Annotated in this window: 37 protein-coding genes; 12 read left to right on the top strand and 25 right to left on the bottom strand. The window is 58.2% G+C overall.

Features of this window, described 5'->3' with window-relative positions; translation table 11 throughout:
• Positions 1 to 83 precede the first annotated feature (83 nt).
• The 3 genes from JK199_RS15030 to JK199_RS15895 all read right to left on the bottom strand — a co-directional run bounded on the left by JK199_RS15030 (position 84) and on the right by JK199_RS15895 (position 5,169).
• Positions 84 to 2,546 carry a TonB-dependent receptor plug domain-containing protein gene (locus tag JK199_RS15030; RefSeq protein WP_212377426.1) on the bottom strand — a complete coding sequence of 821 codons (2,463 nt, stop codon included), beginning with the start codon at positions 2,544 to 2,546 and terminating at the stop codon, positions 84 to 86.
• A gap of 147 nt (positions 2,547 to 2,693) precedes the next feature.
• Complete coding sequence (locus JK199_RS15025; protein WP_212377424.1) at positions 2,694 to 3,986, bottom strand: MFS transporter; 1,293 nt, start codon at positions 3,984 to 3,986, stop codon at positions 2,694 to 2,696.
• 40 nt (positions 3,987 to 4,026) lie between these two features.
• Complete coding sequence (locus tag JK199_RS15895) at positions 4,027 to 5,169, bottom strand: peroxidase-related enzyme (protein WP_244985209.1); 1,143 nt, start codon at positions 5,167 to 5,169, stop codon at positions 4,027 to 4,029.
• Positions 5,170 to 5,299: 130 nt separating this feature from the next.
• Between JK199_RS15895 and JK199_RS15015 the strand changes: the two genes are divergently transcribed.
• The 6 genes from JK199_RS15015 (at position 5,300) to JK199_RS14990 (ending at position 11,351) form a co-directional block, all read left to right on the top strand.
• Entirely contained in the window at positions 5,300 to 6,307 is a 1,008-nt protein-coding gene (locus JK199_RS15015; protein WP_212377423.1) for a LysR family transcriptional regulator, read from the top strand.
• Positions 6,304 to 7,767 (top strand): NAD(P)-binding domain-containing protein, encoded by a 1,464-nt coding sequence (locus tag JK199_RS15010; RefSeq protein ID WP_212354055.1) that lies wholly within the window; start codon positions 6,304 to 6,306, stop codon positions 7,765 to 7,767. Before JK199_RS15015 ends, JK199_RS15010 begins: the two co-directional genes overlap by 4 nt.
• Before the next feature lie 108 nt (positions 7,768 to 7,875).
• Positions 7,876 to 8,268 carry a hypothetical protein gene (locus JK199_RS15005; protein ID WP_212377421.1) on the top strand — a complete coding sequence of 131 codons (393 nt, stop codon included), beginning with the start codon at positions 7,876 to 7,878 and terminating at the stop codon, positions 8,266 to 8,268.
• A gap of 75 nt (positions 8,269 to 8,343) precedes the next feature.
• Positions 8,344 to 10,194, top strand: a complete 1,851-nt coding sequence (locus tag JK199_RS15000; protein ID WP_212377419.1) for a copper resistance system multicopper oxidase — start codon at positions 8,344 to 8,346, stop codon at positions 10,192 to 10,194.
• Positions 10,191 to 11,006 carry a copper resistance protein B gene (locus JK199_RS14995; protein WP_212377417.1) on the top strand — a complete coding sequence of 272 codons (816 nt, stop codon included), beginning with the start codon at positions 10,191 to 10,193 and terminating at the stop codon, positions 11,004 to 11,006. The genes JK199_RS15000 and JK199_RS14995 overlap by 4 nt, the downstream gene beginning before the upstream one ends.
• Before the next feature lie 30 nt (positions 11,007 to 11,036).
• Positions 11,037 to 11,351 (top strand): hypothetical protein, encoded by a 315-nt coding sequence (locus JK199_RS14990; RefSeq protein WP_212377415.1) that lies wholly within the window; start codon positions 11,037 to 11,039, stop codon positions 11,349 to 11,351.
• Between the two features lie 17 nt (positions 11,352 to 11,368).
• Here the strand turns inward: JK199_RS14990 and JK199_RS14985 are convergent, their stop codons facing one another.
• Together JK199_RS14985 and JK199_RS14980 are read right to left on the bottom strand one after the other, a co-directional pair.
• Positions 11,369 to 11,713, bottom strand: coding sequence for a metal-sensitive transcriptional regulator (locus JK199_RS14985; protein WP_025827895.1), 345 nt, complete (start codon positions 11,711 to 11,713; stop codon positions 11,369 to 11,371).
• Positions 11,714 to 11,807: 94 nt separating this feature from the next.
• The gene (locus JK199_RS14980) at positions 11,808 to 14,498 is read right to left on the bottom strand and encodes a TonB-dependent receptor (protein WP_244985208.1); all 2,691 of its coding nucleotides are present in this window, start codon (positions 14,496 to 14,498) and stop codon (positions 11,808 to 11,810) included.
• Between the two features lie 165 nt (positions 14,499 to 14,663).
• On the opposite strand from JK199_RS14980, the gene JK199_RS14975 reads away from it, so the two are divergent.
• Positions 14,664 to 17,036, top strand: a complete 2,373-nt coding sequence (locus JK199_RS14975; protein WP_212377413.1) for a heavy metal translocating P-type ATPase — start codon at positions 14,664 to 14,666, stop codon at positions 17,034 to 17,036.
• Here JK199_RS14975 and JK199_RS14970 read toward each other — a convergent pair.
• The 9 genes from JK199_RS14970 to JK199_RS14930 all read right to left on the bottom strand — a co-directional run bounded on the left by JK199_RS14970 (position 17,005) and on the right by JK199_RS14930 (position 27,753).
• Entirely contained in the window at positions 17,005 to 18,804 is a 1,800-nt protein-coding gene (locus tag JK199_RS14970) for an ABC transporter ATP-binding protein/permease (RefSeq protein WP_212377412.1), read from the bottom strand. The two genes, JK199_RS14975 and JK199_RS14970, sit on opposite strands and share 32 nt — an antisense overlap.
• Entirely contained in the window at positions 18,722 to 20,695 is a 1,974-nt protein-coding gene (locus tag JK199_RS14965; protein ID WP_408742395.1) for a TonB-dependent siderophore receptor, read from the bottom strand. The genes JK199_RS14970 and JK199_RS14965 overlap by 83 nt, the downstream gene beginning before the upstream one ends.
• Before the next feature lie 409 nt (positions 20,696 to 21,104).
• Complete coding sequence (locus tag JK199_RS14960) at positions 21,105 to 21,317, bottom strand: heavy-metal-associated domain-containing protein (protein ID WP_077930597.1); 213 nt, start codon at positions 21,315 to 21,317, stop codon at positions 21,105 to 21,107.
• Between the two features lie 24 nt (positions 21,318 to 21,341).
• Positions 21,342 to 21,989, bottom strand: coding sequence for a ubiquinol-cytochrome c reductase iron-sulfur subunit (petA, locus tag JK199_RS14955; RefSeq protein WP_077930596.1), 648 nt, complete (start codon positions 21,987 to 21,989; stop codon positions 21,342 to 21,344).
• Positions 21,989 to 22,795 carry a cytochrome c1 gene (locus JK199_RS14950; RefSeq protein WP_212377408.1) on the bottom strand — a complete coding sequence of 269 codons (807 nt, stop codon included), beginning with the start codon at positions 22,793 to 22,795 and terminating at the stop codon, positions 21,989 to 21,991. Before JK199_RS14950 ends, petA begins: the two co-directional genes overlap by 1 nt.
• Positions 22,795 to 24,036 (bottom strand): cytochrome b, encoded by a 1,242-nt coding sequence (locus tag JK199_RS14945; protein WP_212377406.1) that lies wholly within the window; start codon positions 24,034 to 24,036, stop codon positions 22,795 to 22,797. Before JK199_RS14945 ends, JK199_RS14950 begins: the two co-directional genes overlap by 1 nt.
• 164 nt (positions 24,037 to 24,200) lie before the next feature.
• A complete protein-coding gene (locus JK199_RS14940; RefSeq protein WP_212377404.1) occupies positions 24,201 to 25,238 on the bottom strand; it encodes an Lnb N-terminal periplasmic domain-containing protein in 1,038 nt (345 codons plus the stop codon).
• A complete protein-coding gene (locus JK199_RS14935; RefSeq protein ID WP_212377402.1) occupies positions 25,238 to 27,298 on the bottom strand; it encodes an esterase/lipase family protein in 2,061 nt (686 codons plus the stop codon). Before JK199_RS14935 ends, JK199_RS14940 begins: the two co-directional genes overlap by 1 nt.
• Positions 27,299 to 27,399: 101 nt before the next feature.
• The gene (locus JK199_RS14930; protein ID WP_077931719.1) at positions 27,400 to 27,753 is read right to left on the bottom strand and encodes a winged helix-turn-helix transcriptional regulator; all 354 of its coding nucleotides are present in this window, start codon (positions 27,751 to 27,753) and stop codon (positions 27,400 to 27,402) included.
• 102 nt (positions 27,754 to 27,855) lie between these two features.
• Here JK199_RS14930 and JK199_RS14925 point away from each other — a divergent pair, with 102 nt between their 5' ends.
• From JK199_RS14925 to JK199_RS14910, 4 genes are all read left to right on the top strand, one after another.
• Positions 27,856 to 28,875 (top strand): zinc-binding alcohol dehydrogenase family protein, encoded by a 1,020-nt coding sequence (locus tag JK199_RS14925; protein ID WP_212377400.1) that lies wholly within the window; start codon positions 27,856 to 27,858, stop codon positions 28,873 to 28,875.
• Between the two features lie 78 nt (positions 28,876 to 28,953).
• On the top strand, positions 28,954 to 29,388 hold the full coding sequence (locus JK199_RS14920) for a cupin domain-containing protein (protein ID WP_212377398.1): 435 nt from the start codon (positions 28,954 to 28,956) through the stop codon (positions 29,386 to 29,388).
• 70 nt (positions 29,389 to 29,458) lie between these two features.
• A complete protein-coding gene (locus JK199_RS14915; protein WP_212377396.1) occupies positions 29,459 to 30,046 on the top strand; it encodes a DNA-3-methyladenine glycosylase I in 588 nt (195 codons plus the stop codon).
• A 523-nt stretch (positions 30,047 to 30,569) separates the two neighbouring features.
• Complete coding sequence (locus tag JK199_RS14910; protein WP_308164757.1) at positions 30,570 to 30,716, top strand: hypothetical protein; 147 nt, start codon at positions 30,570 to 30,572, stop codon at positions 30,714 to 30,716.
• A gap of 67 nt (positions 30,717 to 30,783) precedes the next feature.
• On the opposite strand, the gene JK199_RS14905 is transcribed toward JK199_RS14910, so the two are convergent.
• The 6 genes from JK199_RS14905 to JK199_RS14880 form a co-directional block, all read right to left on the bottom strand.
• Positions 30,784 to 32,868, bottom strand: a complete 2,085-nt coding sequence (locus JK199_RS14905) for an FUSC family protein (RefSeq protein WP_212377394.1) — start codon at positions 32,866 to 32,868, stop codon at positions 30,784 to 30,786.
• Positions 32,869 to 33,114: 246 nt separating this feature from the next.
• Positions 33,115 to 34,695, bottom strand: coding sequence for a carbohydrate porin (locus tag JK199_RS14900; RefSeq protein WP_408742394.1), 1,581 nt, complete (start codon positions 34,693 to 34,695; stop codon positions 33,115 to 33,117).
• 179 nt (positions 34,696 to 34,874) lie between these two features.
• Positions 34,875 to 36,485, bottom strand: coding sequence for a TolC family protein (locus JK199_RS14895; protein WP_212377390.1), 1,611 nt, complete (start codon positions 36,483 to 36,485; stop codon positions 34,875 to 34,877).
• On the bottom strand, positions 36,482 to 38,317 hold the full coding sequence (locus JK199_RS14890; protein WP_212377388.1) for an FUSC family protein: 1,836 nt from the start codon (positions 38,315 to 38,317) through the stop codon (positions 36,482 to 36,484). The genes JK199_RS14895 and JK199_RS14890 overlap by 4 nt, the downstream gene beginning before the upstream one ends.
• A complete protein-coding gene (mdtN, locus tag JK199_RS14885) occupies positions 38,298 to 39,347 on the bottom strand; it encodes a multidrug transporter subunit MdtN (RefSeq protein ID WP_212377386.1) in 1,050 nt (349 codons plus the stop codon). Before mdtN ends, JK199_RS14890 begins: the two co-directional genes overlap by 20 nt.
• 3 nt (positions 39,348 to 39,350) lie before the next feature.
• Positions 39,351 to 39,623, bottom strand: coding sequence for a YtcA family lipoprotein (locus JK199_RS14880; protein WP_086656178.1), 273 nt, complete (start codon positions 39,621 to 39,623; stop codon positions 39,351 to 39,353).
• Positions 39,624 to 39,723: 100 nt separating this feature from the next.
• On the opposite strand from JK199_RS14880, the gene JK199_RS14875 reads away from it, so the two are divergent.
• A complete protein-coding gene (locus JK199_RS14875; protein ID WP_212377384.1) occupies positions 39,724 to 40,080 on the top strand; it encodes an ArsC family reductase in 357 nt (118 codons plus the stop codon).
• 53 nt (positions 40,081 to 40,133) lie between these two features.
• Here JK199_RS14875 and bfr read toward each other — a convergent pair whose 3' ends face one another.
• The 5 genes from bfr to JK199_RS14850 all read right to left on the bottom strand — a co-directional run bounded on the left by bfr (position 40,134) and on the right by JK199_RS14850 (position 47,422).
• Positions 40,134 to 40,619 (bottom strand): bacterioferritin, encoded by a 486-nt coding sequence (gene bfr / locus JK199_RS14870; RefSeq protein ID WP_212377382.1) that lies wholly within the window; start codon positions 40,617 to 40,619, stop codon positions 40,134 to 40,136.
• A gap of 226 nt (positions 40,620 to 40,845) precedes the next feature.
• Positions 40,846 to 41,628: a tetratricopeptide repeat protein gene (locus tag JK199_RS14865; protein ID WP_212377380.1), complete on the bottom strand. Its 783-nt coding sequence runs from the start codon at positions 41,626 to 41,628 to the stop codon at positions 40,846 to 40,848.
• Between the two features lie 157 nt (positions 41,629 to 41,785).
• Positions 41,786 to 45,193: an ATP-binding protein gene (locus JK199_RS14860; protein ID WP_212377378.1), complete on the bottom strand. Its 3,408-nt coding sequence runs from the start codon at positions 45,191 to 45,193 to the stop codon at positions 41,786 to 41,788.
• The gene (locus JK199_RS14855; protein WP_212377376.1) at positions 45,186 to 45,950 is read right to left on the bottom strand and encodes a DUF4194 domain-containing protein; all 765 of its coding nucleotides are present in this window, start codon (positions 45,948 to 45,950) and stop codon (positions 45,186 to 45,188) included. Before JK199_RS14855 ends, JK199_RS14860 begins: the two co-directional genes overlap by 8 nt.
• Positions 45,947 to 47,422, bottom strand: coding sequence for a DUF3375 domain-containing protein (locus JK199_RS14850; protein ID WP_212377374.1), 1,476 nt, complete (start codon positions 47,420 to 47,422; stop codon positions 45,947 to 45,949). Before JK199_RS14850 ends, JK199_RS14855 begins: the two co-directional genes overlap by 4 nt.
• Positions 47,423 to 48,097 lie beyond the last annotated feature (675 nt).

Here is a 48,097-nt window from a genome sequence, read left to right as displayed (position 1 = left end):
GCCATTCCCTCAATTAGAACCGGAGGAATGGAAGCATACAGAAGAACTCAAAACCAGGGGGTTTTTCGAACCCTCCAGGTGCCTTAAAAATTAAAAGACCCACGCACATAATAATAGCCGCCCATAAAGCCTGAGGGAGAATAGGTGGCGTAGCGGTAGGAGCCGGTGGGTGCTGCGGCGGCGCGGCTGACCTGTGTAGGGTATTTATCAAACAGGTTATTTGCGCCTACCGTGACATGTGCGCGCTCTGTAATGCCGACATCAAGATTGATGTCCGTATTCCATTGCGGCCGCACTTTGGTCCATGTGGAAGAGGGCTGGGAGGGGCTGACAATAAACGTCACGCTGCCATAACGCTGTTCCTGAATGGTCAGCGTGTAGCGCCCTTTATGCCAGACCAGAGAGAGTGTTTCCCGGTTTTTAGGCGAGGTATGCAGCAGGTCATTCTGGGAGAATTTATTATAATAATCCTGCCCGTAAGCCGCGAGAATAGAAGGCGTTTTGCGATAGCGTGAAATTTGCGTATCCGCGATATTCACGTTTACACCAAACTGAAGGCTGTGCCCCTGTGGCAGATTAAGCAGATATGTTGCATTCACATCGCCCCCATTGGTCACGGTATCTACCGGGTTGGTGTAATATTGCACATACCGCACGCCGGAGATTCCCGCACTTTCAAGCAGACCCTCAATGGATGTGCCACCAAAGTTGGATGTGCTTTCCAGCCGGTCGTTAATGCCAATGCGATAGAGGTTGGCGGTAATGTGGAAATTATCGACGGGTGTTGCGTCAATCCCGACGCTGTAGCTGCGTGAATATTCCCCTTTACGGCCTTCCGCGCCAAGCAGGCGGGCAATCTGGCTGACGGAGGACGCGTAGGCAGACTGATATCCGGGGGTGGAGAAAATAGTGCTGTAATACAGGCCAGCCAGCGTGGGCGGACGGTAGCCGGTATTGATATTTGCACGTAAGGCCCAGCGTTTGTTGAAGTTATAGCGTGTGCCCATGGAGCCGGTAAAAGCCGTTATGGTGTCTGAATAGTTTGTGGCGTGCCCACCCAGAGTCCATTCCCATTTTTTTGTGGCCCACAGGTCCAGATTGACGTGGCCATCAAAAATATCACGGTAATGATTACCCGCAGCGGATGGTGGTGTGCCGGAATAGGCCGACGCACCCGGTGCCGCGGCTTTCCCTGCGTTCGGGCCATCCAGAATGGCAACGCCCCCATCTCCCCAGGATTGTGTGTCTCCCTGAGTCATCTGAAAAGTATCGTGCCGGTATTCCCCGCCCAGTTCCACGCCAAGCGGTTTGGCCAGAATGGAGGAGGGAATGTCGCGGGATATTTTAAAACCTGCTGTCAGATCAGAGGCAATGTTGGTGCCGTTATAGAATTTGGTCTGACTGTTCAGGCCGTAAGTCGGGCTAATGGTGTCATACGCGCCGTAGCGGAGCTGGTCTCGGCCATACAGCACATAGGCATCCCAGTTCCAGCCATACAGATCCCGGCCGCGGATACCACCATTCACCTGAAAATCGTTTTCTTCCGTTGTGAGGTGTGGAGAAAACCCGTTGGGGAAAATGGCGCGTACGTTTGCATCATTATTGGCCGTGCGGAAAAAGCCCGGCGCATCCACATCACGATGACTATAGGTTGTTGTGGTATAAAGAGAAATCTTGTCTGTAACCGGAAGGGAGCCATTGGCGCTGAACAACTCGGACAGAGACCGGCTGATACCCTGAATACGGTTTACATCATTCCCGATTTTTTGCTCGCGTGGGTCCAGAGACCCATCGGGCAGGCTGAAATACTTCTGACTCGTATTTAAACCGGAACGATTTGTTGGTTGCTGATGGGTGATTTGGGTTGCAAGGTCAAGGAAGCCACCGTGGTGCCCAAGTGCAAAATTATAGTCCCCATAACCATCAATCCCGACACCATCTCCAGCATAATAGCCGCTGTCCTGAAGATTGACGGAGCCTTTGCCTGGTGTGGATTTCAAAACGATATTCACGGCGCCGCCAATGGCTTCCTGCCCGTACAGGGCAGTTGCACCGTCCATGATGATTTCCACATGGTCAATCGCGCTGATGGGAATCAGGCTGATATCAGTCGGCTGGGACCCTGTAGCGGGGCCGGTATTGAAGTTGAAGTTTGCCCCCAGATGCCGCCGTTTTCCGTTGACCAGAACAAGCGTTTCATCCGGACCAAGATTTCTTAAAATCATAAGTCTGGCAACGTTATTTGACCCAATCCCGCCAGCGGGGGGGGAGTTGATGGCCGGAGCCATCTGAGCCAGTGCGGCAATCACGTTGGTCTGGCCGGTCGCCATCAGCTCTTTGGCGCTGACAACTTCAACATGCGTGGTGCTATGCCGCCGCGTATTGTTGGAAAGCGCGCCAATGCCGGTGGTTACAGAGCCAGAAACCAGCACAGATTCCGCTTCTGCGGTTTTGGTCTGTGTGGTTGTGCTTGTGGTTGCTGCGTATGCTGATCCCGTCAGATCCAGACTGGCAAGAACACCAAGAGCAAGATTTTTCTTTATCATGGGCTATACCAGAAAAAAGAGGGTGAATCGGATAATGACTTAATTATATGGAAGGATTTAAAAACAGCAACAAAAAATCTACAATTTTCGTGAAAATACATAAACACTAAAAAATATAGTTATTTATTTGATGGAGAAATCTGGTTTCTAGGCTGTTTTTTCAGGCGTTTGTTCGGAAATTGGGCTGAGTAAAAGATAGGTGGCTGCTATCAGGCCGATTGCGACTCCACTCATAACAAACAAAGCAGGAGCCATGGCTTTTCCGCTAATGCTGATTAGCCATGTGACAATCAGTTGTGAGAATCCACCAACAACAAGCACAACCATATTGTTCACAATGGCCAGCATGGTGGTACGGGAAGCTGGTGAGAGGATCTGCGTGATCAGTGTGCAGTAGGAGCCAAGAAACATCCCGCTGACAAAAGAAAGACTGATTTGCATAATAATCAGGCGCGTGATGGAGGGGGACGCGACAAGCCACGCGTAAAGTGGCCATAAAATAACAAGATAGGTTGCAAGGCTTACGAAAATAATGAGTTTTTTATTGATAAAATCAGAGAGGTAACCGCTGAATGGCACGACGAGCAGCATGGAGGCCGCAGCCGACATCTGCACAAGATACGATCCTGTGAGAGAAAGATGCAGGATTTTTGTCGCGTAGGTCACGACATATCCATAAATAATATAGAAAGAAACGGTGCTGGCTGTCACCAGACCCATCCCTGTCAGAATTTCACGCCACTGAGCCGTCAGGCTCTGCATCATGCCTAAATTTTTGACGGCTTTCCGTTTTCCTGCTGCTGCGCCAGACATTTTAAGGCGAATTGTCAGGATAAGGGGAATAATAAAAAGACCGAAAGCAAAAGGCAGACGCCACGCCCAGGCATGGACCTGTTCTGGTGTGCACCATGTTGTCATCAGATACCCAACGCTGCCGCCGAGAACCTGCGCGATAATCTGCCCGGTGATCTGCCATGAGCCAAAAAAGCCCCGGCGGCCGGGAGGCGCGATTTCAACAAGAAATGTCGTCGATGTCGCAAATTCGCCGCCGACGGAAAATCCCTGTAACAGCCGAGCAATGGCGATCATGATCGCACCCGTGACTCCGGCCTGTTCATAGGTGGGGGCGCAGGTAATAAGTGCGACGGCGACTGCCATGAGCCCCATCCCAAGTGTCATTGCTTCCTGCCTGCTGTGGCGGTCAGCATATAAACCAAGGCAGATGCCGCCCAAGGGCCGGGTAAAAAACCCGACACCAAACAGGGCGGTTGACATAAGAATAGCCGAAACACTCCCGGCGGATTTTGGAAAGAACAGCGTGCTGATAATCGGGATCATGTACGAAAAAATGGTGAAATCATACCATTCCAGCGCATTCCCGCCGATTGATCCGATAATGGCGCCCCACCGTGTCCGGGCTGTGTGCGATCTGTCCATCATGTCGGTGTCTTTCCAAAACGCCGTGGGGCGAAGGCCATTTTCAAGGGGGTGAAACGGAGTGACCCAGTGTGTGCATCAGGCGATTGGCCCAGCCGAAAATGCCGGTCGCGCAAATCAGATCAAAAATTTCCAGATCAGACAGGCCGTGATCCCGCAGGAACGTCACATCCGCGCTGGAGAATGTGGCTGGGGTACGGGTCAGTTTGACGGAAAAATCAAAAATCGGCTGCCAGTATTCATCATTCAGGCAGGCATCCGGCCCTTCAGAAAAAAGGGTTTCCACCAGTTCCGGGCGTTTTGTAAGCTGGATAAAGCGCCGGGCATGGACGGACGCGCAATAGAGACAGTGGTTGATCAGAGAACAGCCCAGTGCCCCCATTTCCCGCCCAGCGCGGGAGAGGCCATCGCGACCATACATGATCGCGTTGAACAGAGGTGACCTTACCGCAAGACTTTCCGGGTCATGCGCCAGTGTCAGCACGTAGTCTGAAATTTTGGTGTTGGACGGGGTGATTTTCATCGCGTCCCGCTGTTCTTCCGTCGCGTCTTCCAGCTTTACGGGCTGAAGGTATGGAATCCACTCCAGCGGTTCGGCCGTGAAGCCTGCTGTGCGTGCCTGTGCAGGAGCGTCAGTCTGGTGGTCTGTTGCCGGTGCCTGCATGTCTGCCAGAGTGCCCGCCTCAGCGCCTGTGAGGGCCTGCATGCCCAGCGTCAGGCGGGAGAGATAGCAGACGCAGGCAATCAGTTCGGCCAGATGCACAATTTCCGCATCCGTAAGCCCTGCGTGCCGGAGCGCTTCAATATCCGCCTGTGTCGCGTCTTTCGGGCGCACAGTGACCAGATCCGCATACCGGACGAGTGCTGTCACAAATGCGTCGGCTTCCGGCAGCGCATCGTTCTGCGCCAGCGCGGTGAAAGAGGCCGCGGGGTTCAGTCCGTCCAGAGTCTTCAGATAGAGGGCGGCAAGGGCCGGCGCGCAGGACAGGCGTGCCATGCGGGCTGCAAGTGCAGTGCGCAGGGTGTGGCTCAGCCGTCCCGGCTTTTGCGGGGAAACAACGGCGGCGTTCGCCTGTGCGCTCATGCTCAGAATATCCGCGCGCGCCGTCATTACCTCAGCCAGATCATGGCGATGCGGTCCGGTGGCAGACGTCGTGAGGGCCGTCAGGAAGGGCAGAATGTCCATGCAGAAGCGGGTCCGTAATCGTTTCTATACCGCACGATATTGATCCGGTTTATGCATGGCAAGAAGATTATCATCCATTTTCCAAATTCTTTCTTGATGCAGGTTTGCAGCCCGCATACAGTCTCGACTCATGAAGCCTGATCTTCCTGACCTGAAACAGCTTGAAGCCTTCTGTGCGGTGGTCGCCGTAGGGAGCCTGACGGGGGCCGCCCGTTTTCTGGGGCGCTCCCAGCCTGCGATGACGCGCCTTATTCAGGAACTGGAAGCCTCTCTCGGCTTTGCGCTGTTTCATCGGAATGGTCCGCGCATTGTGCCCACGGAGCAGGGCATGCTGTTCCATATGGATGCTGAGCGGCTTATGGCGAATGTCCGGCGCATGAACGAGCGCGTGGCGGCAATTGCGCAGGATCAGGCGCCGTCCTTTGAAATTGCCGCAATCCCGGCTCTGGCGACCGGCCTGATACCGTATGCGCTTGCGCAGCTCCCTCCGGCCCTGCTGCCTAAAGCCGTGCATGTGCAGTCTGTCAGCGCTGAGCGGGTCGTGCAGTCTGTTATGGAACGTACGGCGGATCTGGGGGCGGCCAGCTTTCCTGTCAGCCATCCGGAGCTGGATGTGCTGTGGGTGGGGCAGTCCCGCTGCGTGGCTGTGCTGGATAAGGCGGACCCGCTTGTGTCCAGCCCGGTTGTCCGGCTGGCGGATCTGACATCCCGCAGGCTGGTGACAATTGCCAACCCGTATCGCCTGCGCAGCCGTGTGGAAAAAGCCTTTGCAAAAATAGGGGGGTTTCCACCCTCATTTATTGATACCAACACCAGCGTGACCGCTCTGGCTATGGTCCGGGCGCAGCTTGGGGTTGCCATTGTAGAGCCTGCCACGGCCTGTGGCCTGCTTTTACAGGACACTGTGGTCAGGCCGCTGGACACAGCCATTCCCTTCTTTTTTGGCATTGTAAAAGCCTCAGGCCGCCCGCTTACGCCGGGGCTGGACGCACTGGTTGATGCCCTGCGCACGGCGTCCGCTGCGCAACTGCCGGAATTTGTGCTGCACGAGCGTGTAAGCCCTGAAATTACGGAAGAGGCCCTGCATGGTCTGGGTGGCCCTTCTTTATCCCCTTTGCCCGGAGACTGGCAGGTATGACGCTTTCTTTCCCTTCTGAATTGCCCGGTGGTCTTGCAAAACTTGAAGAACGGCTGAAGCAGGATCTCTCCTGGCTTGAACTTCCCGCAAAAAGCTGGGTGCCGGAGCAGTGCGTGGAGAACCGCACGGTGCGGGATGTGGTGATTATTGGCGGCGGCATGGCCGGACTGGCAGCCTCCGGCATGCTCTCCCGCTACGGCGTGCAGAACCATGTTGTGTATGACCGCGCTCCGGCCGGGCAGGAAGGGCCGTGGGTGACATATGCCCGCATGGAAACCCTGCGCTCCCCCAAAACACTGACGGGCCCCTGCCTTGGTCTGCCAGCCCTGACATTCCGGGCCTGGTATGAGGCCCGGTTTGGCGTGGATGCATGGGAGGATCTGGGCTTTATTCCGCGCGTGACGTGGATGGAGTATCTGCGCTGGTTCCGAAAGGTGCTGGATATCCCGGTTGAAAATGAGACGGAGCTTCTGGATATCCGGTCTCGGGATGATGGGCTGCTTGACCTTCTTCTGCGCCAGCAGGGGCGGGAAGAAACTGTTCTGGCCCGACATCTGGTGCTGGCAACGGGCCGGGATGGTCTGGGTGGCGGCTATATGCCGGACATTTTCAAAAATCTGCCTGAAGCATTCCGTGCCCATTCTGAGGAGGCTATTGATTTCACCGCACTCAAAGGCCGCCGGGTGACGGTAATCGGGGCCGGGGCGTCTGCCATGGATAATGCGGCAGAGGCGCTGGAGGCGGGTGCTGCACGTGTGGATATGCTGATCCGCCGTAAGGATATTCCCCGGATTAACAAATTTACCGGCATTGGCAGTCAGGGCGTTGTGCACGGGTTTCAGGCGCTCCCCGATTCCTGGAAGTGGCGGTTTCTGGATTACACCCTTGCGGCACAGACGCCGCCGCCGCGCCCCAGCACGCTGCGTGTTTCAAAACATCCCAATGCGTTTTTCCATCTGGGGTGCCCGGTGGAGGCAGTGGCCGTGGAGGGAGAGCATCTGCGCGTCACAACGCCGCGTGGCGTGTTTGAAACCGATTTTCTGATCGCGGCGACAGGGTTTGCTGTGGATATCGGGCAACGGCCAGAGCTGAAATCCATCGCCTCCAGTATCCGCTTCTGGAAAGATCGTTTCACACCTGCGGCAGAAGATAATCCCTCCGGCGTGCTGAACCCTGAACTGGAACTGTCCCCGGATCTGGGACCGGCCTTCGAGTTTCAGCCCAGAGAGGGGGTTGACTGCCCTGCGCTGGAAAAAATTCACTGCTTCTGTTTTCCGGCAACCCTGTCACACGGGAAAGTCAGCGGGGATATCCCGGCGATCAGTGATGGCGCGGACCGGCTGGCAAAAGGAATTGTCAGCAGTCTGTTTGTGGAAGACCGGGAAATTCATTACCGCAATCTGGAACAGTTCAACACACCAGAACTTCTTGGTGATGAATGGCAGGATGTCGGCTTCTGAAGCCGTGATGTGCGGGGCGCGGGAGAAAAGACTTTTCGTTCATGCCCCCCATGGGTATAGAGGGAGCAGGATGGTTGCGTTCTCGCGTCTGAGCACAGGAGCCCTGATATGGTCAGGACACAGGCCCGGATATGGATTGGTCTGCTGGCCTGCCTGCTGATGCAGGTGGGGCTGCTGGCCGGTATTGCGCCCGCACAGGCCCAGAGAGAAGCACAGACGCATCATAACATGATGCATCACAGCACCATGCCCTGCGCACAAGCCCATATGATGGACCCGCAGTGCATGATGACGCACCCTGAAACGCAGTCCATCCCGCATGATGACAAATGTTGCCATGTCCATGTGGCGGCAACGGATGTGCCTGTTCCGGCTGAGGCCCAGATTTTTGGTCTGCGGCCTGTGGTCAGAGGGCAGACTTTCAGCATGTCCGCACAGACGGGCTTTGCCGGGGCGGACTGGTTGCCCCCCCTTCGTCCCCCCAGACTTGTACACAGCTAGGCGCTGAGCAGCGTCATTCGTCCCGTTTTTCTGCTGAAAAGCGGGGTTTGCGTGTGACTGTCCGGGTTTTTTCCAATGTTTTCTTCGTCCCGTTTACGGGGCGGCCTGACGCGTCGTCGGTTTGTGACGGGGATGGGGGCTGGCGGGCTGATGGCCGCGCTGCCTCGCCCTGCGCACTCTGCGGGTGCCAAGGTGCCAGCCGGCCTTATTCCGGCTGAGCCTTCGGCATTCTGGGATCTGAGCGTAGGCCGTACCCATATTGAAATTGACCGCAAGGCTCTGAATGCCCCCTGTGTCGGCGGTACCGTGCCCGGTCCGGTGCTGCGCTGGCGGCAGGGGGATACGGTGGAGGTGAACGTCACCAACACGCTGCGGCATGAGGATACGTCCATCCACTGGCATGGGATCCGCCTGCCATCGGATATGGATGGGGTGCCGGGCCTGAGCTTTACCGGAATCAAACCCGGAGAGACATTCACCTACCGCTTCAGGCTGCACCAGAGCGGTACCTACTGGTACCACAGCCATTCCGGCATGCAGGAAGCACAGGGGCTGTACGGCGCGGTGGTGATTGACCCGCTCCACCCGGACCCGCATGTGTGTGAGCGGGATTACGTGATCCTGCTCTCCGAATGGACGGACGTGTCCCCCATGGACATGATCAGCAACCTGAAAATGCAGGATGATTATTATGTCTTCCGTCAGCGCACGGCAGCGTCTTTCCTGAAGGAAGCGCGGGAGGCCGGGGGCGCTGGTGCCGCTCTGCGGGACCGGCTGCGCTGGTCCCGTATGCGGATGGCCGCGACGGATATCTCCGACGTTACCGGGATTATCTATACCTATCTGCTGAACGGCCATGCTCCGGATGGAAACTGGAACGGGTTGTTCCGCCCCGGTGAGCGCGTGCGCCTGCGGTTTATCAACGGGTCGTCCATGACGTTTTTTGATATCCGCATTCCCGGGCTGGAAATGCTGGTGGTGCAGGCGGACGGGAATGATGTGGAGCCCGTGCCGGTGGATGAATTCCGCATTGGTGTGGCGGAAACGTACGATGTGATCGTGCAGCCAAAGGAAGACCGGGCCTATACCATCTTTGCCCAGAGCGAGGACCGGACAGGGTTTGCCCGTGGCACACTGGCTCCGCGTGCGGGCATGGCCGGGCCGGTTCCACGCATGGACCCGCGCCCCGTCCGCACCATGGTTGATATGGGCATGGGCACCATGAAGCCGGGTGAGAGCATGAAAGACATGCCCATGCCGGGCAGCAGCGGAACGCCCGCGGGGGGGCAGTCTGATCACGCCATGCAGGGCATGGATATGGCGGGTATGAACATGGCTGGGATGGAGGGGCACGGCATGTCCATGCCCCCCATGCCCCCCATGCAGCACAGGATGCCGCCTCTTGAAGTGGATGATCCCGGCCCTCCGCCAATCAATGTGGAAAATCAGAACGTAGCGGTCATGCCTGTTGACCGGCTTGGCAGCCCCGGTGACGGGCTGGAGCAGAATGGCCGCCGTGTGCTGACCTATAAACAGCTTCGCGCGACCCGCCCCGGCGCAGACCCCCGGCCGCCGAGCCGTGAAATTATCCTGCATCTGACAGGCAATATGGAGCGGTATATCTGGGGGTTTAACGGTCGGAAATTTTCAGAATCCGGCCCGATCCGGCTGAAAAAAGGAGAACGCGTCCGGTTTACGCTCATCAATGACACCATGATGGAACACCCGATCCATCTGCATGGCCTCTGGAGTGAGCTGGAAAACGGGCAGGGGGCATATCAGCCTTATAAACACACGCTTATTTCTCAGCCGGGGTCGCGCATGAGCTATCTGGTGACGGCGGATGTGCCGGGGATGTGGGCGTATCACTGCCACCTGATGCTCCATATGGATTTAGGCATGTTCCGCACGGTGATTGTGGAATGAGACGCTCTATTTTTACAGGCATCTGCCTGCTTGCGCTGGTGCGGGCCGTGCCAGCCGCACAGGCGGAGGGGAGTGGGCTGGCGCAATCCGCCTTGCAGTCCTCCGGCTCTGGGTATCACGCGGCAGATGCGCCTTCTGCCACGCCGGTCGTGTATCTGGGGCATATCAATCCGGTGATGGATCAGGACACCTACTTTCACGGCATCATGAATGCGCTGGAAGGGCGTTATGCGCCCGGAGGCACGGATTTCCGGTGGGATGGGGAGGCGTGGTTCGGGTCTGACTACAATAAGGTCTGGCTGAAAACGGAAGGCACGCTGGAGCACGGCCGCTTGCATGACGGGCAGCATGAACTGCTCTACAGCCGCGCGATTTCACCCTACTTCAATCTTCAGGGCGGCGTGCGGACGGACCTTGATGATGGCCCGACGCGCACATGGGGTGCGTTTGGCGTGCAGGGGCTGGCGCTGTACGAGTTTGAGGTGCAGGCCACGGCCTATGTCAGTGATCGTGGGCGGTTCGGCGCGCGGGTGGAAGGTTCTTACGATTTTCTTCTGACCAACCGGCTCATTCTCCAGCCGCAGGCCGAATTCAATCTCTACACCAAGTCCGATAGCGGGCGGCAGGTCGGGGCAGGGTTATCGGATGTCGATGCCGGTTTGCGCCTGCGGTACGAACTGTGGCGCAAATTCGCGCCGTATGTTGCCGTCACCTATTCCGGATATCTCACGCAGGCCCGCCGGATTGTGCATGATCAGGGCGGGGAGAGCGGCACGCTGCGCTTTACGCTCGGCATTCGAAGCTGGTTCTGAAAATCTCTTAAAATGAAAAGGATACTCTCAATGAAATCTTTTGCTGTTGCCTGTATGGCGTCTTTTTTTCTGGCCGGTGTTGCACAGGCCGAACCCATGCAGATGGCACCGGGGCAAAGCATGAAGGAGAGCACGCAGCCTGCCCCCGGGCAGACGGCGCAGCAGGCTATGGAGGCCATGAGTATGGAACAGCAGATGGCGGTGTGTAGCCAGATTGAAACGCTGCAAAAACAGGGCAAAGCTCTGACTGCGACCCAGCAGGTGCAGAAAGCCGTATGTGACAAAATGAACGCGGGCATGGATATGCCTGCTCACGGCGCCCCGCAGGCCACGCTGGAGCGTTAAACTGAAAGGGAGGAGGCTTAGCGGATCATTCTGCGGACAACGCGCAGCAGTTCCTCAATCGCCTCTTCCCCGCCGTCTTCCTGCACGGCTTTGCGCACGCAGCCATTGGCGTGGGTGGAGAGGATTTCCGTTGCCACGCCGTCCAGTGCGGATTTTATAGCGGAAATCTGCATGAGAATATCAACGCAATAGCGGTCCTGCTCCACCATGTTCAGCACGCCGCCAATCTGCCCTTCAATCCGCCGTAAGCGGTTGGTCAGGGCTTTTTTGTGTGGTTGCTGCACGCGTTTTTCACTGGTGCTGTCGCTTTCACACGTCTCACATTTTGCCGGGGGCTGTGTGGCCCGGTGTTGCGTTGCCATGATGTCCCCTTTCTCTGACTGCTGCCTCTTAGCAGGTCACCGCCGCTCCTGCTATCCGCAGGCAGATATATCGGCTTTCTGTAAGGCGGGTGTTTTAGACGGTCTTGCGGATGGAAACCGTAATGGTGCGGCCCAGCGGGTCCATAAAGGCGGGCTGGTAGCCAGCGGGTGTACTGCCTTTGCCATTATGGACATGGATGCGTTCATTAAAAAGATTATCGACGGAGAGAAACAGGCGAAAATTTTTTGCCCATTTTCGGTCCTGCCGGTGGGGCAGTTCGCCCAGATCCGCAAAAACTGTTGCATCCAGCGTGCCGAGCGCGCTGAAATACAGGCTGTCAGACGCGGAGGACGCAACAGTTGACGTTCCCGCCTGCCATTTTCCAACCAGACGGATGCCCAGACCTTTATCATACACGCCGCCCTGAAGTTCCATTTCATGCCGGGGCTGGCCCCCCAGACCGCTGATGGTGCCGCCACGCAGCAGGTTGATGGCAGGGAGGCCGGGGCGGAGTGTTACGGTATCCCGCAGCCGCCAGACCTGTGTTGCGACAAGATAAATCCGGCCATGCGCTTTTTTTGATTTGCCGCGTTTGTCTGTTCCGCTTTCCTGCAACGGGCGTGAAAAAGAAAGTGTTGCATTCCACTCGCTCCGGCTTTCTCCGTCTGCATTGACCGGGCGGATATCAACCGTTTCCAGAACGCCTTCCGTGTTGCGCTGATAACGGTCAGGAAACGCATTTTCGATGGCGGCTGTCGCGGTGGGGAGGGAGAGAATGGTGTTGTGGGTTGTGTCATGCACATAGTTCACATGCAGTCGCGCGCCGGTAATAAATGGCAGGGTGATTAACGTGCCCAGACTGACTTCATGTCGGCTCGTGGCCTTCAGGTTCGGGTTCCCGCCAGACAGGCTTGTCACCTGCACGGACTGGCCCGTGACATAATCATAGGTGGTGACATTGGGGGTCTGGATACTGGGGGCGACAAGCTGTGAGGCGGTTGGCGCTTCCTGACTGCTGGTGACAGAGAGCGGAAACTGCACCCATGCAAGAGGCGCCCAGGTCACACCGCCGCCAATGGTCCCTAATGTGCCAAAACGGGAGACCTGATTAACGGCGGCATTCACGTTGCCGTCCAGCTTGCCCAGAAAAGACAGCACGTGTCTGGTGCTATTGGCAACCGGGATATCCGCATTGAACTGAAACGTGCCGACCTGCCGCTGGATATGGCTGGCCGATTTTATGCCTGTCACGGTGGAAAGCGCATTCTGGTTAATGACAGAGCCTGTCAGGGAGAGACTGGTAGCGACATCCCCCGCAGGCAGAGCGAAAACATTGCCCGACATCAGACCGCTGATCAGCCCGTTATGACTGGTGGTGTGCCCGGTATTCAGGCTGCGTTGTGCCAGAAGGCCAGCCGGAAAACGGGAGAACGGGTTGAGGGTTATACTGCCGTCCGTCAGGTCCGTCTGGGCGGTTTGCAGGTTCAGGCCGGTCTGGCTGCGGGTTGAGGTTTCAGACCGGTCATAACTGCCGGTGCTGTTCCATTTCCAGCTGCCGGCATTGCCATCAAACTTCAGGCCTGCATGCGCTGTTTCTGTGTGGATTTGCTGGCGGAGTGGAGAGACCTCCGTAAAACTCCTGTACAGCAAGGTCTCTTCTGAAAAAGGAGAAAACGGATTGCTGGCGGGGAGCGTCAGAAGGCCGCGTGCCGGGCCTTGCAGGCTGTGCTGGTCCTGCCGGGTGTATGTCAGGTTAAGAGACGACGTCACGGTTTTGAAAATCTGTCCGGCAATCACACCATTCAGCGTCAGTTTTTGCACTGCCGGCTGGAGCGTGTAGGCGGAGGCATCCGTATTGCTGTGCGGCAGGTTGGCGTAAGGCAGAAAATCCTGAAGGGTCGGAAACTGTGTGCTGGCCAGTGAGGGCGCTCCGGCGACGGTCACGGGCGTGCCTGCCAGAGCATCCAGCGCCGGGTCCAGACTGCCGCCGCCTGCCGGTGTCACATTGCCCGCATTGGCATACAGCCCGCTGGCCCGTGCGGGGGCCACGCCACGCTGGCTGTCTTTCAGGTCTGTCTGGTCAGAATAGCGGGCGCTGAGGTTAATCCGCCGTTCTCCATCCAGTTTTGTATAGCTGAGCGCGGGCATGCCGCTTTCTCCCCCGCCATCGGTGGAGGTGGTACCGGCCAGCCGCATGCGCACCGCCCGGAAATGCTCGGCGGTGATGATATTGACGACCCTCTGGCTGGCGGAATAGCCGTATTTCAGGGCTTCTTCTTCCGTAAAAATTTCCACATGATCAATGGCTTCAAAGGGCAGATCCTGAAGTTCCTGCACGCCGGACACACGTTTTCCGTTTAACAGAATAACGGGCGTATTCCCGGCGGTGCCACGCCCTGAGCGTGTTTCCGGGGAAATGGCGTCCAGCAGATCGGAGGCGGAGTCCACTCCGTAAGCACGGATTTCATCGGCTTTGATCTGCATAATCGGCTTCAGGTGCCCCAGCGCCTCGCTCCGTGCTTTATGGCCAACCACATCAATATGCTCTGTGGAGGAACTGGCCGGAGGGGCCGTGCTGGTGGCCGAGGCAGAGAGGGGGGCAGAGGGAGTGGCAGAGGGAGCAACAGAGGGTTTTGAAGGCGTGCTCGGAAGGGCCGGGGCCGGGGTCGTGCTGACGTCTGACGCCGGGGGTGTTGCGGCGTGTGCCGTAGGCGGCGCGCCAGCAAGAATGGCCGGGGCGATAAGGCCCATGCGGCATGACGCGGTGAAAGACAGGCGCGGCATCACTCTTGTCTCCTGACGGGCAGGCTCTCTTGCATGCGGGCAGTCTGGTCTGTGTTGCGGAAGGGTCGGCGCAGTGTATGACAGAAAATGAGAGGTTTTCTTTTTTCTTTTATACCCCATATGGGTATAAAAGCGACTGAAATTCCCAGAAGGAGCGCCCTGAAGGTGTCACAGACTGTCAGTTTCCCCATTGGTGGCATGACCTGCGCAGCCTGTGCAGCGCGGATTGAAAAAGTGCTGAACCGTCAGAAGGGCGTGCAGGCCACCGTCAATTTTGCGTCCGAACGCGCGCAGGTGCAGATGGACGGGCCGGAGGCCTCGCCAGAAACGGTGGTCGCCGCAGTCCGTAAAGCCGGTTTTACCGTGGAGGAGCGGAGTCTGGACCTGTCTCTCACGGGTATGAGCTGTGCGGCCTGTGCGGCGCGGATTGAAAAAATTCTCAATAAACTGCCCATGACGCAGGCCAGTGTGAATTTTGCGACGGAACGGGCACACGTGACCTACGTGCCCGGCATTGTTGAACCGGAAATGGTGATCGCCCGGATTGAAAATGCCGGGTTTGGCGCAAAACGGCTGGATAACGGCGTGCTGGAAGACCCTGATGCCGGGCGTCAGGCGCTCTGGCGGACGGAACGGAACCGTTTTTTCCTGACGGCTGCTCTGTCTCTGCCGTTTTTTGTGCAGATGGCGGGCATGGTTCTGGGGCGCATGGCCATGATGCCCGGATGGGTGCAGCTCCTGCTGGCAACACCTGTGCAGTTTTTCTGTGCCCGGCATTTGTATCAGCGCGCATGGAACGTGGTGCGGGGCGGCTCTGCCAATATGGATGTGCTGGTGGTGCTGGGCACAAGCATTGCGTACTTCTTTAGTGCGGCCGTGGTGCTCTTCCATCTGCATCAGCCGGTTTATTTTGAGGCCAGTGTCTCCATCATCACGCTGGTGTCCCTCGGCAAGCTGATGGAAACCCGTGCAAAAAACCAGACCAGTGTCGGGATTGAAGGCCTGCTGCGCCTCCAGCCGCAGGTTGCCCATGTGGAAAGCGCAGGTGCTGTGGTGGACCGGCCCGTGGCAGAGGTGCGCGTGGGGGATCTGCTGGTTGTGCGCCCCGGTGAGAGTGTGCCGGTGGATGGTGTGGTGGTAGAGGGCTCTTCCGAGGTGAACGAGGCCATGCTGACGGGCGAGAGCATGCCTGTTTTCAAGCAGGTCGATGCCAGGCTTTTTGGCGGCACCCTGAACGCCAATGGTGTCCTGCGCATGAAAGCGACCGGGGTGGGGGCTGAAACAGCGCTGTCCCGCATTGTGACAATGGTTGAACAGGCACAGGGCTCCAAGGCCAGTGTGCAGCGCCTTGCGGATAAGGTGTCCAACATTTTTGTGCCTGTCGTGATCAGCCTTGCACTGGCGACGTTTCTGGTGAGCTGGCTGGTGACGGGGAGTGCAACATGGAGCCTTGTGTCTGCCGTGTCCGTACTGGTTATTGCCTGCCCCTGTTCTCTGGGGCTGGCGACGCCTACGGCCATTATGGTCGGTACGGGGCTTGGGGCGCGCTGCGGGATTTTGTTCCGCAATGCCGATGCACTGGAACATGCGGAAAAGCTGACCACCATTATTGTCGATAAAACCGGCACGCTGACGCAAGGCAAGCCGACTGTCAGTGAAGTGTTGCCCGCTCCACAGATTGAGGCCGCGCAGCTTCTGGCGGTGGCCTATGCGCTGGAAAAAGATTCAGAGCACCCTCTGGCGCGTGCGGTTGCGGACTACGCTAAGGCGCACGCAGTCCAGCCTCTTGTTGCCAGCGGATTTCAGGCTGTTCCGGGGAAAGGGGTAACGGCGCAGATCGGAGAGACTCTGGCGCGTCTGGGTTCCCCCCGCTTTTTATCCGAGGCCGGGCTGACGCTGGAGACTGCGTTGATTGCGCGCCTTGAGGGCGAGGGCAAAACCGTCATCGCGGTTGCTGCCGGGGCGCAGCTTCTGGGGTATCTTGCGTTGTCTGACGCTCTGCGGCCGGATTCGGTGGCGACCGTAAAATCTCTGCAAAAATCCGGTATCAAAGTGATCATGCTGACGGGGGATAACCAGCGCACGGCCGCTGTTGTGGCCGCGCAGGTGGGGGTGGACGCCTATATGGCGGGTGTCCTGCCCGGTGATAAAGCCGAGGCCGTGCAAAAATACCGTGCCGAAGGCAGCATGGTGGGCATGGTAGGGGATGGCATTAATGATGCCCCGGCACTGGCGGCGGCGGATGTTGGTTTTGCCATCGGGGCGGGGGCCGCCATTGCGCTGGATACGGCGGATGTGGTGCTGATGAAAAGTGATCTGACCAGCGTTCTGGATGCCATTTCTCTCTCTCGCGCAACACTGGCCAAAATCCGTCAGAACCTGTTTTTTGCGTTTATCTACAATATTCTCGGCCTGCCACTAGCCGCCTGCGGGCTGCTGAACCCGATTGTCGCCGGGGCGGCTATGGCAATGAGTTCCGTCTCGGTTGTCAGCAATTCCCTGCTGCTCAACCGCTGGCGGCCTCAGTCCCGCGCGTGAGGGTGGCACCTTCCGGCGTGAGTGTCAGAACGGCCTGATGGAAGCGGCGCAGGGCCGCATGGTGCGCCACGCTGACCAGTGTTGCGTGCGGGAGGTGTGTGACCAGAAGAGTGTAAAGCAGCGTTTCCTGCGCCTCATCCAGCGCGGACGTTGCTTCATCCAGAAATACAATCTGCGGGCGGGCCAGCAGGACGCGGGCAATGGCCAGCCGCTGTTCTTCCCCCGGTGAGAAAATCTGGCTCCACTCAGCCTCGTATTCCAGTTTCGGGAGATAGGCTGCCAGCGCAACCTGTTTCAGAACAGCTTCGTAGGCCTCAGTGTCATACTGGTCTGGCGTGGCGGGGTAGCTCAGTACCTGCCGGAGGGACGTGCCATCTGGCACATAAGGCCGCTGTGGGACAAACATGGCGTGTTGTGTGTCAAACGTCACTGTGCCACTGCCATAGCCCCATAAACCGGCCAGCGCGCGTAACAGCGTGCTTTTGCCCACGCCGGACGCACCGCAGATCATCCAGCGTTCTCCCGCGCGCAGGGTCAGGTCCGGCAGCGTTGTCAGAACAGAGCCATCAGGCCGCCGGAGAACAAGATTTTTAATCCGTATATCGGGTGAGGCTCTTGTCTGGCGGAGAATGGATTTTTCAAAAGGATGCGCCACAACCCGCTCAAACTCGCTGAGGCGTTGGAGGATGGAGCGCAGTGTTGCGAGGTCCGTATAGTTATCAATAAACCATTGCAGGCTGCTGCGGGCCTGCATGAAGGCGGCATTGATGCGGGAATACAGGCCGATGGTCAGCGTGTGAGCCAGCACTTTGGGGATGAGCATAATCCAGAGCAGGCAGGACGCAGTTTGATGAAAAAAACTGGTAATGACGTTGGCGCGCCAGGTGTACGCCACAACGCTGCGCCAGTTGGTGGCAATCTGCGCCAGATAGCGTGAAAAACGCAGGTTTTCCGCATCTTCCCCGCCGTAGAACGCAATCTGTTCAGAATTGCGGCGCACATCCATCAGGCCGGCGCGCAGGTCTGCATCATAATGTTGTTGCCGGTAGTTGGCGTTGACCAGTGGGCCGCCAAAGCGTTCCAGCACGAGGGATGTCAGCAGTGTGGCCAGCACCGTGCCGAGAAAAAGATAACCGGGGATATGAAACGTGTTTCCATGCCACGTGAAGGTGAGCGTACCGCCCACATCCCACAGAACAATGGAGAAGGAAATCAGAGTGGTGATGGCCTGAATGGCGTCCAGCCCGAGCCGGAGCGTCCAGATTGTCATTTGCGAGAGATCATCCGCAATACGCTGGTCGGGGTTGTCGGCCTGTTCCAGACCATGTTCCAGCCGGTAATAGGTCTCGTGAGACAGATACTGGCGCAGATAGACGCGTGTGTTCCACAGCCGCCACCGCATGGACAAAACCTGTGTCAGATAAATCTGCACAACATAGATTGCGGTGGAAAGGGCGGACATCAGCAGATAGGGCGGCAGGAGAGCGAGGCAGTCCTGCGCCCGGAAGGCAAACATGGCGTCAAAAAAAGACTGGTTCCATTTACCAAACCAGACGGCGGCGCGAACGTAGAAAAAGGATAGTCCGATAATGCCGCCCAGCATGGCAAAGGCACGCCATTTTTCTTCAGAACGCCAGTACGGCAGAATGACTTTCCAGTCAGACAATCTGTGAGGGGGCGGGGTCTTAGTAGTTTGCACGGAGGGTTGCCATAAAGCTGCGCGGGGCGGCGGGAAAATTAAACTGCCAGACGCCGCTTGCCCGTTCATAATAAAAACGGTTTGTCAGATTGGTGGCGTTAAGCTGGAGTTTTATGTGGGGCGTCATGCGGTAGCCAATCATGCCATCCAGCGTCATGTACCCGCCCTGTAGGGTGGTGGGGTAGCTGCCGCGTAAAGTGCTGTTGGCATCCAGCCCGACACCAAGGCTGAGCGCGCGCAGCCTCCCGCGTGGGACGGTGTAATGGATCCATGATTTGAACATATGCCGGGGTGAGAACACGCCCCCGAAATCAGATGTTTTCGGGTTGGAGACTTTTGTATCCAGATAGGTGTAGCCAAGAGAAATATCGAGGTTGGGCAGAATTGTGCCGTCAATCTGTGCCTCCCAGCCCTGCCGGCGGATGGGGCCTGTTGTCATGTAAAACTGGGAATGTTCCGGGTCCTGCACAGGCTGGTTTACATTTTCCATGCGGAACAGTGCGCTGGAGATATTCAGGCGGCCATTAAAATATTCCGCCTTAAACCCTGTTTCCACCTGATTACCCCGCTGGGGCTTCAGCCCTCCTCCGTGATAGGACAGAACCCCCACAGACGGCGTAAAAATGCTGGAATAGCTGGCGTACCAGGAGATATTGGGCGTGATCTGATAAACCGTGCCCAGATAGGGGGTGAGTTCCCCATGAATATTGGCTTCCGGTTTCCAGCTACTGGTGGGAGCAGGGGCAATAGAGCGCATACGCTCGGAAAAGCGTGAGACGCGGCCACCAAGAATGAGGGAAAGATTTTTGACAATCTCAAACCGGAGCTGCCCGTAAAACCCCCACTGGGTTGCATTGTCCCGCGTGCCATAGCCGTCCGGGCTTTCCTGATAGCTGATGCTGCCTGCCGGAGGCCGGGGCACGATGTTTGTGTTGTTCAGACTGACGGAATTATACACCGCATCGCTCAGTATATTTCCGTAGCGTGAAACCTGATTGTAGGAATTATAATTGAATCCAAACAGCGCGTAGTGTGTGCGGTTGAGAAAATGAAAGCTGCCATTGGCATAAATATCGGCTGAGCGCGCGCTGCTGGTGCCACGCATGGCAACAATACCGGCGTCCCGATACTGGAGCGTGCCTGTTTGCGCATCAATCTGTGTCCAGGGTTCATTATAGAGCGTGTTGTAGTTCTGGTCATAAAAAGTACCACGCGCTGTCAGCTTCCAGTCTCCCCGCAGTGTCTGCGTGAGGGACGCAATGGTCTGCTGGGTCATGTAGTTGCTGTATCCCCATGTCTGGGACGGGTTGGCGTCCCGGCTCCCGTACCAGAGCGTGCGGGTGGTGGTGATGGGCAGCCCGTAATACGGCGCAGTCACATCCTGCTGCTGTGCTGCGTGGGAGACAAGGACTGTGGTGGAGGGTGTGATATCCCATTCCAGCGCGCCATAGGCCTGCCATTTGCGGGAATGGGCGTATTGGTAAAAGTAATGATTATCCTGAAACAGATCCGCAGTGCGAAAACGCAGGGTTCTGGAGGCGTTGAGCGGGGCCGTAAGATCAATATCCGCGCGGTAATTCTGAAAACTGCCGAGTGTTGCTGCGCCGTTGACGGCAAAATCCTGCCCCGGTTTTTTCGTCACCTGATTGACCACGCCGCCCGGCGAGCCTCCGCCCTGTAGCAGCCCGGAAGAGCCGCGCAGGACTTCAATCCGGTCATACATCGACAGATCAAAGCTGGCTGTATTCAAGGTCCCGGCGGCACCGGGGGTGCTGTCCACGGAGGTCGTCATCTGATAGCCGCGGGAATAGAAATTGGAATTGGTGGTTGAACCGGGCAGGACGCGGATGCCGTTAATCTGACGCATGGCATCTGTCATGGTCAGCATATTGGAGTCCTGCATGCGCTGCTGTGTCAGGACAGAAATTGACTGTGGAATATCCTTGAGCGCCACAGGCATTTTCCCCCAGACATCTGCCGTGGGGGCTGTATAGGAATGGCTGCTGCCAAGGACTTCCGTTGTTTCCGGCGCTCCCGCCTCAGACGGTGCAGGTAGGGCCGTGTGCCCGGTGGCCGGTATCGGGTTTTTTCGTGAGGCAGAGAGCGTCTTTTTTTGCGCCGCTGCTCTGGATGGGCGCAGGGAGCACAGGGACCGCGTGCAGAGCAGGCGGCCCGACCGATGCGGGGCAACCTGAACATTGGAAGGCTTTTGGGCCTGTGCGGATACAGGGCGCCAGACGCCAGCAGAAAGCACGCCTAAAACAACGGCATAGTGGCAAACGCTGGCAAGCTGATGTGCGCGGAAGCCGAACGGCGTCATGATGCAGCGTGCGGCAGGAAAGCAAAAGGCACAGGGGTGTTGGCTGACCTTAGGAGGCCAGATCAAACCCCAGATCTTCAACTGTTTCCGCAAATTTTTCAGGCGTGACCAGCGCAGGATCATACTGGATGGTGACTGTGCCACCGTCCAGCACAACATCGGCTTCGGAAACGCCATTCAGGGCTTCCAGAGCTTTTTTCAGCTTGCTGGAGCAGCCGGTGCAGGACATGCCTTCAACAACAAATGTTTCTGTTTTTACCATCGTCTTGGCTCCTTGGGTGGTGGGTCAGATCTGCTCAATGGTGGAGAAATCAAAGCTTTCTCCTTTAGGATTTTCCCCAAGCCGCAGGGTGGTCGGCGTTGGCATGACATGCGGCGGAACGGGCAGATTATAAGGGGCCGGTGCGCCTTTAAACACCCGTCCTGCCAGATCAAACTGTGAGCCGTGGCAGGGGCAGGCGTAACGGCCCGTCTGGTCCGGGGCGGCGGCAGGGGCTGTGTAGGCCGGCACACAGCCCAGATGCGTGCAGATGCCAACATACACGCCATATTCCGGCACAAGCGAGCGGTGCCAGTTGCGCGCATAGGTTGGCTGTTGCAGGGCGTCGGACCCGGCATCCCTGAGCTGGTCAACCAGTTGCGGGCTTTGCAGCTTTGCGAGGTCTTCCGGCGTGCGGCGCAGAATAAAAATGGGTTTGCCCTGCCAGACGGCGGTCATCTGCTGGCCGGGGGCGAGTTTGGAGAGATCAATCTCTACCGGCAGGTGGGCGGCGGCGCTGTCCTGCGGTTTCAGGCTGGCAACAAACGGAATGGCGCAGGCGGCCAGACCGGTGACGGTCCCGGCTGTGGTGACCATGCCAAGAAAATCACGACGGCCAGCCGCGTTGTCCTGCTCCTGCCCGGTGGGTTGGGTGTCATCTGCTGGGTGTGTCATCAGTCGTGGGTATCCTGTGCGTTCCGTGTGGCGCCGCGTTTCCAGATTTTTCTCTTCCAGGTAATGGCCAGTAGCAGCAGGCCACTCAGATAGGCAAAAACATACAGGCCAATCCGGTGCCTGTCATTCCGGTGCGGGTCAGACGCCCAGACCAGAAAGGTTGTCACGTCCCGCGCCTGCTGTGCGGCTGTGGCGGGGGTACCATCCGGGAATTCAACCGCATCATCAGAAAGCGGGGGCGGCATCCCGACCAGATGCCCGTCTGCCCAGTCATTATAGAACTTGCCCGGCACAACCGGCGCGCCGGGGGGCGGGGGCATGCGGTAGCCTGTCAGAAAAGCATAGAGCCAGTCTGCTCCATGCGGCTGGATGGCCGCCAGCCGGGACTGGTCCGGTGGGGCCACGCCGCCCATCATGGCTGCGGCAGCGGCTTCACTGGGGAAAGGGGATGTCAGATGGTCATCGGGCAGACCGGGGCGTAGCGTCGGGTGGCCTGTGGCGTCCGGTGGCCCCGCAATCTGTCTGGTATGGGCAAGGTCCGTCACGGCCTTGGGGGAAAGGCCGATCCCCAGCAGGTCATGATAGGTTACGCTGCGCATCCCGTGGCAGGAGGAACAGATTTCATGAAAGACCACAAAGCCGCGTTGCAGGCTTTTCTGGTCAAACTGCCCCACCGGCCCTTCAAAGCTCCATTTCTGGTGTGGTGGCACGGGCGGCGTGGCCGGGGCGGCCTGCGCCAGAAGCGGCAGGCTGGCCAGCAGAGCCGCACTCAGGGCCGTGGCGCGTGATGCAGGGAATTTGGCCATCAGGCGTCTCCCCCTGCAGCAGTAATGGAGGCTGGCAGAGGGCGTGGTTTTTCAAACCGTGAGGCCAGTGGCAGGATCACCAGAAAATATCCAAAATAATACAGGGCGGACAGACGCCCGACCAGCATCCATGCCCCTGTGGCGTGATGTTTCCCTACGAGGGCCAGCAGCACAAAAGAGAGCACCAGTCCCAGCAGCGCCGGGCGGCAGATGGGGCGGAACCGGGCTGAGCGCACGGGGGAGCGGTCCAGCCAGGGCAGGGCAAACAGCACAAGGAGTGACCCTGTCGCGGCCAGCAGGCCGCCGAACTTGGATGGCACGGACTGAAGCAGGCCGTAAAACGGCAGGAAATACCATTCCGGCTCAATATTGGCGGGGGTATGCAGCGGGTCAGCCGGAGCGTAGTTGTCCGGCTCCGTCAGCAGGCCGGGCCAGAAGAACAGCAGGGCACAAAAGACCATCGCAAAAACAACCAGCCCGATAAGATCCTTGCTGGTGTAGTAAGGGTGGAAGGGGAGAGTCTCCTTTGGGGTTCTGGGTTCAACCCCTGTCGGGTTGTTCGGTTTTGTCACATGCACGCAGGCCACGTGCAGCCCCACAACAGCCACCACCAGAAACGCCATCAGGAAGTGCAGCACAAAAAAGCGGTGCAGGAAGATATCGCCCAGATGGTCACTGCCGGTCAGCACATGCTCCAGCGTTCCGCCAAGAACCGGCACGGCCCCGACGGCTTTGGTCACAACGTCCGCACCCCAGTAGGACATCTGGCCCCACGGCAGGATGTAGCCTGCAAAGGCCGTCACCATGACCATAACCAGCAGCACGAGGCCGCTCAGCCACAAAAGCTCACGCGGGGCTTTGTAGGACCCGTAATAAAGCCCGCGAAACAGATGGATATACAGGGCCGCCAGAAACAGGTTGGCCCCCGTCATATGCATGCCGCGCAGCAGCCACCCACCGGAAAGCTGGCGGTCTATGGCCTCAACAGAAAAAAAGGCGTCTGCACTGGTGGGGGTGTAGTTCATGGCCAGAAAAATGCCGGTTGCCAGCATCAGCAGCAGCACAACCACCAGAATAGCGCCAAAATTCCACAGCCAGTTCAGGTTGCGGGGCATGGGGAAGTCCACATATTCCTTACGGAATGCAGAGACAACCGGCAGCCGCTGCTCTACCCAGCCTGCGGGGTGCTCCACAGAGGCAGCGCCTGTGGCGGCTTTATCCCGTAATTCAGGCTGTTTCATGCACACCATCCACCTTACTACAGTCCTTTCATCGTCCGGTTTCGCCAGAGCGTGGGAAGCCGGTTTGCCTGTGACGCAGAGCCTATTGTGGCACGAATGGTGCGGTGCTCAAAGATTTCCCGTTTCGTAAATGAATCGTTTTTGCAGAGGTAGGCCGATAAGCCTTATCTGCTGGCGGCGGGATCTGTTTCCATTGGCAGCGTTTGTCGGATTTCTGAGGAATAGTCCGGGCCGGGCGTGGCGCCGTCTGGCCTGTGGATGCGGCTGCGCTCATGAAGGGTGCGGAAGTCCAGATGGGTATCCAGCAGGCCAAGCCTGTAGGCGAGGGAGGCGGTATAGCCGCTGAGCAGAACTCGCCAGTCCAGCCGGTAGCGGAGGCTGGCCTGCGCGCGGGTAAGGATGCCCGTCGTGCAGTTGGAGGTCAGTGTATTATACCATTCCGGTGTGTGGGAGAGGTGATCGACTTCCTGCAGATAACTGCGGAACAGCCGCTCTCTGGCCTGAGCGGAGAGAAGCAGCCTGTAGAGATAAACGCGCTCCTTGCGGATATCTGTCCGCACACCAATCAGATCCCGCTCATCCGCCACCACGTAAAACAGTTCATAATGGTGGAAGAACCCGGCAATGGCGGAATAGGGAAATTTCTTCTGGCGGCGCGTTTCAATGGACATGGCCACATGCCGCCCGTCCCGGAAGCCAAAGCTGAGGAACACATGCGCAATGCTTTCCCCCGCCCAGTAGGACGTCACCAGATCAAGGGAGGAGAGATCATCCAGTGCGTAATCCGCGTCATAATAGCGCGGCGTGTAGTCGGACGGGGTTTTATAGAGGAAATTCCGGATATGGTGCAGATGCACCATCCGTCCGTCTATCGAGACTGTCGCCGGGAGGGCGTATTCACCGGCCCAGTCCCGGTTGTTTCTCGGTGGGTCGGTGACGTACCAGAGGGCAAAAGCCGCGCTGACACCCGCAAGGGCCAGCCGGGCGCTCTGGCGCGCGCGCAGGATGAATGCGGTGCCCAGAAGAACAGGGAACAGGCCTGTCAGCCCCAGCCGCACAGCGTCCGGCTCCAGCGTGGAATAATAGAGTGCTGGCGTGCCAAATGCGCCCAGCAGGAACGTGGCGCTGCCCGCAAATATGGAGGCCCAGCGTCTGCGCGGAACTTTGCGGGTGGGGCTGGAGGATTGCGGAGCCTGCGCCATCAGCGGGACGCCCTGACGGGTAAGGCGGGGCTTGCAGACAGAAGGGGCTGAGGCGTTTCCGCCGTGCCGGGGCCGTTACCGCGTGTCGGGATAAACAGCCCGCCAATGGCGGTAATATCACTCTGGCTGATCACCCCGCCGTCCAGCGGTTCGCTTTGCGTGCGGAGTAGATGGTTGCGCAGGATACGCCGGATTTCTGCAATGGTGATGGGGTTGGACTGTGTGGAATGGCCGGAATGGCGGACCACCAGTTCAGAATCAACATCCGGTACATGCGCGCTGGCATATTTCACAACGCCATCATCAGCGTCCTGCAAAGGTCCATTGCCCAGAACGGGAATAATGGAGTGGGTGCGGACGTCCGGCACCACGGGGAGTGCCGCAAGGGACTGGATGAAGAGACTGTGCGGAGACATGCCGTACACACTGCCCACCCGCCAGGGGTTCATGTTCAGGCGGGCCACATTCGGGTCACTGGCCAGCACCTGTTTGGTGACTTCTCTGACCGTCAGCGGAAATGTCACCATCCGGCCCACAAGGCGGGCCAGAGAGAAATTGGCCATGTAACTGCCATGCTGCGGGGTGGAGATAAACACCACCTCCCGCACGTCCGGCATGGGGGAGGGGAACAGCGCCTCCTGCAAGAGTGTGCGGGCGTCCGCAGTCAGCCGCAGGTCTGACAGCGGGCGGGAGGCCATGCCTTTCCAGAGCTTATCCCCGCTCTCCACCACCAGCATCTTGGCCAGCAGGCCGCCCTGACTGTGGCCAATCAGCGTGATGTTCCCCAGAGCCGGGTCAGCTTTTACGCCCCCAAGATCCGCCACGGCCTGCTGAATGGCGTGGCGGAGTTGCAGGGCGGAATACGGAATGGGGTTTCCGGTTGCGTAGGAGAAAAACCAGAATTCGTAATGTTTACGAATATCCGGGTCTTCCAGCAGGTCATTCACCATATTGGCCCAGCGGGCCGGGCTGGAGGCTGTGCCGTGGATCAGCACGACCGGCATTCGCCCGACCTGATGCGGTTCTATGGTGGCGAGCTGCGGCCTGCGGCCATTGTCAAAAAAACGGCCGTCCAGAAAGCCTTTATATTCCGCGGACCAGTCCATCGTATCGCTCAGGCTGAGCGCCCGTGCGGCTGTCTGGTCATATTGCAGAGGGATAGGGCGCGGGGCGGCGGGTGCGGGGAGCGCAGGCCCGTTATCAGGGCGGTCTTCATCAATGGGTGTCAGGTCCAGCCGCCCGTGGAGGCGGCTGGTCAGAACCTGCTGGCGCGGGGTGTCCAGAGACAGCAGCAGATTGAGCGGAACCCGCAGTTTTTCCGTGACCTGAAAGGAGCGGCTTTCCGGGTGGTCCACATGAGGAAGCGCGCCGACAGGCTCACCCAGTCCGGTATGGCTGTACACGTTTTCCAGCCCGTGGACGGAGAGCCGCGCCATGGGGCGGATATCCTGCAAAATATGGTTATGCCACACTAACTGGCTGGAGGTGGTTGCCAGATCCAGCGTGCCGAACGGCAGCGTCCAGCGTTGCGGCGTCAGGCTGACAGGGCTGCCAAAAGCTTCTGTCAAAGCCAGCATATACAGGTCACACGCCTGCCGGACATGCAGATCATACGCGTCTGGCCGCTCAGACGCCGGACCATTGGGGTTAAGGTAGGCATACGCATACAGGGCGGCAGCCATAAATCCGGTCCGGTCCGCCTGTCGGTGAGCCTGCATGTAGCTCAGCTCCGCCAGCGCAAAAAGCTGGTCCGCCAGACCCTGCGCGTAAAAATGCGCCTGCGTCAGGCTGCGCAGGGTGGCAATGGCCTCAGCCGGGTGGTTTCTCCATGTGCGCAGCAGATTCTGGCGTTGCAGGACGGTGTATGTGGTGTTGCTGAGCGTGCCGCCACTCAGCGCGCTGCGACTATGGTGCTGATAGGCCTGCCGGAGGGAAAGCGGCGTGACAGAAACCGGAGCTGCACACCCGGATAAAAGCAGAAAGGCTGCACTGAACAGGACGGGGGCTGCGCGTGATCTGCTGTGCTGCGCGTGCCGTTTTCTGGAAAAAACTTTGTGCATACCCTGTCGCAAACTGCTTTCCGTCGTTCTGTGCGCAGACCTTACAAGGTTTTCCCGGATGCTGAAACGCCTCTGCGGGCCGCCTGCTCTGGCTCCCGCTGTTATGGGGTCTCCCGGTGAGCGAATTCGGTATGGTCATCCCCCCATTTTTTGAGCGCCATGATAACGGGCTCAAGCGTCCGCCCACGGGCCGTCAGGCTGTATTCCACCTTTGGCGGCACCTCTGGGTACACCGTCCGCAGAACAAATCCGTCATGCTCCAGCTCCCGTAACTGCGCTGTAAGCATGCGCTGGGTAATATTGGGCAGGCGTTTGCGGATGGCGTTGAAGCGGAGCGTGCCTTCAAACAGATGATACAGGATCACGCCTTTCCATTTTCCATCAATAAGCTGAAGCGTTGCTTCAACCGCGCAGCCGGGGCTGCAATCCAGCGATTTATGACGAATACGGGGCATGGACGGTATCATTTCCGATACTAGGGGCGTTAAAAGTGCGTTCTTGTGAGGACGGATCATACCGCCCACTCTCCTGAGAATTCAACATCAGGAGCAGACATCATGCGTGCCATCGGGTATCAGACACCGCTTCCCATAGAAAATCCGGCGTCCCTTCAGGATATTGATCTGCCTGAACCCGTTGCCACCGGGCGGGATCTGCTGGTGGACGTTAAGGCGATCTCCGTTAATCCGGTGGATACAAAAGTGCGGCGCACGGCAACAGCGGAGCCGGGGGGCTGGAAGGTTCTGGGCTGGGATGCCGCCGGAACTGTGGTCGGGACCGGCCCGGAGGTTACGGATTTTGCTGTTGGGGATGAAGTTTTTTACGCAGGCGCCCTAAACCGTTCCGGCACCAATGCCGAACGGCATCTGGTTGATGAACGGATTGTTGGTCGTAAACCGCGTTCCCTGAACTGGGCGGAAGCCGCCGCCCTGCCTCTGACGGCCCTGACAGCGTGGGAAATGCTGTTTGATCGTCTGGCGGTCCATCAGCCGGTGCCCGGTGCGGCACCGGCCATTCTGATTATTGGGGGTGCAGGGGGCGTCAGCTGCATGGCCATTCAGCTTGCCAGAGTGCTGACAGATCTGACCGTCATCGCCACAGCCTCCCGCCCGGAAACGCGGGACTGGGTGACGGCTCTTGGCGCGCAGCTGGTTATTGACCACAGCAGGCCACTGGCCCCGCAGGTTGCGGCCCTGTTTGCCGGGAGCCCGGGCTTTGTGTTTTCTACCACGCAGACAGAGCAGCATCTGGCGGACAGTATTGCGCTGCTGGCCCCACAGGGGCGCTTTGGTCTGATTGATGATCCCGCAGTACTGGATGCCTTGCCGTTCAAGAAAAAAAGCCTTTCCCTGCACTGGGAACTGATGTTCACGCGGTCCCTGTTTGGCACAGAGGATATGGGCCAGCAGGGCGTAATCCTGAATGAGGTCTCACGCCTTGTGGATGAAGGGCGTCTTCGCACCACGCTGGGGGAAAATCTCGGCCCGATTACTGCGGGCACGCTGCGCAAGGCCCATGCGCTGATTGAACGGGGTCAGGCAAAAGGCAAAATTGTGCTTGAGGGTTTTCCAGAGTGATCCCGGCAGTCACCCAGAAAAACAACAGCGCAAAAGCCTTTCTTTCAAAACAGGCCTGATGGCAGGAGATGCATTTTTATGAGCGTAGAAGAGCATGTCATGACCGCAAACCGCACCGGCGGCCGGTTTGACCTCACCAGACTCGCAGCGGCCTTTCCGGAACAGGCTGACACCATGCTTCTGGATACCTACCTGACTGATAAACCCGAAGCCAGTATCAGAGTCTTTCGGATTTATCGGGATGTGCCGCCTCATTATCATACACAGTGTGATGAAGTGCTGCATGTTCTGTCCGGAGAAGGCACATTCTGGATTGATGATCCGGCGGAGGAAGCCCCGTTTGCACCGGGGCACCTGCTGGTCTTCCCGCGCCGGGCTGTGCATGCGGTGCCGCGCGTTGTGAAAGGACCGGTCGTTTTTCTGGCAATCGACACGCCCCGCCGTGCACCGGAGGACGTGGTGTTTCTCAACCCCGCCGAGGGCACACCCGCGGGCTTTATTGCGCAGGTGTGAGGCACGCCGGAGGTGATCTGCCCGACAGCTTTTCTGTGACGTACAGGTGAGGAGGGTATAGAAAAGAAAAATGACCCATCAGCCCTCGCCTGCCTCCGATGTTCCTATTTCACGCTGTCGCTGGGCGGAGACCAATCCGCTTTTGCGCACGTATCATGATGAAGAATGGGGCGTGCCCGTGCATGAGAGCCGCATGCTGTGGGAGATGCTCATGCTGGAGGGGTTTCAGGCGGGCCTGTCCTGGCTGACTGTTTTGCGGCGGCGGGACGGATTTCGGAAAGCGTTTGCAGAGTTTGACCCTGTTCAGGTCGCGCGTTTTGGAGAGGCCGATGTTGAGCGTCTGATGCTTGACCCCGGTATTATCCGGGCACGCGCCAAAATTCAGGCGACCATTGGCAATGCGCGGGCCTATCTGGCGATGCAGGAGCAGGGGGAGGATTTTTCCACGTTCTGCTGGGGGATGGTGCCCGGTGCGCCGGTCTACAATACAACCGGGCAGGTGCTGGCTCAGTCGCCCGCGTCACAGGCGCTTTCAAAAGCCCTCAAGGCGCGGGGGTTCAAGTTTGTCGGACCCGTGATTGTTTATGCATGGATGCAGGCTGTTGGCATGGTGGTGGATCATGACCCTGCCTGCTTCCGGTATGGCGTGACCTGTTAGCGCGCCTGCGCCCTGCATTAAGCACGATAGAAGAGTGTTGAATGGAGTCTCTCAGGAAAGTGAAATGTTTTTCGCATTGAAAAATCTTTCAGATACAGGAGAGGAACTGCTTCATTTCCGGATAAAAATAACTATAACCCATTAAAAAATAAGAAAATAATTTACACTATTTTTATATGTTAAACTTTAAAGGTGTGGCGCATAAAGCAACAATATGAGTCGTGCTTTATTGACGAACCCTTTTTTTGCTCATAAGGTCTGCCTCACCCCACCAGTCGGCGGGGATGGAATGAATGCAGGGAGCAGGCTGATGACGCTGCGAATGTGCAGGGACCGGCGATGTTGCATCTCAATGCAACAGGTCAAAGGTCATGATGTGCAGAACAGACACATCTTCTAATCTGCCGGGAGTGAAACTGCCGGCGGAAACACCCCTCAGAGGGTTTTGTTTTCGAGGTCAGTCATGATACGTACTTCAAAAATCATTGAAATAGACGGTGTTTTTCTGGGGACTGCAATCCAGATGAGCGGCGAGGCAGGGCAGCGTTTTTATGCGGCGCATGAGAGCGTGCGCGCGCTGCATAATGCCATTAAGCCGGATGTGGCGATGCTGGCGCGGCAGGTCGCGCAGACCTTCCGCCAGAACCGGGTTGCCTCTTACGCAGCGTAAGAGCCTCTCTCTCAGACGCCTAAGTCTCCATAACTCTCCATACTCTTATAAAAACTGTCGCTGTCCGTCACAGAGGATATCCGTGACTGACAGCGACAATATGTTCATCTTCCAGATCCGCCAGATCAAGCTTCTCCAGCAGTGTCAGCAGATCCTCCAGCGGCAGGTCCTGCCGGTCTGTTGTGCTGGACAGGGAATGTTCCGCAGGGTCAAACCGTTCTGCAAGGCGGCTGTACAGCTCGGCGCGCTGGCGGACTGCCGGTGTGGGGTCGGGTGTTTTTTCCATCCACCAGACGCTCGCGGCCCCGGCCAGTTTGCGTAACAGGAACAGGATGTCCCGCGCTTTGGCAATCTGGTCCGAGCGCCGCAGCCCTTCCAGCCGCGCTGTCTGATACTGAATTTCAGCAAGCGTGCTGGTGGTGCCAGCCTTACGGCGTGCGCTTTCAATCTGGGGCCAGCTCAGGATTTCAGGCCCAGTCGCAAGAGCTGCGTAGCGGATATTGGCACGAAACGCTTCGGCCACCTGCGTGGCCAGAGGGGCATCGCGTCGTTCCGGCCAGAGCAGCAGGCAGCCTGCCAGCCCCACCAGACTGCCAATAATGTTGTTAATGGCGCGCGCCAGCGCCACATCCCACCCAAGACCCGGGCTGACCAGATCGGTCACCAGCACAAACAACTGCGTCATGAACATCACGCAGAGTGCGTAATTGACGCTCCGCAGCGCAATGGTCGCCGCCGCCAGCGGGAAGATAAGGAGCAGAATACTCCACACAGGCAGTAGTACGCCCATAACGGCCGCCAGCAGGCCGCCTGCAATGCTGCCAATAACCCGCTCAATGGTGCGCGGGAGCGTTGTGGTCACGCGCGGCTGCGTAACAACCACCACCGCCATCATAGCCCAGTAGGCGTAGGGCAGATTCAGCCTGAGAGAAATAGCATAGGCAATCAGCACACAAACGCAGAGCCGCGCGGCATGGCGCAGCCCCTGCGCGCGCGGGACGGCGGCTGGGCGTGCCGCGCCGGAGCGGGTCTGGCCGGTTGCGTGTGCCTGCGGGGTGGAGAGAGTCTGCCAGGCAGTAATCAGGTCCTGCACAGCCTGCGCACAGACATGGGCCCCTTTGCTGAACAGATCTGTCTCCTGTTCTGCAATGCGGGCCAGCAGGCGCTGCTGCCGGAGCAGGCGTTCAGGGCGGGGTTCCGGGCGCTGGGTTTCCAGCGCCATGCGGTGCAGGGTGGTTGTCACCACCCGGACGGTGCGGCGGGCCGTGCGTGAGGTTTCACCCGACAAAACGGCATGCTCAAACGCAATCAGCGCGATAAAAATCCTGTCACACGCTTCAACAGCAGGCATCAGCGTGGCACGGGTGCGGCTGCTGATGGCATCAGCGGACAGAACTTCAATCCGCCCGCGTGTCCGTTCAATCCGGCTGCGGATTTCCCGCCGGAAGGCCCCGGCGGAGGCGCGCTGCGGCTTTCTGCTCTGGCCGTCCGGCTTCATGAGGTCGAGCATACGGCGCGTCATGCGCTCTTCTTCCCGCAGGACTGCGGCGCAGGCCAGCCGCAGCGGGGTATAAGGGTCCACCGGCCACGCCAGAACGCAGATCAGCGTGGCCCAGATGGCCCCAAGGGCAAACAGGCCGGAGAGCCGGAGTGCTACATCTGGCGGGAAGGGATAACAGACAGCCACCACAGCGACGATGGCCGCCAGAACGCCAATTTGTGTGGCAATCGCCCCGCGCAGGCGGCCCAGTGCGCAGCCAAACACGCTCACGCCGAGGGCCAGAAAAGCAGGCACAAGCCCAAACCCCGCCGCCGCAGAAACGGACCCGCTGATAACCGTACCAAGGGCTGCAAATTTCAGCATGGTCGCCAGTCGTGGGCGCAACAGCCCACCGGGGTCTACAAGGCAGGTCCAGAACGCCGCAAAGGCGGACCATGCCATGAGCGGGGTGTGCAGGTACAGCGCCAGCAGCATGACGGTCCCTACCGCGACCCCGGCACGCAGACCTTCCCGCACGGCAACCTGTTCCGGCGCAATGGCAATGGCCCGCACGCCCAGCCAGTGCGCGATGGCGGACGGGATCAGGCTGCGGGAGGCAGCCCGTAGGATTGTCGGTTTACGGGGGAAGGAAAGTGGCAGGTGTTTTTTCATGGACAGTCAGGCTGGAGAGGGAACAGGGCAGGAAAAAAGCAAGCGGACGCCTGCCATTATGCGGGATGGCAGGGCATGCTCTGCAAGCAAAAAAACAAAGAAAACCGGGACGTGAAGACCCGGGGAGGAAGGATCGGTAAAAATGGCGGGACAGATCGCGCTGGGGGCTGGTGTGCTCAGTCCAGAGTGGCGTTATAACATCGCTATCTCACACTCTGGCCCGCACTTCAACCGGGCGGGAGGGATTCAGAACGTGACACTCGTATGCAGTCCGAAAATCGTCTCATTCCCGATACGGCGGGAAGAGGCCGGGTAACGCGGGTCGGCTTTCCCCCCCATCGGGTTCCAGATTTCCTGAAAATCCGGCTGGACAACCAGCCATGGCCTGACTTCCGCCTGATAGGTAATTTCCAGATGGTTTTCATCACCGGGGACAAGCGTGTTTGCTGTGCGGTTATAGCGCCGCCAGCCAGAGCTGGAACGGCCAACGCCCCAGCCAATCCCTACCGTGTCATTCGGGCGGCCGGAAAAGGGGGCCTTCAGGTTCAGTCCGGCATCTGCGGCAAAACTGACCATATTGCGGTCCCCGCTATTGCCGGTTGCGCGCACAAATATCCCCAGAGAGCGGTCAGATTTGTAGGACGGCCGCCAGACCATCTGGTCAACCACGGCATAAACCATCCAGTTCCCACGGTCCCAGCGTGGAAAGCCGCCGTTTTTCCCCATAAGCTGATCACGCGTGTTGTAGCGATAGTCCGGGAATTTCCCCGTGTCATAAAACCCGCCAAGCTTGTAGATGCCGGGCAGGCCGGGATCTTTTGTGGCGTCTGAAAGGTCTTCAGGCTGGCGGTTGAGCGTGTAATGCAACTCCCCGATCAGCAACGCTCCGGAGCCTGTGTTAAAACGGGTTCCGCTGCCATCATGCGTGACCTGATTGGTCTGGTCCGCCGTGTTGCCGCCATTCTGGATCGTGAAGGCATTATAGCGGTTACCCGGCGGGTTATCATCCGCCACAGCCGCCAGAACGGTAAAGGCATGCGTCACATGATAGCGGACCCGCAACGCAGGAGAGGCTAACGGCCAGGAGGGGCCACCGCTGTACAGATTGACGGATGGCGCCATGGGCCAGCCAAAATTGGAATTGAGAAACAGGCCGCCATAGTTTGTCAGCATGAATTCCGATTCCAGATTCTGCTGCCCGATTTTGATACCGAGTTTTCCGTCAAACAGCAGTTGCCGGTACCAGAGTTCAAACAGGCGGGTGGACCGGTCGGCTTCATAACTGCTGACAGGGTTGTAATTGGCCAGATGATCCTGCGTGATGGAACGGCCACGTGTTTGCAGCGCACTGATGTTAAAGATTCCGCCTTTCAGGCCAATCAGCTTTTCCAGATCAACCCGCAGGGTGGGGGCGGTAACGGCATCATAGGCCGGACCGGTGCCGGACCCTGTGCGTACGTCCGCACTGGTGGGAGCCCCGCCGGAGGTATTGCCCCACAGTTCTTCCACGTCCTCCATATCCAGCGTGATGCCATACTTGTAGAGCCAGGTTCTCAGGCCGCCCATCGTGCCGAGGAGGTTATCGCTGGTGTCCAGATCATCCTCTTTTTTCTGGCTGGCGCGCGGCAGATGCAGCCCTTTGACGGTAATCCCCATGCCAGCCTGATTCATGAACGGGGCGGAGTTGCCCAGACTGTCCTGATTCTGCTCAACCTGATCTTCCGCCGGACTCTGCGCCAGCCCGCTTGCCGGGAGCAGACTGCTCAGGCAGGACAGAGCGGTGCCAAAAACCATAACAGACCGCCGCAAAGGCCGTGTAACAGGCATAACAAGGCTGGTGAGTAAGGCGGGCCGCATACTGCTTCGGTTTCCTGTGGGACGGATTCTGAACAACACTCCTGTGCTGGGATGTTTGTCCGCGCCATTTTAGCGGTCTGATCCCTGAGGTCAAAATTTCCCGAAACCCGGTTGGGCAACCTTTATGGACTGGCGGGAGGTGACTGGCGTCAGTTCTGCGGGGCATCCCCCAGCGCGCCGGTGGCAAAGGCCAGACTGGCTGCGGCAATCAGGGCGGCATAATAGGTGTCTGAATGGCCAAGCTGCGCATCCAGCAGGCCCGTCTGCGCCAGTGTGGCCTGTGTTATGGACCCCACCCCGCTGCGATAAGCGGCAAAAGCGGCATCAAAGCTGGTCTGAGCCGCTGTTTGCAGGTGGCCTGCCGCCGTGTACGCACTCAGGCTGCCATGCAGGCTGTTTTCCGCCACGACAATCTGTTTGACAGACTCATCCACCGTTTTGCGCAAAAGGGTCTGTGCGCTGTCAGCCTGATTTTTAGCCTGCCGCAGCATGGCGGCCCGCATCCCGCCATCAAAAACAGGCACGGTAATCCCCCCCAGAATCAGGCTACTGAAGTTGTTGGTGGAGAGGTTCAGCGTCGGGCTGGAGTCAGACCCGACGCCCGGCACGGAAGACAGCGCCAGATGGCCGGTCGTATAGGCAACATTCCCGGAGAGAAAAACCTTTGGCAAAAACTCGGCTTTTGCTGCGGCAATGTTGCTCTGTGAGGCCTTTGCCGCAGCATAAGCGGCCAGCACATCCGGGCGCTGCGCCACGGCCTGCCTGATCATATCGTCTGTCAGGCGCATATCGGCCAGTGTCAGCGGACGGTTTGCAATATCCTGCGTCTGCAGGCGGGTGCTGGGGGAAATTCCCATCGCGGTCATCAGGTCAAGATAGCTGTTCTCTGCAGTGTTCTGCGCCTGCACCAGCAGGAGTTCCGCCTGTGCCGTCATCTGCCGGGCCTGCGTGGCATCCACAATGGTGCCCTGACCTTGCCTGAGGCGCATGTCTGCCGCCGCCTGCACCTTTCTGGCGTTTTCCAGCGCCTGCGCCACCAGCGCAACACGGGCAGCCGCTGCGGCATGCGTATAAAAAGCCAGCGTTACCCCGTAGATGACTTTCTGATGGGCTGCCGTAAACAGGATATTGGTTGCCAGTTGCGCCTGTCTTGCTGCGTTGATCACGGCTTCCCGCTTGCCAAAGTCAAACAGCAACCACTGCATGCTGAGCGTCTGCACCTCACCATGGCCGGAATTACGGTTTCTGACCCCATCCCCAAGGGAGTCTGCCTGATTGATCCCGTTATTGATCAGGCTGCCAATCTCCCCGGCATTGCTCACGCTCGGGTTGGCGCCATTATTGCGCTGGTGCGTATATCCCCCCACGACCGTGGCGCTCAGATGCGGCAGATAGGCTGTGCGGGTAATGCCAACAGCCAGAGCGGCATCCCGCGCGGTGTTCCATGCCTGCCGCGTTGTCGGGTTGGCGGACTGTGCGAGGTCAATCAGTTCCGGCAGGGAGTAGGTATGCGTGGTGCTGACCTCCGCCTCAGGCGGGCGCGGCAGAATGGTCTGGTTGGCAGGCAGCGTATAGCCCGCAGGCAGGGTCAGACCGTGTTTTGGTTTGCCGGGGCGCAGTTCCCCTGTGGGGGAGACATCCGGCTGCCATGGTGCATCCGGTCGGTCCGGCGCGCTGTTCAGGGCCTCGGTTGCGCAGCCTCCCAGCAGAAAAATCAGGCTTGTGGTCAGGCAGGCTGCGCGGCGGGAAAGGCGGGTCATGACAGCATTTTATCCAGAGAGGCGAGTTGGGCGGACGCGGCAGCGCGCCGGGCGGGGATCAGCGCCTCTTCCGTCAGGGAGGCGATCTGGTTTGTCATCGTCTGGCAGGTGGCAAGCCCTTCCATGCGGGCCCGCAGATGAACAGGCTCGACACTTGCAAACTCAATCATGCGCTCCGTCTGGGCCAGAGCGGTTTGCACACTGGCGGCGCGTTGCAGGCGTTCCTGCTCCGTCGGGGCGGCAAGCTGGGCGTGCAGGGCTTTGAGCGTTGCAGAAAGCTTGTCCCGGATTTTGTCATACGCGCTGGACGGCCAGAAGCTGGTAAAAACCGCATAGGTGATGAAATTGCCAAGAAGAATACCGATAATGCGGTCCCGCGCCGTCGTCATGTCCGATGTCGGGCCATAGCCCTTCAGGTCGGAAAGGAAGAACGCCAGACCAATCTGGAAGCCTGCATACGCAATCCGTTCATCACCAGATTTGACCCATGCCGCCAGTAGGGAGCCTGCAAAAATCAGCACCAGAAATGCCGCGATATTGGTGAGGTGCGGCATGACGAAAATGATGGAGAGAATTGCCAGAGCGCCGCCGGTCAGCGCCCCGGTAATGCGCAGGGTCAGTTTGGAAACCATTTCTCCCATGGTCGGGAGTGCGACAATAAAGCAGGTGATGATGCAGGTATGAATGCCGTCCCAGTTCAGAATTTTGAAGATAAAATAACTCAGCATGACTGAGGCTGTGCCTTTGACGGCAAAACGCACATGGTCCGGATTGGTCCAGACATCCGGGGCGAAAAAACCGGAGGCAGAGGATGTCTCCTTTGGTTTTTCAGAGGCTTGTTCACCATTCCGGTCCGGATTTCTGGCAGGCTGCGTGAAGTCAGGCAGAAGAGATGCAATCTGGATCCGGGCCGGGTCAGCAGACGGGACGGCAGGGCGGGGGATTTCTGTCGGATAATCCCCTTTCTGGAAAATTTCTGCCATTTCAAGCAGGGTTGCAATCAGCTCTTCCGGCGGGGCATCGCGCCTGTCCGGTGTATCTGCTGTGTTGCAGGCGGCTGCATGCGCAAGGGCAAGAACCCCTGCGCTACGCGGAATAGCCTGTTGCAGACAGGCAAGATCCTGCCTGCGCCACAGTTTTTCCAGCCCTGCCATTTTCAGGGAGAGCATCATGCCTTTTGTCCCTTCCCGCAGAAGGGTCTCGGCCTGATCGTGTTGTTCCTTGTTTTCCGGAGTGCGGAGAAGGGCCGCGCTCAGACGTAAATGGTTTGCAACAGAGCGGGTTAGCAGGGTTTTGGGGGAGGGGCAGATAAAGGGGGCCAGACAGACCATGACCGCACCGGGGACCAGAATAAACAGATCCGCGTAGAGCAGGGCGCGTGTGGCAAGCTCCCCGACAGGCACATTCCCGATTGCGATCATGGCGTACACCACCACCAGCCCCAGCATGTATGCCACAGGCTTCAGCTTGCTGGCGGAGCCGAGGAAGAAGAACCCGAAAGAGAGAAGAGCCGTGGCAATGGCAAGGCCCATCGGGTGGTCCAACGTCAGGCGCACCAGCCCGAACATCAGGAGGATAATAAGGCCAAACAGCAGATTGACCGCCAGTCCTGCCAGAACGTTGGTCACGCGGTCTTTCTGCCACAGGGCCATGGTGACAAGGGCCGGTACGGCAAGGTCCGGCACCTGCCAGATTTCCCCCACCAGCACGGTGACTGTGCAGGCCGCCGCCATGCGCAGGGCTGCGGTGCCACGGCCGGGGGAGCGTTCCGTAATCAGCCGCCAGATCCGGCTGGCGGTCAGAGGGCGGACGTTAGTGGCAGGCTTCGCCATGCCGGATCTCGACTGTGGCTGTCGCACCCAGCCGCAACAGGCGCGGGTCTGCCGGGTCCAGCCGGATACGCACCGGGAAGCGCTGCGCCACGTGCACCCAGTCCATCTCCCGTGGCACCAGTGGCAGCCCACGGGCCAGCCCCGCAGAATCGAGGGAGGCCACGCCCCAGCCAATGCTTTCCACATGGCCACGGATCGGGGTGTGCCGGTCGATCATGGAATAGACGGTTGCGCAGTCTCCCGGTGTTATCGCGCCGAGTGTTATTTCCCGGATGTTGGCGCTGGCGTACCAGGCATCATTGGCAATCAGGGTAAAAAGCACCTGAGAGGGTGCGAGAATCTCCCCTTCCTTGACGCGCAGGCTTGTGACGTACCCGTCCGTCGGAGCAAGGACGGTCGTCTGGCGCAGAGCGTAGCGGGCCTGATCCAGCATGGCCTGAGCAGCCTGCTGCGCCGCCAGAGAGCTTTTTAAATCCCCGATTGCCGTCTGGGCGGCGCTGGCCTGCTGGTGGCTCTGCGCGAGGGACACAGCAGCATCATTCAACGCCACGCGTGCCTGATCATATTGCTGCCAGGGGATATAGGCATGCCCGGCCAGAGGCCTGAGGCGTTCCACGGTGCGGGCTGCGAGATCATGGTTGGTCTGCGCACGGGTTGTCTGGTCCTGCGCAACGGCGGCGTTAGCGGTTTTTACAGCCAGAAGGCGCTTCTGGTTCTCCACTTCCGCTGCGGCAAGCGCCAGATTGGCTTCTGCCTGCCGCACGGCCAGCGCGTAAGGTTCCGGGTCCAGCCGGTAGAGGGCATCCCCTTTTTTAACCGCCTGATTGACATGGACGGGCAGGGCAATCAGCCGCCCCCCTACCGTGGAGGCCATATGCACCACCTCGGCATCAATGGAGCCGCTATCGGATGAGGGATAGGCGCTGTCTTGCCGGGAGACATAGACCCCCAGACCAATGGCCCCCAGAATACAGACGGCTGCCACAGCAAGCCCGACAGGGCTGGTGGTGGAGAGAGAGACTTTTTTCATACGCTACGGTCCGAACCAGATCAGCCACGCCAGCAGCGCGGTGATCACCCCGAGTGACAGGTAGGTAAACAGGCGCAGGCTCAGGATGGCATCAAGGCCCGTCAGCACAAACACCACGCGCAACGTAACAGCGACGGCAATGCCGATCATGCCGCACAGCATCCAGTCCGGAAAATACGCGCCGACCAGTGAAAAAGAGGGTGCGCCCTGCACTGCGCATCCGCCAAGCAAAAGAGCAGAACTGATGCCAAACGGGCGGATGAGGGAACGAAGCATGGCTGCAAAGTGGTCTGATTTCTGCAAACCTGTCAATCAATTCAGCCAGACGGTCCTGGCTGATAAAAGTCAGGGCGGCAAAAGGATGAAAGGACGGCAGATGACAGCAGCAGTCGTGATGTATGGACTCAAGAATTGTGACACCATCCGCAAGGCCCGAAGCTGGCTTGAGGCGCACGGTGTAGACTACCAGTTCCATGACTACAAAAGTCAGGGCATTGATGCCGCGCATCTTGAAAAATGGATGGAGGTGGTCGGGTGGAAAACGCTGCTCAACCGGGCGGGAACAACATTTCGTAAATTACCGGAAGACCAGAAAACCGGTCTGGATGCAGCAAGAGCTCTGGCGCTGATGCTGGCCCAGCCTTCCATGATCAAACGGCCTGTTCTGGAGGCAGGGTCGGTGATCGTGGGGTTTAAGCCCGAGCTGTATGCAAAGGCCTTTGCGGCCCGCTAGAGCAGGCCTGCTCCCCCGGCCGGGATGGCCGGAGGGAGCGAAACACTGTGTGCTTATTCCTGATCAGGAGCAGCAGCAGAGTTCAGGTGGATGTAGCGTTCAATGCCAACCTGCTTGATCAGGTCGAACTGGCGATCGAGGAAGTCTTCATGTTCTTCTTCGTTCGTCAGGATTTTCAGCAGCAGGTCACGGGAGACATAGTCCCGCACGCTTTCGCAATAGGCGATGCCTTCACGCAGGTCGCCAATGGCTTTTTCTTCCAGCTTCAGGTCGCATTCCAGAATTTCCTTCACGTCCTGACCAATCAGGATTGTGTTCAGGCGCTGGACGTTCGGCAGGCCACCCAGGAACAGTATGCGTTCAATCAGCCAGTCGGCATGACGCATTTCTTCGATGGATTCTTCATATTCCTTCTTGCCCAGCAGGGTCACGCCCCAGTGGCGCAGGGTGCGGGCATGCAGGAAATACTGGTTGATTGCCGTCAGCTCGTTCGTGAGCTGCGTGTTCAGATGCTCAATAACTTTTGTGTCTTTAACCATGATGCGGACTCTTTGCTCTTGTTGAGAAATACCGGCCCGCATGTAACGCAACCTTTTGAGGGATGCAAATAAAAAACGCTTCTATATCAATAGAATATGGGAATTAAGTCTCACTATCAACTAGAGACATTTCTTATCAGACACTTCTGCAAGCATAGAGATTTTGCGTAACGGAGATGTGAGGCCTCTGTAGAGGTCTTCATGAAGAAGGCGTGCGTGCAGCGACTCAGGCTGCCCCGGCCGCAGGCTCTCCCTGTCCTGGCAGTTTTTGCAGGCGTTCCTGCAAGGCCGCATAAAGTGCCGGGTCAGACGCGGGGCCGAGTGCGGTTAAGGAGCGTTCCATAGCCAGAAGAATGTCCGACGTGGCATCCGGCAACGCCTGACGCCACCAGTGCAGGGCATCTTCTACCTGCCCTGTGTCTGCCAGAGCGGTCGCGTAGTTATGGCAGCCGCGATAGTCGCCCCCTTCGGCGGATTTTTGGTACCAGACAAGAGCCGCGGCCTTATCCTGCGGGGTTTCCCACCCTTCTTCCAGAAAGCGGGCAAGCAGGTTCATGGATTTTGCGTGCCCGTTATGGGCTGCTGCCGTAAAAAGCCCGAGTGCTTTTTTCAGGTCCTGCGGCATGCCAAGCCCCCGCATGGTCAGAATACCCAGATTATAACGGCCCCATTCGTCGCCCAGTCTGGCGGCGGCGTCATAATGGTGGGCGGCTTGTTGCAGGTTCTTCTCGCACCCCCAGCCAAAATGGTGGCAGCGCCCGAGCATGTTGTGCGCGGGGCCGTAGCCCGCCTTGGCCGACATGGTAAACCAGATAAGCGCCTGTGCGTGGTCAGGCGGAACATGCGCGCTGTTCAGCAACACCTTGCCCCATAAAACCTGATCCAGATGATGCCCGCCAATGGCGCGCTGCCGGATAGCTTCAATCTGATCAGGCAAAGGGGCTGGAGCAGGCTTTCTGGTTTTGCTCTGCCGTGTAAACAGCTGCTGCCACAGGCCTGACCCTGACATGATCCTCACCCTCTTTTTTGAGAAGGATTATCATTATCAAAATAAAGACGCAGTGGCAACCACGAGGGCTTATTGCCCCGCTATGTTCTGAATGCAGGCCTTAGACGCGGCTGAGCGGGCAAGCGCTGCATTAGAGGAACAGCCGGTGTGGTCCAGCTCACACTGGCTGTTCTTCATACTGGGCGGCCTCGTGCGGGGTATCCTGAAGTGAGGCCTTGTTAGAAAAATGCTCTTCAATACTCAGAACGCGCAGGCGGGAGTAGTTACCATCCCGGTTATCAACAAACCCGACGCTTGAGACAAAAGGTTCAATAATATGAATCTTTTGCAGTGGTGTGATGATAAGCAACTGCATGTTGAGTTGCTGGAACAGCCGCAGACCATATTGCGTGGACTCATCAGACCCACGACCAAAGGCTTCATCAATCACGACAAAACGGAAAGAGCGGGACCGCACTTCACCCCATTCCAGCCCGAACTGGTAGGCCAGACTGGCGGCAAGAATGGTATAGGCCAGTTTTTCCTTCTGGCCGCCGGATTTGCCGCCGGAATCTGTGTAATGGTCAAACTCGGCTTCATCCGCGCGCCAGCGTTCACTGGCCGCGAAGGAAAACCAGTTGCGCACATCAGTGACTTTTGCTGTCCAGCGCTGGTCCTGCTCCGCACGGCCTTCCCGCCCTCGGAAGCGTTCAATAATGGTTTTGACCAGATGGAACCGCTGCTCGGAATATTGCTCTGCCTCATCACCAGAAACGGTATTTTCCGTACAGGCGCGCAGAGACGCCTGAAAATCACGGATTTCCGGGTCGAGCGTCTGGTGCGCTTCCAGCCGGATATAGCGGTCCGGATTATAGTCAATCTGGGTGAGGGATGTATTGATAACGGCAATCCGTTCCCGGATAATTTCCCGCTCCTGCGCCAGATGCGCGTTGAAATTCGCGATCTCGTTAATTGTGTTTACTGTCAGAAGATTTTTAAACCGACTGACAAAGCGGGGGAGATCATCTTTTTTAAGGTGGTCCAGCAGCGCGCAATACTCGGGGCCAGCCGCCAGATGGCAATCCATATCCTGTGCATCGAGCGGATAGGCCGCCCGGAAGTCCCGCATATCGCCCAGAATACTGTCGCGCAGGCTGTCCAGCGTGCGCTGTTGCTGGTCAATCCGGGTATCCAGCAGGTCTCTCATCTGCGTTTCAGCCGCTTCGCAGGCGTCGGGACTGCTCAATTCAGGGTCTTTAAGCTGTGCCTGAAGGTTTTGCAGGTCTTCTTGCTGCTGCGGCGTCAGCACATACGCGCTCAGGGTTGTCTGACATTGCTGTAGCCGGGCCTGAAGCTGGGCGACGGACTGATCCAGCAAAGCCTGTTTTTTATACAGATCCAGATACGCCGTATCAGCCTGCCGGAGTGTCTGCTCTGCCTGATTTTTCTGCTGCCTGAGTTCTCGCAGGACATCTGAGGTTGCCGTCAGTGCCTCGCGTTCGGCTGTCAGGTGTGCGGCGGTCTGTGCGGCACTGTGCCAGTCCAGTTCCGTATAATCGGGATAGCGTTCCAGCCGGGTCAGTGTTTCAAACCGCTCTTGCAGCATTTTGCGGGTATTTTCCGCCTGCGCAATGTCTCCGGCATGTTTCTGGATCAGGGCTTCCTGTGCCCGTTGCCGCTCTTCAAGCGCTGCTATCTTGATGGCGTTGTTCCAGCCCAGCACATAGCGGCTGCGGTCATCAATCCTGTGGCGGTCATCTTTTTCATGCCGTCCGCCGGGTTCCTTGACCTGCCCGGACCGGGTGACGGCCTTGCCGGAGCGTCGGAACTCTTCCTGCGTTTCACAGCAGGTAAAGCTGAAGCGGTGCCCCAGTTCATTTTCCACCCAGAGCCGCATGGGGGAGTCCGGATGGACCTCCAGTTTCTGCGCCAGAGTATGAGGGTGGCGTGCTGCCTGAGATCCGGCACGGTGTTGCTGAATATGATAGTAAACCAGACGGCCTTTCAGATGCGTACGGTCAACCCAGTCCGCCACCTGAGCATAGAGATGGTCCGGCACCAGCAGCGATAATGCAAAACCATGTAGCAGGCGTTCCGCCGCACCTTCCCATTCCCGCGCGTCATCCCGCACACGGATCAGTTCCCCGGCAAAGGGCAGATCTTCGGCTGATACGCCCAGAGCCTCACACAGCATGGCGCGCATGCGGATCTGCCGTTCGTCAATATTACTCTGGCGTTTGCGCAGACTGTCCAGTTCTGTGAGGATTTCGGCATGCTGGTTTTTCTCTTCATGGAAGAGAATACTTTGTTCCGTCAGGTCTTTTGCCAGCCAGCTATCCTGTTTTTTCCACTCGGCTTTCTGCTTTTTTAGGTGCCGGGTCAGTTCCTGAAAGGCTTCAGCCGAACTGGCAGGCTTTACATTCAGCCTCTCGACAAGCCCTGCATAACTGGCGGCGTTCCTGCGGCGCTCTTCGGTCGTTTTTTCGGCCTGCTGGATGGCAGCGGCAAGCTGCTCCAGCCTGTCGCCCCCATTGGCGTAAATAGCCTGCCGGATTTCTTCAAGCTGCTGCTGGCACGTGATGCGGACCGCATCCTGCGCGTCTAACTGGTGCTTGTTTGTTGCAGCACTTTCCTGCTCTCTGGCACTCTGCTGCTCTAGCAATGTGGCTTTCTGGCTTGCAAAATAACCGGGCAATGCCTGACGGCTGGTTTTAAGCTGCTCACTCCGGGTCTCACTTTCCGCATAAGCGGCCAGATCTTCCGCCAGAGGGGTGAGCAGGCTGATCTGCTTCTGGGCCTTCAGGACGGCCTGATGCGCATCATCCAGATCTTCAAAATGCGAGATCAGGGCGTGGATGCGCTCAGTTGCGTCAAACCGGGCCAGCATGTTTTCCCGCACGAAATCTGTGATGTTATCAACAGATTTCATGGAAACAGTTTGCAGGAAGAGGTCCAGAGCCTGTTCGTTCTCAATGCCAAAGCGGCGGCGGAACCAGGCGGCGTAGCGGTTAAAGCTGTCTTCTACATCGGCACCCAGCGCCCGCAGATTTTTGCGGAGTTGCAGAATATCCGACCCAAAGCCGGTAAAATGCTCCTGAATGGAGAGTTCTTTTTCAGCCCCCACAAAAAAACGTGCGGGTTGAACCTGCTGTTTTTTAATCCAGAAGACTTGCGCCAGCGTAACTGTCTGCAGATATCCTTCATTTTTAAAAACGCCCAGAATAACCGTATAGCTCTGGGTGTCACGCAGGCTGACAGATTTGGTGGACCCGGTTGCATCGTTACGCTCGGATTTATAGTGGCCCGTGACGTAAGACCGAAGGGAGCGTTCCCGCGTATCCGCACCTGCGGCCTTGTTGTAAACAATGCGCTGGGCCGGTACGAGCAGGGTGGTGATGGCATCCACCAGTGTGGATTTGCCGGACCCGATATTCCCCGTCAGCAGAGCGTTCCGGCCATTGAGGTCAAAACGCCAGATCCGTTTATCAAACGTGCCCCAGTTCAGCACTTCCAGCCGGTGCAGGCGGAAGCCAGCCAGACGATCATCCACGGCAAAGTCGAGCGGGGCTTGCTGGGTGTCAGTCACGGTCGGTCAGTCCTGTCGGGGCATGGTCAGAAAAAAGCTGGAGGTCAGGTTCGGGGTCCTGTTCCTCGGGGTCGGAGGACGCAGCACGGGGTGTCATCGCTTCAGTCTGTTCAAGGGTGCGCGCGTGCGTCAGATAGGCCTCCAGCCGTTCATCAAGCGTGGCCAGCCATTCCGCATCAATATAGGCCTTGAGGATACGCCGCACTTCATACTGGGGCTGGGCGTTCGGCGTTTCTGCGCTCGTGGGCGGCAGGGGACGCAAAAAGCCAAGGTCAATGACGCGACGGATGTAGGTTTCAATCTGCGCAAGCTGCCGGACCTCGTTACTGCTTTCGGGTAGGAAGGTCTGGAGCAGGGAGGCAATATCGTCCCGGCTGAGAATAAGGCGAGTTTCACCGCCTATGGCGTCAAACCGCACAAGCTGGCGGCGCAGCAGGGCCAGCAGCAGGCTGACATGGAAAGAAAGTGGCCGCCGGGCAATCAGGCGGGGCATGCGTGCGGCGATGGCATCGTCCTCGGCTTCGGGCACGCTGCGCAGATAGGCGTAGCCCTCGGCAGGGTCGATGATCAGCATTAGCCCGAGCACAGAAACATAGTCCCGCACCTGATTTTGCAGGTGGAGCAGATGCCCCCACAGACCTTCATCTTCCTCCCGGTAAATCACCCCTTTCAGCAGCGTGATGGCTAGGGTGGACAGAGAGACGGGCAGGGAGGGCTGAGCCGGGGCGGCATCAAGCGTATTCAGAGTCTGGCTCATGCCGACCTCACAAAAATGACGCGTTGCAGGGTGGCGTTGCGCGTGATGATGGAACCGTCGGCACTCATGATGTCCCAGCTTACATGATCGCTCGTCTTTTCATCAATGAGGCTTTCAAAGCGTTCACTGCTGAGCTGGAGATAGGCGACAAGTTCGGATAATCCCTGCTCCAGCGGGTAACGGCGCAGCAGGGCGGCGAGGCTGACTTGCGGGGCCTCTGCCAGAGCCTGCTGGATATTGTCAGTCAGACGCAGGCGGTCCACCACAACCTGTTCATATAACGCCATGGGGTCTGCTGCTTCCGCTGCGTCGTCCGGCAGCGGGTCGAGGCTCAGAAGGGTTGGAAGCGGCGGGGCATACAGGGGCCGCTCCATAATAAGGTCCGGTGTAGCTGCCATGGAGTCAAGTTCTGTCAGGCTTTCATCTGGCGGGTAGTCTGGCAGGTAGGGGCGTGCGGCAAGCGCACGCGCTTCAATATGATGCAGAATATCCATAATACGCCGGGTTTCCTGCCGGCTCTGATCATCCAGAAACTGTCGCAGGCGGTGCGAAAGCTGGGCGACGGTGCGTTGTGTATGGTCGCCTGCTTCCAGCCAGTCATAATGAATACGGCGCAGGCGCGGGTCCGGGTGCAGAGCCGCAATGACCGGAAGAGACAGAATATGGTCCAGTTGCTGAGAAAGCTCTTCCTGCCGGCTGCTGGACATCAGAAAGTTCCAGAAGGCCTGAAAACTGCGGCCCTGATCGGAGTTATTGATCAGATCATGCTGGGTCAGAATTTCATCCAGCAGAGCGCCTTTGGTGCCGTCCCACAGGGCCACACGTTCCCGCACCGCACGGTCCAGACGCCGGAAATTATGCTCAACCTCACGGAAATCAGCCAGAAGATCACGCGCCATGCGGGTAAACTGGGAGAAGCGTTCCTTGATGCCGGTATCATCCATCAGGCTGACATCCCCGCTCTGGATACGGGCAATTTCAGCATCAATCTCATCCCGGCGCTGGCGCAGGTCTGCAAGGCGCTGCTCCGGGTCGCTCTGGGTGCCTTCATTCATCTGGCGTAGCAGATCAAACAGCGTGCGCAGGCGGGATTCCGTGCCAACAAAGCTGCGTTCAGCAAGCTGTTCCAGCCATGATAACGCCTTCTCGGTCGCAGGCGTCATATCAAAAACGGCGGTCTCCGTGCCTTGCTGATAGAATTTTCTCAGCCAGCCTTTATCGGGAGACGCCCAGTCTTCCAGATAATCCCGGGCGGTTCTGGGGAAGGCTGTGTCCTCCATCTGCTGGCGCAACGCATACAGGGTGTCTTCCAGCGCTTCCGCCATGTCCTCCGCTTTCAGGCTGCGCACATTGGGGCGAACGAACACCTGATGCAGAAAACTCAGGATAAGCGGCGCGTGGTCCGAGCATAACAGGCGCCAGGCCGGGTTATGCTGGCGCATACTGTTCAGGGTTGTAAAATCAAGCGCCATCCTTGCCAGCTCCTGTCTGCTTCGTCACCGATGCGGCAGAGGCCTTGTTACAGGATGTAAAGGGGCGAGGCGAGAGACACTGGCCGGAGAAAAATATCTGCGAACACTGTGCAGACACGCTGTCTGCTGGGGCCGGGGGCAAAGACTCATCCGGCATGATGGTTATTTTTAGGGCTTAGGAGTGCGCGCCCAGTTGAAGCGGGAAGTAGCGACCCAGAATGCCTTCGTAAGAGCGTGTCAGATTGACGGTGCCAGCATGAGCAGGCAGCGCGTTTGTCACGTTATTCATCATGAAACTGGCATTGAAATTCTTGGTGATGTGATACCCGATTGTCGTGTTGAAATAGATGAAGTTATTACGCTGGTTTTCTTCCTAATCACTGTAAGGGCAGCTTCTTCTTCGGTTTTTCTGGCTTACGTCTGGAAAGACCAACAGTGTTTTTCTCTTCCTGTGTCAAACCCGTAGGTTCCAACGTTCCCGGGATTTGGAAGGTGGGAGGAATATTGGTTTCTTACCTGAGACCCAACCTTGCATGGTTCTGGGCTTTTATAAAAGACCTCGTCGTGCGGGCATAAAGGGCAGCAGCCTCTGGCGGCCTAGGGCCTGTTAGGCCTTGATATAGTCTGCTGTAGCGGCGATGAGGATGACGGAAAGAAAGGATGCGGCTGTCTTTT

It is taken from the genome of Acetobacter persici, from assembly GCF_018256955.1.
In the GTDB taxonomy this organism is placed as follows: domain Bacteria; phylum Pseudomonadota; class Alphaproteobacteria; order Acetobacterales; family Acetobacteraceae; genus Acetobacter; species Acetobacter persici.
The sequence above is the reverse complement of the archived record's forward strand: the minus strand, read 5'-3'. Positions and strand labels throughout refer to the sequence as shown.

What these genes read in the sequence shown, in the direction of transcription:
- bfr (WP_212377382.1), bottom strand. Translation starts at nt 40,619, where the DNA reads ATGGTTAAAGACACAAAAGTTATTGAGCATCTGAACACGCAGCTCACG.
- JK199_RS14950 (WP_212377408.1), bottom strand. Translation starts at nt 22,795, where the DNA reads ATGGCCAAATTCCCTGCATCACGCGCCACGGCCCTGAGTGCGGCTCTG.
- JK199_RS15005 (WP_212377421.1), top strand. Translation starts at nt 7,876, where the DNA reads ATGGTCAGGACACAGGCCCGGATATGGATTGGTCTGCTGGCCTGCCTG.
- JK199_RS14890 (WP_212377388.1), bottom strand. Translation starts at nt 38,317, where the DNA reads ATGGCGAAGCCTGCCACTAACGTCCGCCCTCTGACCGCCAGCCGGATC.
- JK199_RS14880 (WP_086656178.1), bottom strand. Translation starts at nt 39,623, where the DNA reads ATGCTTCGTTCCCTCATCCGCCCGTTTGGCATCAGTTCTGCTCTTTTG.
- mdtN (WP_212377386.1), bottom strand. Translation starts at nt 39,347, where the DNA reads ATGAAAAAAGTCTCTCTCTCCACCACCAGCCCTGTCGGGCTTGCTGTG.
- JK199_RS14850 (WP_212377374.1), bottom strand. Translation starts at nt 47,422, where the DNA reads ATGGCGCTTGATTTTACAACCCTGAACAGTATGCGCCAGCATAACCCG.
- JK199_RS14895 (WP_212377390.1), bottom strand. Translation starts at nt 36,485, where the DNA reads ATGACCCGCCTTTCCCGCCGCGCAGCCTGCCTGACCACAAGCCTGATT.
- JK199_RS14865 (WP_212377380.1), bottom strand. Translation starts at nt 41,628, where the DNA reads ATGTCAGGGTCAGGCCTGTGGCAGCAGCTGTTTACACGGCAGAGCAAA.
- JK199_RS14990 (WP_212377415.1), top strand. Translation starts at nt 11,037, where the DNA reads ATGAAATCTTTTGCTGTTGCCTGTATGGCGTCTTTTTTTCTGGCCGGT.
- JK199_RS14905 (WP_212377394.1), bottom strand. Translation starts at nt 32,868, where the DNA reads ATGAAAAAACACCTGCCACTTTCCTTCCCCCGTAAACCGACAATCCTA.
- JK199_RS14915 (WP_212377396.1), top strand. Translation starts at nt 29,459, where the DNA reads ATGACCCATCAGCCCTCGCCTGCCTCCGATGTTCCTATTTCACGCTGT.
- JK199_RS14970 (WP_212377412.1), bottom strand. Translation starts at nt 18,804, where the DNA reads ATGAACGGGCAAGCGGCGTCTGGCAGTTTAATTTTCCCGCCGCCCCGC.
- JK199_RS14925 (WP_212377400.1), top strand. Translation starts at nt 27,856, where the DNA reads ATGCGTGCCATCGGGTATCAGACACCGCTTCCCATAGAAAATCCGGCG.
- JK199_RS15030 (WP_212377426.1), bottom strand. Translation starts at nt 2,546, where the DNA reads ATGATAAAGAAAAATCTTGCTCTTGGTGTTCTTGCCAGTCTGGATCTG.
- JK199_RS14980 (WP_244985208.1), bottom strand. Translation starts at nt 14,498, where the DNA reads ATGCCGCGCCTGTCTTTCACCGCGTCATGCCGCATGGGCCTTATCGCC.
- JK199_RS14920 (WP_212377398.1), top strand. Translation starts at nt 28,954, where the DNA reads ATGAGCGTAGAAGAGCATGTCATGACCGCAAACCGCACCGGCGGCCGG.
- JK199_RS15000 (WP_212377419.1), top strand. Translation starts at nt 8,344, where the DNA reads ATGTTTTCTTCGTCCCGTTTACGGGGCGGCCTGACGCGTCGTCGGTTT.
- JK199_RS14960 (WP_077930597.1), bottom strand. Translation starts at nt 21,317, where the DNA reads ATGGTAAAAACAGAAACATTTGTTGTTGAAGGCATGTCCTGCACCGGC.
- JK199_RS14875 (WP_212377384.1), top strand. Translation starts at nt 39,724, where the DNA reads ATGACAGCAGCAGTCGTGATGTATGGACTCAAGAATTGTGACACCATC.
- JK199_RS14940 (WP_212377404.1), bottom strand. Translation starts at nt 25,238, where the DNA reads ATGGCGCAGGCTCCGCAATCCTCCAGCCCCACCCGCAAAGTTCCGCGC.
- JK199_RS14985 (WP_025827895.1), bottom strand. Translation starts at nt 11,713, where the DNA reads ATGGCAACGCAACACCGGGCCACACAGCCCCCGGCAAAATGTGAGACG.
- JK199_RS15010 (WP_212354055.1), top strand. Translation starts at nt 6,304, where the DNA reads ATGACGCTTTCTTTCCCTTCTGAATTGCCCGGTGGTCTTGCAAAACTT.
- JK199_RS14910 (WP_308164757.1), top strand. Translation starts at nt 30,570, where the DNA reads ATGAGCGGCGAGGCAGGGCAGCGTTTTTATGCGGCGCATGAGAGCGTG.
- JK199_RS14930 (WP_077931719.1), bottom strand. Translation starts at nt 27,753, where the DNA reads ATGCCCCGTATTCGTCATAAATCGCTGGATTGCAGCCCCGGCTGCGCG.
- JK199_RS14995 (WP_212377417.1), top strand. Translation starts at nt 10,191, where the DNA reads ATGAGACGCTCTATTTTTACAGGCATCTGCCTGCTTGCGCTGGTGCGG.
- JK199_RS14900 (WP_408742394.1), bottom strand. Translation starts at nt 34,695, where the DNA reads ATGCCTGTTACACGGCCTTTGCGGCGGTCTGTTATGGTTTTTGGCACC.
- petA (WP_077930596.1), bottom strand. Translation starts at nt 21,989, where the DNA reads ATGACACACCCAGCAGATGACACCCAACCCACCGGGCAGGAGCAGGAC.
- JK199_RS14945 (WP_212377406.1), bottom strand. Translation starts at nt 24,036, where the DNA reads ATGAAACAGCCTGAATTACGGGATAAAGCCGCCACAGGCGCTGCCTCT.
- JK199_RS14855 (WP_212377376.1), bottom strand. Translation starts at nt 45,950, where the DNA reads ATGAGCCAGACTCTGAATACGCTTGATGCCGCCCCGGCTCAGCCCTCC.
- JK199_RS15895 (WP_244985209.1), bottom strand. Translation starts at nt 5,169, where the DNA reads ATGGACATTCTGCCCTTCCTGACGGCCCTCACGACGTCTGCCACCGGA.
- JK199_RS14965 (WP_408742395.1), bottom strand. Translation starts at nt 20,695, where the DNA reads ATGCCTGTGGCGCTCAAGGATATTCCACAGTCAATTTCTGTCCTGACA.
- JK199_RS15015 (WP_212377423.1), top strand. Translation starts at nt 5,300, where the DNA reads ATGAAGCCTGATCTTCCTGACCTGAAACAGCTTGAAGCCTTCTGTGCG.
- JK199_RS15025 (WP_212377424.1), bottom strand. Translation starts at nt 3,986, where the DNA reads ATGATGGACAGATCGCACACAGCCCGGACACGGTGGGGCGCCATTATC.
- JK199_RS14935 (WP_212377402.1), bottom strand. Translation starts at nt 27,298, where the DNA reads ATGCACAAAGTTTTTTCCAGAAAACGGCACGCGCAGCACAGCAGATCA.